The organism is Kitasatospora sp. NPDC092948, from assembly GCF_044754805.1.
Classification (GTDB): Bacteria; Actinomycetota; Actinomycetes; order Streptomycetales; family Streptomycetaceae; genus Kitasatospora.
In genome coordinates this window covers 394,805-451,405 of sequence record NZ_JBIVPU010000002.1, presented here as the reverse complement: position 1 = coordinate 451,405, position 56,601 = coordinate 394,805, and the positions used below count along the sequence as shown (strand labels likewise).

Sequence of the window (56,601 nt, the reverse complement as noted above, 5' to 3'; positions counted from 1 at the left end):
CGGCCTCGGTGCGGCGCACCTTGGGCCGCTCCAGTCGCAGGGGTAGGAGGCGTTCGGCGAGGTCGGGGCGGATGACGCCGACGTCGATGCCGGTCAGCAGCAGTGGCCGGCGGTAGGAGGCGCGGTGGACGTCGCCGTCGGTGAACAGGGCGCGCTTGACGGACTCGGCTCCGGTGACGATGCAGCACATGGCGTCGGACAGGTCGGGGGTCATGTGGCTCAGGTTGTCGAGGGCGGTGACCCATCCGGCCGCGACGGCGGCGATGAGGTTCTCCTCGTCCTTCGGTGCCCGGCGCAGGTCGCCGCTCATGCCCTCGACGATCCGCACGAGCATCCGGCCGCCGGTGGACTTGCCCGCGCCCTGCGGCCCGGTGAGGAACGGCGCGGGGACGGGGACGGACGGGCCGAGGCAGCCGATGAGCCAGGCGACGGCCAGGCACTCGGAACTGGCGTTGGCGAAGTTCGTCAGCCGCAGCAGCAGGTCGATGCCCTTGCCGTCGGTGTCCTTGGCCGGGATGGGGAGTTCGCCGGTGAGTTGGGTGCGCCGCCAGCACACTTCCTGGGGGTCGGGGGTGAGGACGTCCCAGCCGGTGGGGTGGATGCGCACCGACAGGCCGTCGGCGCGCCCGAGGTCGAGCCAGGTCGCGCCGTCGAAGCCGGGGGCGACGCGGATGTGAACCTGCTGCACGGCCTCGGACATGGCGAGCGCTTCGATCAGGTCGAGCGCCTCCTTGAGGGCGGTGCCGTTGAACACGCCGACGCCGTCCCGGAACAGGCCGACCATGAGTTCCTGGCGGTGGCTGCCGGTGGTGCCCTGGGAGCGGATCGGCCGGGCGACGGGGTGGCCGATCCGCTGGGCGTAGACGGTGCCGTCGGCGGTGCGGAAGTACCGGAAGTGGGCCTGCGCGTAGTCGGCGATGACCTCACGCGCCGGGGTCTTCTCGTCCTCGGACACGGTCACAACCCCAACGTGGTCAGGGCGTTGGACCACGCGTCCGCGCAGTGCCGGGCGGTCTCGCCCTTCGCGCCGGCGGCGGCGAACAGCCGCTGCGTGTGGGCCTCGGTCAGGCACCCGCACCGGCCGTGCGTGGACAGGACCGCGAGGAACGCCCCGTAGACGGTGGCGTGCACGGCGGCGGTGGCGGCGGTGATGGTCTGCTCGGCCATGGCGATGCCGCGCTCCAGGAAGACGGGGCTGCGGTGCGGGCACCGGCCGCCCCCGGCCGGCACCGACACGGAGACACGCACAGGCCGGACCGGGGCGGACTCCCTCACGAGCAGGTCGCGGACGGCGTCCGGCAGGTCCGTCATGGTGCCGGTGCCGGAGCCGAGCCAACGGGCGTAGGACATGGACGACTTGACGTCCACGCCGGGCCGCACGGCGTTGGCGGACGGCATGACGCCCCGGTAGAGCCAGTGCTCGCCCCGGGTGGTGGTCACGATCCGGGTGGCGGGCAGGTTGTCGTGCGCCCACGCGATGGCGTCGGCGTTGTCGAGGTCGACGATGGTCAGGCCCGCGCCGCCGGGGTGGTAGGCCACCCCGTCCGCCTGCCGCCACGCCCGCGTCCACACGGGCGAGCCGATGACGGCGGGGTCGGTGGTGGCGGCGGCCCAGCCGTGGCACGGGTGGGGGCAGGTGCAGGGGCCGGGGGTCTTCATGTTCGGCCGGCCGCCGCACGCGTTCTTCGCGCAGGCGGGGCAGTTGCCGAACGGTACCTTCCCGGCCCGCAGCGGCAGCACGGGGATGCCGGATGCCGCAAGGGAGAGCGCCACGGACAGGTGGTCTCCCCGGATCAGGGTCTGTTCGGTCATGCTGGTGTCTCCAGTTCTCTAGATCGGTGCTGGATTGGCGGCGGCCCCGTTTCTTGGCAGAGGGGGCCGCCGTCGTTGTTGTTCGTCGCGGCTTCGGCGCAGACCTTGTGCGCGGGTCTGCGCTGCTCGTCGCGCAGTGGGGTGGGGTGGCCGCACCAGCGGCAGGAGAGGGTGCGGGTGCGGTCGTACTGCCGGGCGTCGCGCCAGTCGAGGGCGGCCACGGCCGGAGCCTCAGGCGGCGAGCGGGACAGGCGTACCGACGAGCCGGGCGAGGGCGTGGCGGCCGATCAGTTCGGTATAGGCCGGGGGGATGGCTTCGGTGAGTTCTTCGCGGACGTCGGTCCAGGTGATGCCCATGGCGTGCTGCATCTCGGTGATGGTGGCTTTGCCGCCGCCGGAGCCGTACGCGGCGACGTAGGGGCCGTCGTGGTACTGGCCGTGTCGCCAGCCCCGGACGCGGCCCCGGTGGCGGGGGTGGGCGGGGTTGGGCATGGTCCAGCCGCCGAGTTCGAAGTTGCGGTGCCGCAGGACGCCCAGCTCGAACATCTCGCCGCAGAGGCTGATGTCCTTGCGCACCGGGGCGCGGCCGTTGGGCTGCTCGATGACGTAGGGCCGGCCGGTGGACTCGGCGGCGGCGCGGGTGGCGGCGACCAGGTCGACGTGGGGGGTGCCCCAGCCCATGGCGGTGTTGGTGCCGACGGTGAGCGCGCATCCGGCCTGGCACGGCGGCGAGGTGTGGATCAGGTCGTACTCGGCCCCGTGGGCGCGGATGTACTCGACCGCGTCGCCCTGGACGAACCGGTACGGGTAGTTCGGGCGGGGGCGGATGTCGATGCCGGTGACGTCGAACCCGGCGCGGTGGTAGCCGGTTCCGGCACCCCCCGCGCAGCAGAACGCGTCCAGCACCCGCAGCCCGTTGGACGGGCGGGTGAGGTTCATTCGGGTTTCCTCCGGTCGCGGTGCGGCCCGGCGGGCGGCCTGGCGGGGCCGTCTCGCCGGACTGTCAGGGCAGGTGTCAGGCGCGGGTGTCAGGGGGCGTCAGGGCGCGTCTGACACCGCGTTTGCCTAGGGGTTTGGGTGTCAGGGGGTGTCAGGCGTCAGGGGGTGTCAGACGCCGGCCATGGCGGGGACGATCCGGTACCGGCCGGCCTTGGAGGTGGGTGCCAGACGGCCGTCCTCGACCATGCGGCGGAACTCGCCGGAGACCCACGGGCGCTTGCGGCCGAACCGCTCGGCGTGCTCCATGACGTCCTTCGGGCCGATCACCATCACGCCGTTCTGCTCGAACTCGGCGACGATGGCGTCCATCGCGGCGCGGGCCTCTTCGGGGGTGAAGTCGGGGCCGCCGTCGGCGGGTTCTCCGGCGAACGTCCAGTTCGCCATCGCGGGCGGGACCGCGCCGAGTTCGGCGTTCGGGTCGATGTCGGCATCCTCGGCGTCCACCCGGCCGTCCGCGCCGGTCTCGGTGTCGTCGGCGTCGTTCACGTACACGCTGGCCCCGTCCTCGGCTTCGGTGTCGGTCTGGCCGTTGGAGCGTTCGGTGTAGGCCTTGCCGACGGCGGCGGCCGCCGCGCCGGCGGTGACGGGGTCGACCTTCGCTCCGTTGCGGACGGACCACGCCGCGAGCTGCTCCATGACGCGGGCGGCGCGGCCGGTGAAGCGGAAGGTACGGGCGGGGGCGCTGTAGCGCTGCTCGTCGACGCCGGGGGTGACGAGGTAGCAGTAGCCGGGGCGGCGGTTGCCCCACGCCCCGGGGTGCGCGCCGGCGTCGAGCACCGACGACGGGAGCGCCATGCCCTCATCCCGGGTGTCCAGGCCGAAGGTCAGGACGGACGGGATCGACGCCCGGGTGCTGGTGGAGATCTGGTCGTGGCTGGGGCGCTGGAGGGAGATGACCAGCGCGATACCGGCGCTCCGGGCTTCCTGCGCGACGCCGGTGAAGGCGTCCTCTCCCATGAAGCGCAGGGTGTTCGCGGCCTCCTCGAACCAGGCGACCAGGTACGGCATGCCCGCGCAGCCGCAGGCGCGGCCCTTCTGGCAGGAGTGCGCCGGGTCGGTCTGGGGCTTGGCCGCCTGCGGGGTCCACTGGCGGTAGCCGTGGGCACCGAGCCAGGCGGTGCGGGCGGGGATGACCGCCTGGAGCGCGGTGACCATCGTTTCGGTCGCCGCGCCGCCTTCGACGGACCAGTCCATGCCGGGCCGCAGCGGGCCGAAGTCCTGGAACGACTTGGGGTCGGAGAACCAGATGATGACGTCGTCGCGGCCCATGATCTCGCAGACCACGTTGAGCGCGCCGTCGCCCTTGCCCGAGCCGGACATGCCGAAGATGCCCAGGTGCGTCGAGTTTCGGCCCGCAGCGGGGTCGCCGGGCAGCCACAGCATCATCGGTGTGCCGTCGTCGTAGCGGCCGATGACGAGCGGGTCGGCGATGGAGCCGCCGACGTGGGTGGGCGTCTCCCACTCGACCACCTCGGACAGCATGTCGCGGGGCACGATCACCAGGTCGCCGCGGCGGGCGGAGTCCGGGTCGGGCAGGTACCGGACGGCGGTGGGGGCGACGTCGAGCGCGGAGGCGATGTTGCCCAGCGAGCGGGTGACGTCGTCATTGGTCATCTCCCCTGCCGGGAGGGTGAGTTGGGCGGTGACCCGGTTCGGCTCCACCTCCATGTTGCGGATCTTCGCCCCGGCGAGCTTCACCTTCTCCAGCAGCGTCCCGTCGGCGTCGGCGGCGGACGCGATGGCGTCGGGGTTGCGGCGCATCACCTGGCGGACGTTCCACGACAGCGCCAGGACGCTGCCGCCGAGCCAGAACGCGCCGAAGGTGAAGCTGTTCCAGCCGGACAGGGCGACGGCGGTGAACCAGCTCGACCCGGCGGCGACGGTCACGGCGGAGTGCAGGCGGCGCTGCGGGCCGGTCTTCTTCGCGGCCCACCAGGTCGCGCCGGTCAGCGCGCCCGACCCGAGGGTGAGTCCGACGCCGTACCCGGCCGAGCCGTGCGCCGGCACCCACGCCACCGACGCGGCCACACCGGCGGCACCGGTCAAGATCCACGGCGGGGTGTACGGCTTCGCGCGGTGGGCGATCCACGCGGCGATGCCCTTGCCGGTGCTGGAGCCCTCCAGCGTCTCGCGATGCTGCCGCTCCGATTCGGCGGCGGTGTCCTTCGACTTCGACATGGCGTCGTCCCTCCTGGTCAGAACTGGAACGGGCGCGCCTGCGGGCGCGGCTGCGGGGTCATCACGTCGGCGTACTCGCGCTGGAACGCGGCCCAGACGGCGGCGGCGTCCTTCGCGGCGTCGGCCAGCGCCTCGGCTGCGCGGTACATCTTGCGGCCCACCGTGCGGGCCTTCATGCGCCGTTCGAAGAGGTGGGCGCCCGGGCCTACCGGGGCCTGCTCCAGGGTCGCCTTGAGGATCTCGGCGGCCACCGCCACCTCGATGGAGGCGTAGACGGTGAACGCGCGCAGGGCCTCGCAGTACGAGCGGACGTCGGCGGCGGAGTAGAACGCGGGCTCCGGCAGCGCCAGCGCGCTGGAGCGGTCCAGGCCGACGCCGGGGTTCGCCGCCGCGCCGAAGCCGTTCGCGCCGCCGGAGCCGCCCTTGTTCACGTTGACGTTGACGCCGAACGACGGGTTGAAGGACGCGCCCGAGCCGAAGCCGTTGCGGGTGCTGCTGGTCGCGCCGTTGCCGTTCGGCGTCGAGTGGTTGGCCATCGCGGTGCCTCCCCATGCGGGCCGGGACTGTCCCGACTCCCCACCCCCGCCCGGCACTTCAGCCGGGCAAGGACGGGCAGTCGTCAGTTCTGCCGCATGTCGCGGATGATCCACCGGATCACCAGCGCCGAGATCGCCAGCGCCAGCGCGGCCATCCCGACCGCCACCAGCGCCGCCGTCGTCGCCAGCAGCACCGGGATCAGCACCGCCGCCGCCCCCGCGCCGGCCGCCACGTACCCGCCGAACCGGGCCACGGCCGGGTCGCTCGGCCGGGGGCGCGTCGCCACCTCGGCCGTGACCGGGGCTCGGGCAGGGGCCGGCAGCAGGGCGGCGTTCTGGCCGGTGTTGAGCTGGGCGGCGACCAGCAGCGCCAGCCGTTCAAGGTCCACCGATTCGCCGTCCGGCGGCGGGACGGCGGCGAGATGACGGTTCATGACGGGATTTCCCTTCCGTGGTCGGGCGGATCAGCGGTCGAAGACGGCGCGCCGGGCGTCGGAGACGATCCAGCGGTGGTCGAACGCCATACGCGGGAGGCCGGACAGCGGCACCCACCGCACGGAGACGGCGTCGTCCCCGGCCACGGCCTCGGTGCCCTCGGGCACCCGCACCGCGTAGGCGGCACCGATGTACCGGCCGCGCGGGTCCCGGTCGGGCGCGTCGTAGAGGCCGACGAACACCAGGTCCGCCGGGTCGACGCGGATGCCGGTCTCCTCCAGCAGCTCCCGGGCGGCGGCGGCCCGGGAGGTCTCGCCCGGGTCGACGTGGCCACCGGGCAGCGCCAGGAAGCCCTTGAAGGGCGGCCAGCCGCGCTCAATCAGCAGCACCTCGTCGCCCCGGACGCACACCACGTCGGCGGTGTAGCGCAGGGCCTCGAAGATCTCGGTCTCGGACATGTGCGGCTCCTTGGGTCGGGTCAGGCGGAGGCGATGATGGCGGCGGCGGTCTCGAAGGCGTGGTGGAAGGCCTGGTCGAGGGCGTACGCGCCGTTCATGCCGTGGTCGGCGAGGGCGTAGTACTCGGCCTTGCCGATGGACTCGGCGATGTGGCGCAGGGGGTCGCGCCGGTCGGCGACGTAGTGCGTCGCGGCGGAGACGGCCAGCGCGGCGACGACCGGGACCGGCCGCAGGCGCATGCCGAGCACCCGGGAACCGATCAGCAGCGCAAGGCCCTGGGTGCCGACGTAGGTGGCGACGTGGGCGGCGCACGCGGCGCGGCCGGCGGCGCTGGACTCGCCCTCACGGTGGTCGTGCTGCCCCTTCGTCAGGGCCTGGTTGTGGGTCTGCACCCAGTGGTCGGCGACGTCGGCGGCGGAGCGGAGCAGGGCGTACGCGGCGGCGAACCGCGCGGCACGGGAGAAGGCCATTGCGGGCTCCAATCAGGGTGTGGTGTCAGGGAGTTGAATCTCGGCGATGCTTGCCGGAGACGTTGCTCCGGGCGGTCCACACCTGCTGGAGCCGGAGGAACCGGGCGTGGAGGGGGTCACCGGCCTTGCACGGCAGGTTGTCCCGGCACGCCGGGCAGTTGCCGACGTGCCGGGTGGCCGCCTCGAAGGCGGCCATGTAGGCGATGAACAGCCGGTCGGTCACGGCTAGATCTCGTCGCACAGGTCGCCGTAGCAGTCCCCGCAGAGCGTGACCAGCTTCGACTCGCCGGTCATCTCCCTGACGTACGGGTCGACGACGATCTCGACGTCCGGGCGAACGGTGTTGCAGCGGATGCACTTCATGGTCGTTTCTCCTTCGAGAGGTCAGGCGGCGAGAGGGGTGGCATCGGCGCAGGGCAGGCAGGTGCCGAGGTGCGCGGGCAGGACGTATCCGGCGTCGCGCCGGCAGGCGGGGCAGGTGCGGCGGGCGGCGTTCGCGGCGTCCAGCGCCCGGCGCTTCGCCAGCGTGAACGGCCGCACGGGCTTGGCGAGTTGGACGCGATAGAGGTAGGCGGCGCGCGGAGCCTTGGAGCGGCGCGAGCGCCACAGGATCTGCGCGGCCACCGGCTGGCCGCCCGGACGGAGGCCGCGTACGCGGAGCTGGCGGCGGGTCAACAGCCCGTCCGGGGCCATCCGCCACGGATAGGTCGGAATCCCGAACCGCTCCCCGTCCGGGTCCCAGAACCGGGGACGGCTCACGACGCCAGCCCCACGCGCTCTTCACCCTCGCCCGTGTCCGTGTCGTCGTCCGTCGGTGCGGGAAGAAGGTGAAGTCCCTCGGCCAGGCGAACACCACCCTCCACCCCGGCGCGTTCGGCCTTCAGCGACTCGCGCAGCACGCGGGCGCGGGCCGGAGAGGTGCGCAGTGCGGTGCGGATCCGATCGGCCGTCAACTCGCTCTCAGGCCAGTCGGCGGTGGCCGATCGGGCTTCGGTGAGCAGTTCCTCCTCGGTACGGATCGGCACCCGACCGCGAGCCGATCGCGGCACCGGTCCGGCCGATCGGCGCGAGCGTGACGGCACGATCGCCGCCGCCTGCTCCCGCACCGGCTCCGGGGCCGGGATCGGGTCGACAGGCGGCACGGGATCGGCCGACTCCTCCACCGACTCCACGGCGACGGGATCGGCCGATCCCGGCAGGTCAGACCCCGACCGGTTTGTCACAGTGCTGGTGTTTTCCGCTGTTTTGGGCTTCTGGTGGAGCACCTTGGCCACCAGATCCGATCCGAAGAAGATCGAGCCGACCGGCAGGCACGAGGCGAGCAGCACCAGCGCGTAGTGCGCGGGCGGCCAGTCGGCCAACCGGACCCGACCGCCGCCATGAAGTGCGGGCACCAGACCGTGCACGTAGTTGAGGACCAGCGACGCGACCGTGTAACCGCCCAGCACCCGCAGCGCGAACCGGCGATCCGATCCGGTCAGGATCAGCGCGGCGACCAGCGCCAGCGCCATCAACCCGTCCACCACCAACGGGTACAGGCCGGCGGCGACCTCGTCCGCGCCGACCGAGGTGGCCACGTCCTTCAACGCGTTCCACGACACCCGGAACGCCATCCCGACGACCGCCAGCAGCGCGGCGACCATCCAGAACTTCGCCTTCGCGTTCACGCCGCCACCCGCTCGACGCCGGCCGCGCGCCGGACCACCGCCGGGCGTCGCAGCGGCACCGGCGCGATGCTCAGCAGCCGCTCGGCGTAGGCGGCCAGCGCCGGGTCCTCCCGGCGCAGGTCCGCCAGCACCGCCAGTGCCACGTCCAACCGGGCCCCGTACTCCAGCACCGACTCGCCGGGCACACCGGCGAACAGCTCCTCGTCCACGCCCAACGCCAACTCCGCGAACTCCTCCGAGTCCACGGCGTGCTGGCCTGCGACAATCGACCTCACGGGTCTCTACCTCTCAGTCAGGTGAACAGGCCCGTAAGGGGCTGGCGCGCGACCGGCCAAGGAATGCGCGCCAGCCCACCCACGGGCCCGATGAAAGACAGCTCCGGCGCGTCCGGCGCTCGGGCTGTCGGCGAACGGGGAGGGAGTTGCACCCTCGCCCCCGCAGGGGCCCTCTACGGGCCGCTCGTTCGGTCTGCCTCCGCCTCACCCCAATCACCTCCTAACGCGGGGTTCTCGGCGGGACCAATGAAGTTGTCAAAGAGCCAGCGCTTCCTTCAGGGGGCTGTCACCCCACCCCTCCAGGCACGTTTAAGCAGGTCAAGCACGTATCAGGCATGAGCCATCAACGGGCATCTTGTCCCCCTGAAGCCACTGGCTCAACTGGTAGGTACAAGCTGCTGAACATGATGCTGCACTCACGCAGAGCGATCGTCAAGCCCATTGGTCCAACATGTAGGAACCAGTTGACCCAGTGGGGCATTATGGGAGGTATGAGTAGCCAGCCGCTGTACCGCCGAGTCGCAGACGTGCTCCGGAACGAGATCAACGCCAAGGCGTTCCCGCCCGGGGCCCGACTGCCCTCTGAACGCGATCTGTGTGACCGGTTCGACGCCTCACGGAACACGGTGCGCGCCGGCCTGAACGTCCTCGTGGCCGAGGGACTGATCTCGGCCAGCCAAGGGCTGGGCTATGAAGTCCGCTCCCACGAGGTGTTCAACCTGAATGCCTCTCGCTTCGAGAACCTCACGTTCCCTCAGAACGGGGACGCCTACAACACCGATGTGACTCACGCCGGCCGGAGGCCTCACCAGGAGTTCCGAGTTGAGATGCAACCTGCTCCGGCGATCGTGGCGGAGCAACTGCGAGTGTCTGAGGGGGCGACCACCGTGCTGCGGTTCTGCCACCGTTACGTCGATGGCGTGCCGTGGTCCACGCAGGCCACCAGCTACCCCATGTGGTTGGTCGAGAAGGCTCCGAGGCTGGCGGATCCGGGCGACATCGAGGAAGGGACCACCCGGTATTTGGCTGGGCTGGGGGTCGAGCAGGTCGGCTACTTCGATGACATCTCCACCCGCATGCCTACGCCGGACGAAGCGCGGCTTCTCCAGGCTGGAGCGGGTGTGCCGGTGCTGGTGTGGGTGCGGACCGGCTATTCGGAGGACAAGCCCATCCGATGCACCATCACCACGTTCCGCGGCGACCTCAACCACATGAACTACGAGATCGGAAACATCGCGGCGCGGGAGGCGGGAGAGTGATCATCGAACCAGCAACAGCGGCGGATCTGGAGCACCTTCTCGCCTTCCGGCAGGAGGCTGCTGCGTGGCTGAGTGCGCTTGGCAGCGACCAGTGGAGCCGCCCGTACCCGGCAGACAAGCTCCTGGACACGATTGAGGCCGACACAGTCTTCATGCTTCGGGACGCATCGGAGATCGTAGGCACCATCACGCTCACGCCCGACGCTGAAGACGGGCTCTGGACTGAGGCCGAGCTGAGCGAACCCGCCCGCTACGTCAACAAGCTGACCGTTTCGCGCGCGTACGCCGGCCGGGACATCGGGGGACGCCTGTTGAACTGGGCAGGTGCCCGTGCGGCCAGCGAGGGTGCAAAGTGGCTACGGCTGGACGCCTGGACAGCGAACGAGCGCCTGCAGCAGTACTACGTCGATCACGGGTTCACGCACGTCCGCACCGTTCGTGAGGGTGGGGCGGTGAACGGCGGACCGCGCGTCTCCGGGTGGGTCGCACAGCGACCTGCCGTGCCCGCAGAGCACGGTTTTGAGGACGCCACCGTGAAGGGTTTCACCAGCGGCAATCACTGGCGTTGTGACATCACCGGCTGACATCAACGTGCTTGAACACCTACGGGCGGTGGATGCCACAGGTGGATCGATTGCCTTCTGCCCGCTGACGCCGGGACACGTTGATCGAACCGTTGATTGAGCTTGTAAAGCGGGGGTCGTCGGTTCGAACCCGACAGGGGGCTCCGGGTGTGGAGGTTGACGGAGGGCCGGTCGGCGGGAGGGATCCCGGGGCCGGCCCTTCGGGGTTGGTGGGGTCAGGCGGTTTCGGTGGTGGCGATCAGGGCGTGGATTTCGGCGATCTGTTTGACGTCGGCGTTGGCGAGGCTGGCCAGGGCGTTGTGCCAGGCGGCGACGGCTTCGGCGGGGCGGCCGAGGTCGCGCAGGACGAGGCCGTGGATGTGTTCGGTGAGGCCGGTGCCGTAGCCCTCGGAGATGGCGGTGGTCCAGCTGAGGAGGTCGTGGCAGGCCGTCAGGGCTTCGGTGAGGCGGCCCTGTTGGCGGAGGGCCTCGATCCGGCCCTTCGCGCATTCGACGCGGATGCCCCAGGGGGCGGAGCCGGCAGGGAAGGCGAGGGCGGCGTCGAAGTGACGGAGGGCCTCGTCGAGGTCGCCGAGATAGAGGTTGACGACGCCGATGTTGTTCAGGCCGGCGACCTCGGTCGCGGTGATGCCGAGGCTGCGGCCGATCTCGATGCTGCGGCGGTGGTAGGAGATGGCCAGGTGCGGGTCGGTGGCTTCGACCACGGTGCCGAGGCTGCAGTAGGTCATGGCCACGCCGTGGGCGTCTCCGTACTCCTCGGCGAGTGCGACGGCGCGTTCCAGCACGGCCCGGGCCTCCTCGGTGCGGCCCAGGGCGGACAGCAGCACGCCGCGGTTGGAGGTGGCGTTGCGTTCGCGGTACCGGTCGCCGAGCTGTCGCCACAGGGTCTCGCTCTGCTCGATCAGGTCGAGCGCGGGCGAGTAGCGGCCCATGTCGTAGTGGGCGCAGGCCAGGTCGCCGAGTGAGTGCGCCTCGGCGAGGCCGTCGCCCGTCCGCCGGGCCACCTCCAGGGCGGTGTGGTTGAGCTGGGCGAGCTCCGGGTGGCGGCCGCGGGCACGGAGGTAGGGGAAGAGCCCCCGCACCGTCGGGAGCAGGTGTGCGGCGGCCCACGGCCGGTCGGCGAGCCGGTCCACCAGGACCAGCAGGTTGCCGTACTCGGCGTCGCCGAAGGCCAGCGCGGCGTCCCGGTCGAGTTCCGCGCCGGGGGCGACGGCGGGCAGGTGCCGGACCGAGTGCTTGGCCGCGTCCAGGGCGAGCGTCGCGGCGGACGCGGTGGCCAGGTACCAGTCGAGCGCGGCGCGGGTGAGGCGGACGCGCTGTTCCGGGTCGGCGGTGAGTTCGCGGGCGTAGTCGCGGACCAGGTCGTGCGGCACGTAGCGGTCGACTCGCGGTTCGTCGAGCAGGGCGACCTCGGCGAGGCGGTCGAGGGCGGCGGCGGCCTGGGCGGGCGTGAGGCCGAGGACGCCGGCCAGCAGCGGGGCGCTGTACTCGGGCAGGTCGAGGGCGCCGACGGCGAGCAGGGCGTCGGCGGCGCGCCGGTCGGGTCGGCGGGTGGAGGCGCGCAGCGAGTCGTACGTCAGGGCGAGCGACTGACGGATGCTCAGGTCGTCGAGTTCGAGTTCGTCGAGGCGGTCCTCGCCCTCCTCCAGGCGGCCGACCAGACCGCGGACCGGCAGGGTGCGGCGGGCGGCCAGGCGGGCGCCGACGATGCGCAGGGCGAGCGGGAGGCGGCCGCACAGTTGGACGAGCCGGGTCAGGTCGGTCTGTTCGATGGCGACCACGGTGCGGTCGGCGGTGGCGCGGCCCGCGAGGCGTTCGACCAGGGCGACGCTCTCGCGTTCGGAGAGGGTGTCCAGGCGCAGGTGGAGTGCGCCGTCCAGGGCGAGCATCGGGGTGCGGCCGGTGATCAGGACGGCGCAGCCCGGTCCGGCGGGCAGCAGGGGGCGGACCTGGGCGAGGTCGGCGGCGTCGTCGAGCAGCAGCAGGGTGCGGGTGCCGGCGAGGGTGGTGCGCAGCAGGGCGGCGGCGGTGTCCGGGTCGTCGGGCAGCGCGGACGACTCGATGCCGAGGCCGCGCAGCAGGGCGGTGAGTGCGGGCAGGGCGGCCAGTGGGGTCAGGCCGGGGGTGGCGCCGCGCAGGTTCAGGAACAGTTGCCCGTCCGGGAATTGCGCGCGCAGCGCGTGGGCGCAGGCCAGCGCGAGGGCGGACTTGCCGACGCCGGCCATGCCGCTCAGCACGGCCGTGGCGGGCCGGTCGGTGCGGGCCAGCAGGGCGGTGCGCAGGGCGGCGAGCTGGTCCTCACGGCCGAGGAAGTGCGCGGGTGGGGACGGGAGTTGGGCCGGTTTCGGGCGGATGGTCGAGGGTTCGGCGGTCGGCGTCTGCGGGTCGGCGAGGATGCGCCGGTGCACCTCCTGGACGGCCGGGCCGGGTTCGATGCCCAGTTCGTCGACCAGGGTGCGGCGCAGTCGCTGGTACACCGCGAGGGCCTGGGCGCGCCGCCCGGTCAGGTCGAGGGCCTGCATGAGCTGGCCGTGGAAGGCCTCACGGAGCGGCAGTTCGCCGACCAGGCCGGTCAGTTCGGCGATCAGCCCGTGCGGGTTGCCCCGGCGCAGTTCGGCGTCGAACCGCCATTCCAGGGCCTGAAGTCGGTGCTCCCGCCACTGTTCGAGCTGGGCGGCGTGGTCGGCGGCCGGCTCGGGGACGTCGGCGAGCGGTTCGCCGCGCCACAGTTCCAGGGCGGCGGCGGTCTCGGCCAGGACTCCCGGGAGGTCTCCGGACCGGTGGGCGGCGCGGGCGAGTCGGACCGCCCGGTCGAAGCGGAGGGTGTCCAGTTCGTGGTCGGCTACGTCCAGCCGGTAGCCGCCGGGGACGGATCGCAGGCGCTGTCCGGGGTCGTCGCCGAGGGCGCGGCGCAGCCGGGCGACCAGGTTGCGCAGTGAGGCTTCGGCGGTGGCGGGGGCGTCGGCGGCCCAGAGGGTGTCGGTCAGGCGGTCGAGCGTGACCGGTCGGTTGGCGTTCAGGAGCAGGACGGTGAGCAGGGCGCGGGCCTTGGGTCCGCGGATCGGGAGGTCGTTCTCGCCGTCGTGTGCCAGCAGACTGCCGAGCAAGCCGAATCGCACCCCTGTGCTCCCGCGCCGCGTGCAGGCCCTCCCGACTCCCGTCGGTGCACGTGTGGCTGATGTTATCCACCGGTTATCGGTCCACTCCAGACTGTGGCCATCGGACGGCGACCGGGCCGGGGGGACCCGGGGGCGACGGCCGATTCGTGGGTCCGGCCACCCGCCGGCGACCGGCCCCGCGTGCTGCCGACCCCCGGCCGTGCCCGCGCCGCTCCGCGTACGGCACGGGGGGACGGCGGACCGTCAGGACGGCGACGGAGGGGATCGCTGTGCTGGACGGCCCCGGAGCGGCGCCCGTCGGGGGGACAGGCGCCGCTCCGGTGCGACCGGAGAGGTCCGCCGGGCGGCCAGGCAGGCGACTCGGCGGCCCGGCAGGCGGTGTGACGGGTGGTCAGGACAGCAGCAGCGGCATGTCCCAGTCGTGCGGGGTGCCGCCCGTCGCGTACGAGTCGAGGGCGAGCGCGACGCCCGCGGCGCCGTCCAGGTAGCCGGAGACGTCCGAGGCGAACGGCTTGGGGGTCATCGAGAAGCGCAGGCCGAACGGGGCCTCCGGGTCGAAGGCGTCGAGCAGGCGGGCGGCGATCTCGTCGCGCCGCCGGTCGATCCGCGGATCCGTGAAGTGCTCGTTCAGGCGGCCCAGTTGGTGCAGGGCGCCGGCCCAGCCGTGGCACAGCGCGTGGTCGATGACGCCCCAGTCGTCGGCCGGGACGGCGAGCAGCCGCTCGACCGAGTCGCGGGCGACCGCCGTCCAGTCCGGCCGGTCCAGTGCCGCGCCGGCCATCTGCAGGGCGCGCGAGACGCCGGGCGCGCCGTAGCACCAGGACGGCCAGCCGGCGGGCTTCCGCCAGGTGTCCGGCCCGGCCAGGTACTCGGTGAGGTCCAGGTGGTTCGGCCAGTACGCGCCGTGCTCGTCGCGCACCGCCCAGTGGGTCAGCAGTGCGGCGGCGCTCTCCACCGCCTCCTGGTGGCCGGGCAGCCGGATGCCGTCCCGCCAGGCCAGTGAGAGCAGCATCAGCGGGCCGGCGACGCCGTGCGACAGGCCCAGGTTGAGGTGGCCGTCGGGCAGCAGGTGCTCGGAGCCGATCCGCGGCGCGTCCAGGGCCCACCAGCGGGGGATGCGCACCCCGCGGTGCTCGGTCTCGCCGCGGGCCAGTTCGATCAGGTAGCCGAGGACGCGCTCCAGCTCCTCGCCGCAGGTGTCGGCCCGGGCCAGCAGGTACCGGCCGACGCCGGTCATCCCGCGCACCAGCTCGTAGTGCCCGATGGTGGGCAGCGGGCCGTCCGGCACGGCGGGCAGCGCGGTCTGCACCAACTGCCGCTGGTAGGCGTCCAGTCGGTGCAGCGCGGTGGTGTAGCCGCCGGTGGCCCGGTTGGCGACCAGCACGGCGAACGCCAGCGCCCCCGGGCCCTTGAAGATCCCGCTGGGCGCGGTGTCGCCGTCGGCGGCGGCCCGGGTGCCGACGGCGAGCCAGCCGTGCGCCCGCTCCACCCGGTCGGCGCGCGGCCGGGCGCCGCCGCTGAACGCCAGCGACAGCCCCGGGCTGCCGCTGCCGAGCGTCAGTTCCACCCACACCCCCTCCGCCACCCCGTCCTCGGCGGCCTCGGCCGGAATCCGGGTGGCGGCCATGGTCGCGGCCGGGTCGGCGAGCCGGTCGAGGATCCGGTCGGACATCGCTCCGGCGGCCTCGCGCAGCTCGGACGAGGTCGCGGCGGTGGGTTCGATGACGGTCATCGGGGGCTCCGGGTGGTGAAGGGGAGGGCAGCGGAACGTAGGTGACGAGGCATCAAGCGGTGTGGGTGCGGCGGCCGAGCAGGGTGCGGGCCGCACCGCGCAGGACGGCGTAGCCGCGGGACTCGGCGGCGCGGTCGATGCCGAAGAGGCGGTTGTGGCGCATGTGCAGCAGGGACATCACGGCCTCGTCGCGGTCGGCCTCCGACGCGGCCCGCAGCAGGCGGCCGAACGCGTGCGGGGCGGGGGAGTCCGTCCAGAGGGTGGCCAGGGCGGGGACGCCGAGGAGTTCGGCGGCGTGCCGGGCGGCGTCGCCGGGGCGGATCAGGCGGTCGGTCAGGGCGCGGTGGCGCTGGTAGGTCCGGTGGTCGGCGGTCTTGTCGAACATCCGGTCGGCCCACTCGCACCAGTCCCAGTCGCCGAGCGAGTCCAGCAGCACGGCGTGGCCGACGGCGGCCAGCACCTCGTCCGGGACGGCCGCCGCCCCCGCCCGCCGGGCCTGCAGCTGGACGATCGCGGACTGGCTGTCCGTCAGGAACAGTTCCTCGGCGGCCTGCAGGGCGTCCGGCCCGAGGTACCGGTCGGTCTCCGGCCGGTACACGTCCAGCGCCATGGTGCGCAGCGCGCCGGCGTCGATCAGCCTCCGGACGTGCCGGCCGAGGGTCGGCAGGACGCGGCCGGCCAGCGTGCCGGGGTCGCCGTGCAGACGCAGCCGCAGGTGCGGTTCGGGGTCGCGGTAGCGCAGGAAGAACCAGCGGTCGATGTCGCCGTCGAGGTCGACGAGCAGCCGGGGCAGGTGCTCGGCGAGCAGCGTCTCGTGGGCCGCCGGGTCGGCGTACAGCTTGGCGAACAGCCAGTCCTCGCCGGGCAGATGCATGCTCGTCGGGGCGATCCGCGGAGCGATCGGCGACGCGGGCCGGGCGAGCGGCGGCCGGGTGTCGGCGGCCGGCTCCGGCGTGGGCCGGGCGAGCGGCGGGTGGGTGTCGGCGGCCGGCTCCGGCGTGGGGGCACGGAACAGCGGGACGACGATCTCGGTGCTGTGCCCGTGGTTCCAGCCGAGCCCGGCGCCGTCCGCGGTGAGGTCCTGGAACAGCTGGAACCGCGGTTCGGGGGCGGTGAGTTCGGCGCGCAGCAGCTCGGCGTCCCAGCTCTCCCGCAGGTCGATCGGGAACATCCGGTCGTTGCTGGCGATCTGCAGCCGGTCGGGCACCCGGTAGCGCTCGCGCCACTCGCGCAGGCCCTGGGCCCAGGCGGCGGGCCCGGCGGTGCGGGCGGCGTCGCGCAGGCGGCGGCCGGGCAGCCAGCGGCGCGGCGTGGTGAGGACCCGGCCGTAGCGGACGGCGGGCAGGTACGGCAGGGTGTCCAGGCCCGCCCAGTCCCAGCCGGACCACACCCGGGGGCGGGCCGCGGCCAGGTCGGACAGGAGCCGGGCGACCGGCGGGGCCTGCCCGTCCAGCGCGAGCATGTGCGGGAAGACCGGCGCCACCGGACGGCCGGTCTCCGGGTGCAGCAGGCGCAGCCCGTCCTCGCCGGCGGCGACCAGCAGGGTCCGCCAGTCCAGGCAGTGCGGGTCGCCGCGGTCGGCGGCCACCCCGATCGGCAGGCGGTGCGGCAGCAGCTGCGGGACCTGGACGATGTTCAGCGACCGCGGGTCGCGCGGGGCCAGTTCGACCTGGACGGGCAGCACCCCGTCCCCGGCGGGCCCGGCGGCGAGCGCGGCGAGGCCGTCGGTCAGGCCGGTCAGGTCGGCGAACCGTCCGGCGGTGGCGCCGGCCGTCCAGGACCCGATGTGCGGGCTGCCGAGCAGCAGGAACTCGCCGCGGTCGAGCGCGGCCGTGGAGTCGGCGAGCAGCTGGAAGCAGAGCTCCAGGGTGCGCGGCGGACGCGTGCTGCCCGGGGCGTGGCCGGCGGCGTCGGCCAGCCGGGCGATGTCGGCGTCGTCCAGCACCACGTCCCGGCCGGACAGCACGGCCTGCTGGACGAGTTCGGCGACGGCGTTGCGGCGCGGCCGGTCGGCGTCGTCGCCGGGCCCGGTGCGCGCGTGCGACGGCAGCGCGCCGCCGTACTCGGGCGGCAGGCCGAGGCCGCGGTGCGGGTCGGTCAGCTCGCCGAGCGGGACGGCGCTCGCGGTGCCGTAGCGCTCGATGAACCGCTCCCGGTAGTCCCGCAGGTGCTCCAGCGAGGTCCACTCGGGCGTGATCGCCCAGATCGCCGCCGCGTACCGGCGCACCTCGTCGCCGATCGCCTCCGGCAGCACCAGGTCGGCGGGCATCCGCAGATCGACCTGGACGGGCGGCCGGTCACCGGCCCGGTCGGCCGGGTCGAGCGCCCGGACCTCGCGCAGCAGGGCCCGCCACGACTCCAGGCCCTCGCCGGGCCGGTCGCGTTCGTGCACGGCCGCGGCGGCGCGGACGGCCCGCAGGCCCTCGGCGGCGCCGGGCACCGCCCCGTCCACGGCGGACTCGATCCGGGTCAGCAGCGCGTCGTCGATCCGGTGCGGGGTGAGTGAGGTGAGCAGGAAACCGTGCTGGACCAGCCCGGCCAGCACCCCGTCGATCCGCTCGGCGGGCAGCTGCGGGAAGCGCTCCGCCAGGTCGGCCAGCAGCGCGGCGTAGCCCACCGGCCGGGCCGCCAGCTCGCGGACCCGGGCGACCAGCGCGTTGTCGCGCACCGAGATCTCGCGCTCGCCGGTGTGCCGCAGCAGCCGGCCGTCGCGCAGCACGGACAGGTCGTCCAGCACCACCTCGACCCGGCGGCGGACCTCCGGCACGGTCAGCCAGTCCAGCACCCGGCGGTGCAGCCAGCCGCCGTCCAGCCGCACCCGGACCTGGCCGGACCCGGCGGGCGAGGACTTCGCGGCGGCCCCGAAACCGGCCCGGCCGACGCCCGCGAACAGCCCGAACGGGGTGGGCCGGCCGCCCGAGCGGCGGGCGTAGCGGGTCAGGGTGCGCGCGGCGCTGACGGTCCGCTTGCGGCCCAGCGCCGCCGCGCCGTCGGGTTCGCCGAGGCGTTGCAGGCTCAGCGCGAGGCTGCCGCTGGCGACCTCGACGGCCTGCCGCAGCAGCGGGTTCGCGGCCAGCCGGCGCACCCCCGGAACGGGGTCGTCCGGGTCGATCCGGGCCTCGGCGCCCGTCCGGGGCGTGCTGGCCATCCGCACCAGCACCGGCTCGCGGATCTCGAACAGGTCCTGCTCTGGTCGCACGTTCGTGGTGCCCCTCTAGGTCGGAAACGGCGGGAAGCGGCGGCCGAACGACATGCGCGGGACGGGCCGTAGCCCGCCCCGCGCACGTGCTTCACCGACGTGTCGTCAGCAGCAGACCTGGCAGCGGGTGCCGATCGCGTAGCTGCTGGGGGAGGTGAAGGTGCCCTGGCCGAACGCCTGGGTCTCCTCCGAGACCTCCGCGATGCGAAGGTCGAGGTCGAGGTCGGTGTCCTGCTGCACGAGGATGTCGTTGCGCATGGTCCCCTCCAGAGGGCTCGTCGGTCCGGTCGGAACGGAGTCCCGGCCGCAGCACCGGTGGTGAACGGTCGTTCGCATTCGGTGCCGGGGCCAACTTTTTCCCGCCTTCCCACCATGTGGTGAGTGTCGTCCTGGCCAACCTGGCGGCATATGCCCGCCGCGCGCCCGCCCGCCGCCCCCGCGGCCCGCGCCACCTGCGGTTCACCCCTCGTCGGGCCGCCGGTCGCGCCCCGGCCGGACGGTGCGCACGCCGTCCATTTCCGGCCGGGGCGCGGGCGGCCAGGTTTCAGTGGCCAAAACCGTGAACGCTCCTGCTCCCAGGTGGTGGCAAGGAGAGAGCTGGGGCCTGTGCGACAGGAGTCCACGACCAGTTCGACACGCGTTCACCGCTTTGACTCAAACTTTGCTCCCCCGCGGCCGACCACCGATCAGTCCGCCGACCGCGGCGGGGCCTGCCGGGCCTCCTGGGCGTCCGCCGTCACCCGGTGCACGAACGTCGCGGTCAGGAACCCCACCACCGCGCAGACGATCACCAACGGCATCGAATCCGCGGCCTGGGCACCCAGCAGCGCCGCCGCCAGCACCGTGCTCGTCACCGGCAGCCGGGTGATCGCCGCCGTGCTCGCCGCCAACCCCGCCGCCAGCCCCGCCTCCACCCCCATCCCCGGCAGACCCCCCACCGCCACCCCGAGCGCCGCACCCAGCAGCACCGCCGGAAAGATCGGCCCACCCCGCAACGACCCCAGCGCCACCCCCCAACCCAGCCCCTTGAACACCACCAACGCCAGCAACGCCCCCACCGGCCAGGCCTGCGGATCCGCCGCCAACTGCCCCAACGTCGCCTGCCCCGACAACGCCGCCTCCTCCGGCGACCGGCCCGTCACCACCGCGTACCCCGTCAGGCACAGACCCACCAGCACCGCGCAGATCACCGTCCGCACTCCCGTGCGCTGCGCCGTGAACGCCGCGAACCGGTGACCCAGCGACTGCGCCACGACCACCACCACCGCGACCGCCACCGCCAACGGCACCCCCCACAGGAAGTCCCCGGCATCCGGCAGCCCCGCCTTCGGCACCACCGGCAGGGCCAACGCCCCGATCGACAGCCCCGTCCAGTGCCCGAAACCCGTGAACACCAGCGCGCCCACCCCCGACGCCAGCAGGCACGGCAGCAGCAGCAACGTCAGCTGCGGCCCGCCCAGACCCGCCGCCTCGACCATCATCACCACCGCCACCAGCGGACTCCCGAAGATCGTGGAGATCGCCGCCGTCGACCCGGCCGCACCCATCACCGGCCCCAGCCGCGGGCTCGCCGCCCGCTGCGCCCGGCCCACCGCCAGCAGCGCCAACCCGCTGCCCATCGCCATCAGCGGCGCCTCCGGACCCAGCACCGCGCCGAGCGGCAACGAGACCAGCGCGGCCAGCACCACCGACGGCACCTCCACCGGCAGCGTCGGCGGCCCGCCCAGCCCGTGCACCGGAACGTGCCCGCCCCGCCCCGGCAGCCGGGTCACCACCGGCACCAGCAGCAGACCCGCCAAAGCCAGCGCCGGCAGCCCCCACCACCACGGCGCCCGCCCGTACCCCAGGGCCTTCGGCGCGGACTCCCACACCCAGTGCTGCAACTCGTGCTCCAGGCTCACGAAGCCGAACGCCGCCAGCGAGACCGGCACCCCCACCGCCGCGGACACCAACAGCAGCCGCCCGTAACCCGGACTGCGCAGCAACGCCCGGATCCCGGGCGCGGATGCCGGGCCGGCGGCCTGCTCTGCCATCTGCGCTCCCTGTTCGCCGTCCACCCGGACACACCTGCTCCGACCGTCCTGCGGGCCGCCACCACCGGCCATCCGGGCGCGCCGAACGGGCGAGCGGCGCTCGCGCGGGCCCGCCGCACCGGTCGTACCGTGGATCGAGGGGGCAGCCACCCGGGGGGACCGACCCGAGGAGAACGCGATGCCCGGCTCCATGACCATCGGCCACACCGACGCACTCGTGATGCTCAGCCACACCGACGCGGAGAGGCTCTCCGCAGTGCTGTCCGGCCTCTCCCGCCTCGCCGCGACGGGCCAGCTCCCCGCCGCCGCGACCGCCGCCCTCGCGGGCGGCGAGGTTCCGGACCGTGCCGAGCTCGCCACCTGGTGCCACAACCTGTCGGAGTACCTGCGCGAGCACCTCTGAACGGCGGAGCGGCGCGACACCCGGGAGAGCGCAACCGGGGGCGCGTGGGGGCACCCCACACGCCCCCGGTTTTACGTCTGCTCGCCCTTCTCGGCCCGGTAGGTTGGGGGAATGGAGCTGTCGTGGGTGACCGTGGCCACGCCGTTGCCGAGCGGGGCGATGAAGTTCGGGGTGACGGCGGACGGCGTGGCGGCGGCGACGTACACGGGGGAGGTCTTCGCGGGGCGGCCGGTGGGGGTGCCGGAGTGCGGGGATGCGCGGAAGCGGGCATTGGTGGAGGCCCGGGTGGGGGAGTATTTCGCGGGGCGACGGCGGGAGTTGGGGCTGCCGATCGACTGGCGGTTCGCGACCGGGCCCCATCTGACGGTGCTGCGCTGCCTGTTGGCCGAGGTGGGCTACGGCCGGACCGTCACGTACGGCGAACTCGCCGCCCGCAGCGGGGTGTTCGAGGGAATGGCCGAGCCGGGGGTGCCGGCCCGGACGGTGGGCCAGATGATGGGGGCCAATCCGCTGCCGTTGCTGGTGCCGTGCCACCGGGTGGTGGCGGCGGACGGGCTCGGCGGTTTCGGCGGGGCGTGGCACGGGGTGGAGGTGAAGCGGTGGCTGCTCACCCTGGAGGGCGCGCTGCCGCCGACCCTGGACTGGGACGGCCCCGCGGACTGACCGGGAGAGGGCCTGGAGCCTAGGCGGTCGGCAGCAGCGGGCCGTCGATCCGTTCCAGCGCGGGGGCCACGGCCTGCCGCGGCAGGATCGCCTGGATGCCGGACACCAAGGTGTATTCGCCGAGCGCGAGTTCGTCCGTCGTGGGCAGCAACGGGCGGTTGCCGAGGGCGAGTTCGAGTGCCGCGGCGGGCAGGTTGAGCCCGCAGAGCCGGAGTTGGTGCAGGCCGCCGGACGGGCGGGTGTTGATGTCGAGGACGACGGGGCGGCCGTCCGGCTCGTGCCGGAACTGGATGTTGGAGAGGTGGCCGACGCCGAACTGTTCGACCAGGCGGCGGGCCGGCTCCAGGTAGCAGGGGTCGACGGTGAAGCTGCGGCGGCGGCCCTGCTTGGTGCGGCCGACGGCGGCGAGCGGCCGGCCGTCCTGGTCGGCGAGGCAGTCCACGGACACCTCGGGGCCGTTCAGGTAGGGCATCACCAGCAGGTCGACGGGCGCGGCGGAGGACCTCAACGCGGCCAGTACCAGGTCGAGTTGGACCCGGGTGTCGACGTATCCGGCGAGCCGGCGGACGGTGAACGGCTCGCGGGTGAGGACCCGGAAGCCCTCGCCGCCGGCGCCGCTCGCGGGCTTCAGGCAGGCGGCCGCGCCGGTGGCCTCGATCTCCTCGACGGCGACCAGGAGTTGGGCGGCGGTGTCGGCGTGCCGCCACAGCGGGGCGGGCAGGCCGGCGGCGTCGAGGGCGCGGTAGCCCTCCGCCTTGCTGGCGAACAGGGCGATCGCGGGTGCGGGCGGGCAGATCAGCGTGGTGCCGAGCGCCTCGAACTCGCGGCGGCGCAGCGATATCGCCAACTGGTGCAGGCGGGGCAGGAAGACGTCCACCCGCCGGCGGGCGCAGAATTCCAGCGCGAATTCCACGTAGCTCTCGGCGGGGAGCCGGTCCGGTTCCAGCAGCCCGAGGTCGGCGGCGGCGAGCACCGGCGAGTCGGGGTCGACGTGGGTGGCCAGGATGTGCACCGGGCGCGGCGCGGACCGCAGCAGCTCGATGAAGAAGACGTTCTCGGCGTAGGTGCGGTTGAGCCAGACGCGGACGGGCGCGGTCACGGAAGTCTCCCTGGAGAAGGGCGTGCCGATGGGAGGTCACCGACCGGTTCGCCTGCGCTGCGGCGGCGTTCACCACGCGGTGTGGGGGCCACCTTAGCGCTGTTCCGGAGCGATTCGAACAATGCGGCGGTGAGCTGCTCGGACGGCTCGAAACCGGGCTCCGGCGGAGCCTTCGGGAGCGTTCGGCGGGGCGCGCGGAAGGACGTCGGGAGGCTCGGGCGGACCGGGCGGTGATCGGCCCCGCGCGTCGGTCGCACTGTTCGACCCGCACCTCTGAATCACCCGCACGAGTGATTGCCGGGGTGCCTGACCGACCGTCAGCATGGTTGCCGCCAACCGCCGTCGACGTGATCACGAGGCCCTCGTTCATGACCACCGAAACCACCGCCGGAACTCCCCAGACGAGGCCGCAGAGCAGCCTCTCGGTGGCGGCCGCCAAGAATCTCGCGTCGACCACCAAGTCGGCCCCGCAGATGCAGGAGATCAGCAACCGCTGGCTGCTGCGCGCACTGCCCTGGGTCGAGGTCTCCGGCGGCACCTACCGGGTGAACCGGCGGCTGTCGTACGCGGTGGGCCGCGGCCGGGTGAGCTTCGCGCAGACCGGCCGCCGGATCTCGGTCGTCGCGCCCTCGCTGCGCGAGGTGCCGGTGCTGCGCGACTTCGAGGACGACGCGGTGCTCGCCGAGCTGGCCGGCCGGTTCGTCCAACGGGATTTCTCCGCAGGCGAGTTGCTGATCGAGCAGGGCCGCGACATCGACGAGGTGTACCTGGTCGCGCACGGCAAGGTCGACAAGATCGGCACCGGCAAGTACGGCGACGACACGGTGCTCGGCACCTTCGCCGACGGCGACCACATCGGCGACGAGGCGCTCCTCATCGAGGACCGCCGCTGGCCCTACAGCGTCAAGGCCGCCACCTCCGGCACCGTGATGGTGCTGTCCTGGCCGTCCTTCCAGGAGCTGGTGGACCGCTCCGAGGCGCTGCGCGAACAGATCCTCGGCTTCGTCGCGGACGCCCAGCTGCCGCAGAACCGCAAGGGCGAGGCGGAGATCGACCTGTCGGCCGGCCACGAGGGCGAGTACGACCTGCCCACCGCCTTCGTCGACTACGAACTCTCGCCCCGCGAGTACGAGTTGAGCGTCGCGCAGACGGTGCTGCGAGTGCACAGCCGGGTCGCGGACCTCTACAACAAGCCGATGAACCAGACCGAGCACCAGCTGCGGCTGACCATCGAGGCGCTGCGCGAACGCCAGGAGCACGAGCTGGTCAACAACCCGGAGTTCGGCCTGCTGGCCAACACCGACCACAGCCAGCGGATCCACACCCACTCCGGCCCGCCCACTCCCGACGACATGGACGAGCTGCTCTGCCGCCGCCGCAGCACCAAGTTCTACCTGGCCCACCCGCAGGCGATCGCCGCGTTCGGCCGGGAGTGCAACCGCCGCGGCCTGTACCCGGAGACGGTGCAGGTGGACGGCAAGACGGTGCCGACCTGGCGCGGCGTCCCGATCTACACCTGCAACAAGATCCCGGTGGTGAACGGCTCCACCTCGATCCTGGCGATGCGCGTCGGGGACGACAACCAGGGCGTGATCGGCCTGCGTCCCGGCACGCTGCCCGACGAGGTCGAGCCCGGCCTGAACGTCCGCTTCATGGGGATCGACGAGAAGGCGGTCATCTCCTACCTGGTCACCGCCTACTACTCCGCCGCGATCCTGGTCCCGGACGCCATCGGCGTGCTGGAGAACGTGGACGTCGCCAACTGGCACGACTGACCCAGGGCCGGTCCTCGAACCCCCGCCCGCCCCGCACGGCGCCCAGCACGCACTCCCGCCGCACCGGGTGAAAGACCGAGTACACCCCGTACGAGGCCTTTCGCCCGGTCTGCCGGGAGGCACCCACCTGGGGGCGCCTCCCAGCCCCCGGGCCGGGGGGCGCCGCGGGGCCGCGACACGGATTCGAGGACAGGCCGTGGCGGCGGGCCCGCCGTCCCGGGCCCGCCCCGCCGACCGCGCCGGCACTCGGCCCGCGCGGAGATCCGCCTGCCCCGCACCGGGGGCGGGCCCAGGGGGAGGACTCACCATGGCCATCACCGTGTTCGAACGCGAACAGCACGGCGAGGAGACCTCGCCGGCCGAGGTCGCCCGCGACACCGCCGAGGCGCTCGCCCTGCTCGGCCGGGCCCGCACCGCGGTCGACCCGGCGCTGCGGGCCGCCGTGGACAGCCTCCCGGACTCGATGCGGCAGATCGCCGGCTACCACTTCGGCTGGCTGGAGGCCGACGGCACCCCGAGCGCGGCCGGCGCCGGCAAGGCGATCCGCCCCGCGCTCGTGCTCGCCGCGACCCAGGCCGTCGGCGGCCGCCCGCAGGACGCCGTCCGGGCCGCCGCCGCCGTCGAACTCGTGCACAACTTCACCCTGCTGCACGACGACGTCCTCGACCGCGACCACACCCGCCGTCACCGTCCCACCGCCTGGCGGGTGTTCGGCACCACGGGCGCCATCCTGGCCGGCGACGCCATGCACTCGCTCGCCCTGCGGGTGCTCGCCGAGGACTCCCACCCCGCCGCCTCGGCCGCGGTCCGCCGCCTCGCCGACTGCGTGGTCGAACTCTGCGCCGGACAGCAGGCCGACTGCTCCTTCGAGCAGCGCTCCGACGTCACCCTCGCCGAGTGTCTCGCCATGGCGGAGAGCAAGACCGGCGCCCTGCTCGGCTGCGCGTGCGCACTCGGCGCGCTGTACGCGGGCGCGGACGCCGCCACCGCCGACGCGATGGACGCCTTCGGCCGCGAGATCGGGCTCGCCTTCCAGCTGATCGACGACCTGATCGGCATCTGGGGCGACCCCGCGGTCACCGGCAAGCCGGTCGGCGCGGACCTGGCCGCCCGCAAGAAGTCCCTCCCGGTCGTCCACGCACTCTCCTCCGGCACGGCCGCAGGAGCCGAACTCGCCGCGCTGTACGCCTCCGGCCGCCCCCTCAGCCCCGCCGAGCTGGCCGCCGCCGCAAGCGCCGTCGACCGCGCGGGCGGCCGAGCCTGGGCCCAGGGGGAGAGCTGCGAACGGATGGCCACCGCGATCAGCCACCTGGCGGTGGGCGTCCCGGACCCGAGCCGCACCGACGAGTTGCTCGCGCTGGCGGAACTGGTGACGCGGCGCAGCTACTGAGCGCGGGCAGGTGGCAAACCAGGGGCGCGGGGAACTGCGCGAGGGGGAACGCGCACGTCGGAAAGATCGCGACGCAGGACAATGACCTGCACGTGATCGCGACCTCGCGGACGTGGTGTGCGCTTGTCGCGCAGTTCTCCCCCTAGCCCTGGCGGGCTGGGAGGTGCCCCCACGCGCCCCCGGTGGTTCACCCCCTGAGCAAAACCTCTTCCTTCTGCGCGTCGATCCCCAGCGGAGTATCCAACTGCCGGTACGAGACCTCCTTGCGCCCGCCGGACTCCAGCCAGGCCCAGGTGTCGGCGACGGTCTCGGCGAGAGGGCGGATGCGCAGGCCGGCGGCCGTCGCGGTCGAGGGGTCGGCCTGCCAGGTGCCGTGCCAGCCGTCGGTGACGGGGGCCCAGAGGGGGAGCTCCACCCAGGGGGAGACGTCGGCGGCGAGCAGGGTGGCGTCGGGGGTCCAGACGAACTCCGCGTCGGAGCCCGTCGCGGAGCGGCACGCGTCGAGGAACTCCCCCATCGTCGCCGAGCCGATCGGCGCGGTGGTGACGAAGCGCCCGGTCGCGCGCTTCTCGGCGAGGTCGAGGCCGAACGCGGCGAAGTCGCGGGCGTCGATCAGGCCGATCGGGTTCCCGGGGGCGCCGGGGGCGAGGACGCGGCCGCCGCGGGCGATCCGGTCGAGCCACCAGGGGAGGCGGCCGATCGGCTCGTGGGGGCCGATCAGCAGGCCGCAGTTGAGGATCGTCGCGGGGCCGAAGTTGTCGAGCAGGGCGCGTTCGCAGCCGGCCTTGAGGGCGTTGGCGAATGGCTGGTCCGGGCCGACGTCGCCGGCGCATTCGAGGGTGGGGGAGTCGGCGTCCACCGGCTGGGCGGGCCAGTCGGCGAAGGCGTGGACGGAGGAGACGAAGCCGTAGTGGCCGGCCCGGTCGCGGAGCAGGCGGGCGGTGGCGGCGACGTCGTGCGGCTGCTGGCCGGAGGTGTCGATCACCGCGTCCCACCGGCGGCCGTCGACCAGCCGGTGCAGGTCGTCGAGCGAGGTGCGGTCGCCGTGGACGGCCTCGACGCCGGGCAGGTCGGTGCGGCTGACGCCGCGGTTGAAGGTGGTGACGCGGTGGCCGCGGGCGAGCGCCTCGGCGGCGTAGGCGCGGCCGAGGAACTTGGAACCGCCGAGCAGAAGGATGTCCATGGGTTCAGGGTGTCCGCTCCGCCGGCCGGTCATCCGCGTGCTTAGCCACGGGCAGAGCGGAAAGGTCGGCGGGCGGTGCGTCGGAGGGTCGCGGCACCGGTCGGGCGGGGGCCGCATAGCATCCCCGGTGTACCGGTATGTCTGAATGATCCCTTTCGTGGGGGAGAAGGGTGGGCGGCATGGTCGGCCCGGCCAGCGCGGATCCGGCGGCGGTCCGGCGAACGGCGGCGCAGGCGTGGATCCGCGGGTACCCGATGCTGGCCAACTACGGGACGCTCCACGCGCAGGCGATCGACGACGCGGACCCCCGGTACGTCGGCGGCTTCGGCGTGTTCCGGCACTTCTCGCGCCCGTTCACCCCGGCCGACACGGACGTGGTCACACCGAACAACGACACCCCGTACTCGTGGGCATGGCTCGACCTGCGGGCCGAGCCGTGGGTGCTGGAGGTGCCCGCCACCGAGCGGTACCACGTGCTGCCGGTGCACGACCTGGACACCGCGTACGCGGGCTTCGTCGGCACCCGGACCACCGGGAACGGCGGCGGCCGCTACCTGATCGCCGGCCCCGGGCACCGGGCGGACCCGCCGGACGGCTTCGACGGGGTGGTGCGGACGGACACCAACCTGGCGGGCATCGTCGCCCGCACGTACCTGGCCGGGCCCGCCGACGTGCCGGAGCTGCGCCGCGTCCAGGACGGGTACCGGCTGAAGCCGCTCAGTGAGCACCTGGGCACCCCGCGGCCGGTGGCGGCCGAGCCGGCGTGGCCGGTGTGGCGCGGCGAGGAGGTGCTCGGCAGCCTGGAGTTCTTCACCTTCCTGGACTTCCTGCTGGGCTTCTTCCCGGTCCTGCCCGCCGACGCCGAGCTTCGCGAACGCCTGGCCGAACTCGGCGTCGGCACCGGCGACTTCGAGCCCGCCGCGCTGCCCGCCGAAGTCCGGACGGCGATGCTTGCCGGGATCGTGGACGGCCGCGAGCAGCTGGCCGCGGCAGCGCCGGGCGCGGCCGCCGGGAGCGCCCTGTTCGGCACCCGCGAGCAGCTCGGCACGCGGTACCTGGACCGCGCGTGCGGCGCGCTCACCGGCCTGTACGGGCTGCCCGCCGAGGAGGCCTGGTACGGCGGCTGGGAGTCCGAGGCGGGCGGCCGGCTGCCGGTCGTGCTGCGCTTCGGGCCGGGGCGGCTCCCGCCCGCCCGGTACTTCTGGTCGGCGACCATGTACCGCTTCCCGGAACGGCAGTTGGCGCCCAACGGGATCGACCGGTTCTCGATCGGCGACCGCACCCCCGGCCTGGTGTACGCCCCCGACGGCTCGCTGACCCTCTACCTCCAGCACGAACGCCCCACGGACCCGGCCGAGTCGGCGAACTGGCTGCCCGCCCCGGCCGGCCCGTACCAGGTCGTGGTGCGTGCGTACGGCCCGAAGCCCGAGCTGCTGAACGGCAGTTGGCACCTGCCGACGCCCACTCCCCGCTGAACCCGCAGAAAGGACGTTCGCCATGGTTGACGCCACGCCCGAGATGCTGGCCGCCGAGGCCTTCGTGTACGGCTATCCGCTGGTCGCCGACCTGACCATGGTGGACACCATCCACCGGCGGGGCATGGGCTCGATCCCCCCGACCGGGTGGAACACCTTCGGCCACGGCGCCGAACTGGCCACCCCCGGCTCGCACTTCGTGTCGGTGAACAACGACACGGTGTACTCGGTGGCCGTGCTCGACCTGTCCGGCGGCCCGCTGCTGCTGCACGTCCCGGACTCCGCCGGGGCCTACTACGTGCTGCAGTTCATCGACGCCTGGACCAACAACTTCGCCTACCTGGGCCGCCGTTCGTCCGGCACCGCCGAGCAGACCTGGCTGATCGTCCCGCCGCACTGGCGCGGCGCCCCGCCCGAGGGCGTGCCGGTGATCGTCGCACCGACCCTCGTCGCGGCGATCGCGGCCCGCCACGCCTGCTCCGGACCGGACGACCTGCCTCGGGTGCGGGCACTGCAGGAACAGTTGACGCTCACCCCGCTCGAAGCGGGCCGGGAACTCGCCGGGCTGCCCGAACCGGCCGACGGCGTGCCCGAGGAGCTGGGCTTCCTGGAGCGGCTGCGGGTGTGGATGACGGCGTTCCCGCCCGCCCCCGCCGACGCCGAGTTCCAGCACCGCTTCGCCCCGATCGGACTGCTCGACCGGGGCCGCTCCCCGTACCTGGACGGCCCCGCCGACTGGACGCAGTCGCTCGCCAAGGGCCTGGCCGCCGGCCGCGAACGCGTCGAGGCGGCAAGCATCGGCACCGTCGAGCCCACCGGCGAATGGACGTCCAACCTGCACCTGTTCGACTACAACCTCGACCACCTCGGCCCCGGCACCCGCGACGAGCCGCAGTGGAAGGTCGCCGACCGCCGGGCCACGTACCTCACCCGCGCCGTCGCCGCCCGCACCGCCCTGTGGGGCAACCACGCCTACGAAGCCGCCTACGCCACCACCTACCACGACGCCGACGGCCACCCGCTGGACGGCGCCCGGTCCTACACGCTGCGCTTCGAACAGCCGCCGCCGGTCGGCGCGTTCTGGTCGGTGACGATGTACGACACCCCCGAGTACCTGCTGGTCCCCAACGACATCGACCGGTTCTCGATCGGCGACCGCACCCCCGGCCTGGTGCACGCCCCCGACGGCTCGCTCACCCTCTACCTCCAGCACCGGCAGCCTGCCGACCCCGACGAGTTCGCCAACTGGCTGCCCACCCCGCCGTCCGGCTTCCGGCCGATGGTGCGGATGTACCAGCCGCAGGATGCGGTCCTGGACGGCAGCTACCGGCTCCCGCCGATCCAGCCGCGCTGACGGATCCGGAACCCGCCGGCCGGCCGCCCGCGTTCGCAGCCGTCCGTCAGGACGGCGACGCGGCGGGCGTGACCGACGGACCCGGGCTCTCCGGGGCGGGCGACGCGGCAGACGGCGCGGCAGACGGTGCGTCGGACGGCGTCGGCCCGGGTGTCGGCAGCCCGCGTGTCCCGGTGCCGCCCTCCAGGGTGACCACGGCGGTGGACGGTCGCAGAGCCAGGTGCGCCGTCCACCGGGACTGCGGGGCGCGGGCGTCGTCCACCGTCACGGTGACGGTGATCCGCTGGCCCGGGGCCAGGGTGCCGGCGTCCCGGCTGAGCCGGAGCCAGTCGACGTCCAGCACGGCGTGCCAGGCCAGCGGGCTGTCACCGGAGTTGGTCAGGGTGAGCACCGTGCGGCTGCCGAACTCGCGGGCCTCGACGGTCAGTTGCTCCCGGGCCGCGGACGGCGGAGCGGCGAGGGGCGAGGTCGGCGCAACGGTCGGCGCGACGGGCGGTACCGGGGCGGGCGGTACCGGGGCGGACGGTCGGGCCGCGCCGGGTGCGGGTGCTGCCGGGGTCGGCAGGGACGTTTCTGCGGCGATCGCGCCCGCCAGCTGCAGGGAGTTCACCGCCGGGGGCAGCGGCACGGCCGCCGACGGCTGCTGACGTTCCGCCGGCGCGTCCACCCGCACCGAGGACACCGTCGCCGTCCGCCCCTCCGGGTCGCCCTGGTGCGCGCTCCACAGCGCCACCACGGGCGCGGCCAGCACCGCCGCCAGCACGCCCGTGGTCACCACCCGCTGGCGCACCGCCGAGCCGCGCACCGGCACCGCCACCCGGTGCCGGGGGAAGCCGCGCCGGTCGAACCGCGGCTCGCCGCCGGCCAGGGCCCGCGCGGCCCGCCGGCCGGCTGCCGCGCCCGACAGGAACGCGGTGCCGCCGGCCGTCGGCGGAGCCGGCCGCAACCGGGCCGGCGCCGTCAGCAGCGGCAGGCCGGGCAGCCCGGCCAGGCCCTGCCCGAGCTGCCCGGCCACCCGCTCCGCGGTGCCCCGGCAGGTCGGACACGCCACCAGGTGTTCCACCAGCTCCCGGCGCAGCGCCGCCCCGAGCACCCAGCCCCGCCAGGACTCCGCGCCGGCCCCGCCGAGCTGCGCCAGCTGCGGGCAGGAGCCCACGCCGAGCACCAGCAGCGCCGTCCTGGTCCGGCCGACCTCGGCGCCCGCGGCGTCCAGCAGCGCGGCGGCGGCCTCGCCGGTCAGGCCGAGCACCGCCGCGACCTCCCCGGCACCCAGCCGGTGCCGGACCGCGAGCTCCAGCGCCTCGCGCTGCTCCGGATCGGTGCCGGCCGCCTCCGGCCAGGCCAGTGAGGCGAGTTCGCGGCGCCGCTCGTGGACGGCGCCGGGGTCGGGCACTGCGGGCACTGCGGGGGGAGTGGCGGGGCCGCCGGCGCCGTCCAGCCGGGCCAGGCAGCGGTGCCGGGCCAGTGCGTACAGCCAGGCGCGCAGCAGTGCCGGTTCGGTGAGCCGGTCGCCGTGGCGGCGGGCCAGGTCGCGGACCTCCTGCACGGCCGCGCCGGCGGCGTCGTGGTCGCAGAGCACGGAGAGGCAGTAGGTGAACAGCCCGTCGACGCAGGCGCCGTACGCCCGCAGGGCCGGGGAGGGATCGACGGGGTGGAGCTGGCCGGTGGTCACGTCGTCGACGGTAGGCAGCTCAAACCCTCCGGCCGGTGGGTTTGGGGCGCTTGTCCTTCTTTCGGGTAACAGCACCGCTCCCTTGTTCGCCTGGTTGACGTCCGGCGTTGACGCCGCGGGTTGACGTCCCGGCCGCCGTCCGCCGGGTCTGTCGGTGCGAGGCGCTACCGTGGCGCGCATGGCTGCCCGTACCAAGACCTCCGCCAAGCCGCGCCCGGCGTACCGCTGCACCGAGTGCGGCCACCAGCTGCCCAAGTGGGTCGGCCGCTGCCCCGAGTGCAACGCCTGGGGGACGGTCGAGGAGTACGGCGCGGTGCCGATCCGCACCACCGCGGCCGGGCCGGTCTCCGCCCCGGCCAAGCCGATCGGGCAGGTCGACGGGCAGGTGGCCACCGCCCGCTCCACCGGCGTGCCGGAGCTCGACCGGGTGCTCGGCGGCGGTCTGGTGCCGGGCGCGGTGGTCCTGCTGGCGGGCGAGCCGGGCGTCGGCAAGTCCACCCTGCTGCTGGACGTCGCGGCGAAGGCCGCCACCGACCGGCACCGCACGCTGTACGTCACCGGCGAGGAGTCCGCCGGGCAGGTCCGGCTGCGCGCCGACCGGATCAACGCGCTCTCCGAGCACCTGTACCTGGCCGCCGAACAGGACCTGGGCGCGGTGCTCGGCCACATCGAGGCGGTCAACCCCGGCCTGCTGATCCTCGACTCGGTGCAGACCATCGCCTCCGCCGAACTCGACGGCGCGCCCGGCGGCCCCGCGCAGGTCCGCGAGGTGGCGGGCGCGCTGATCCGGGCGTCCAAGGAGCGCGGCATGGCGACGCTGCTGGTCGGCCACGTCACCAAGGACGGCCAGATCGCCGGCCCCCGCCTGCTGGAGCACCTGGTGGACGTGGTGCTCTCCTTCGAGGGCGACCGGCACGCCCGGCTGCGGCTGATCCGCGGCGTGAAGAACCGCTACGGCGCGACCGACGAGGTCGGCTGCTTCGAACTGCACGACGAGGGCATCGTCGGCCTCGCCGACCCGTCCGGCCTGTTCCTGACGCGCCGTGACAAGCCGGTGGCCGGCACCTGTCTGACCGTCACCCTGGAGGGCAAGCGGCCGCTGGTGGCGGAGGTGCAGGCGCTGATGGTCGACTCGCAGATCCCGTCGCCCAGGCGCACCACCTCGGGCCTGGAGTCGCCGCGGATCGCGATGATCCTGGCGGTGGTGGAGCGGCACGGCGGCGTGAAGCTCGGCAAGCAGGACATCTACACCGCCACCGTCGGCGGGGTGAAGCTCACCGAGCCGTCCGCTGACCTGGCGATCGCCCTCGCGGTGGCGTCCTCCTCGACCGACACGCCGCTGCCGAACAACCTGGTGGCGATCGGCGAGGTCGGCCTGGCGGGCGAGGTGCGCCGGGTGACGGGCGTGCAGCGGCGGCTCGCCGAGGCGCACCGGCTCGGTTTCACGCACGCCCTGGTGCCGCCGGACCCGGGCAAGGTGCCGCCGGGCATGAAGGTGGTGGAGGTGTCCGACATCGGCGAGGCGCTGCGGGCCATTCCCGGCCGCCGCTCCCGTTCGAAGCCCCGTCAGGACGCCGCGCCGCAGGGCGTTCCGGCCGGGCGGGCCCCCGCGCGGGAGCGTGCCGCGGCCCCGGTGCCGGCGTACCCGGACGAGTTGATGGCGGGCTGGGAGCCGCTCGACTCGGACGAACTGGCCTGACCCACGTCCTGTTGCTGCCGTACGCAGTTAGACTGCACCTGCTAATTGCCATCAAGTGCAGTAATAACAGACAGACCGTCGGGCGCCGCGCCGCGCGGTCCGGGTCGTCCCAAGGAGTCACGTGGCAGCCATCGACCGGGCGGACAAGTCCACCCGCGAGGAGGCCCTGCTGCGGGCTTCCCTCAGTGCGGTCGCGCCGGGCACGGCGCTGCGGGACGGGTTGGAGCGGGTGCTCCGGGCCAACACCGGCGGTCTGATCGTCCTCGGCTTCGACAAGAGCGTGGACGCGCTGTGCACCGGCGGCTTCGTGCTGGACGTCGAGTTCACCGCCACCCGGCTGCGCGAGCTGTGCAAGCTGGACGGCGCGGTGATCCTCGACAAGGACCTCACCAAGATCCTGCGGGCCGGCGTCCACCTGATGCCGGACGCCAACATCCCCACCGACGAGACCGGCACCCGCCACCGCACCGCGGAGCGGGTCAACCGGCAGACCGGCTTCCCGGTCGTCGCGGTGTCGCACTCGATGCGGCTGATCGCCATGTACGTGAACGGCACCCGCCGGGTGCTGGAGGACTCCACCACCGTGCTGTCCCGCGCCAACCAGGCGCTGGCCACCCTGGAGCGCTACAAGCTCCGCCTCGACGAGGTGGCCGGCACGCTGTCGGCGCTGGAGATCGAGGACCTGGTCACCGTCCGGGACGTCTCCGCGGTGGTGCAGCGCCTGGAGATGGTCCGGCTGATCGCCGGCGAGATCGCCGGCTACGTGCTGGAACTCGGCACCGACGGCCGGCTGCTCTCGCTCCAGCTGGACGAGCTGATCGCCGGCGTGGAGCCGGAGCGCGAACTCGTGGTCCGCGACTACTTCCCGGACCGGGCCGCCAAGAAGGGCCGCACCGTCGCCGAGGTGCTGGACGACCTGGAGGCGCTCACCCACGCCGAGCTGCTGGACCTGCAGACCGTCGCCAAGGCGCTCGGCTACACCGGCGCCCCCGAGTCGCTGGACTCCGCGGTCTCCCCGCGCGGCTACCGGCTGCTCGCCAAGGTGCCGCGGCTGCCGAACACCGTCATCGAGCGGCTGGTCGACCACTTCGGGGGCCTGCAGAAGCTGCTGGCCGCGTCCATCGACGACCTCCAGACCGTGGAGGGCGTCGGCGAGACCCGGGCCCGCTCGGTGCGCGAGGGCCTGTCCCGGCTCGCCGAGTCCTCCATCCTGGAACGGTACGTCTGAGCCGCCGTCAGCCCTCGGACGGCCGCGCGGCGGTCCGCCCGCCGGCCGGCGGCTCCTGAGCGGGTTCCACGGCGTACATCAGCGCGAACAGCGTCACCTCGACGGCGTCCGGCTCGGCGGAGTCGTCCTCCGCGAACACCTCGTCCAGCACCTCGTCCAGCCGGGCGCGCAGCCGGCGCAGCCGCTCCGGGGTGAGCCGCACCGTGGAGTGCGCGAACTTGTTCGGCCGCGGGTTGCCCTTGGCCGCCGGGGTCAGGTCGATCCGGCCGGCCAGGAAGTTGCGCCGGAAGTCGGCCCGCACCAGGTCCATCGCCGCCAGCATGGTGTCCAGCGCGGCCGGCGACTGCCCGCCCCCCGGGTAGACCTGCGGGGACAGCCGCAGTGACTGCTGGGCGGAGCGGTAGCGGCTCTCCACGATCCCAGAGACCAGCCGGGTCTCCGCGACGAACACCAGCCCGGTCTGCTCCAGCTGCTTGATGTGCCGGTACAGCTTGGTCGGCGCCTCGTCCAGCTCGGCCGCGATCTCCTTCACCGACAGCGGCTGCGGGTCGCTCTTCATCAGCGCGCTGAGCACGGCCAGGCGCAGCGGGTCGGCGAGGGCCTTCAATGTCGCGACGTCGGTGACCTCGCGCTCCTTCATCTGATCAACCACGTTCACATTCAGCCACAGCGTTCAGCTCTTGTGCAATCGTTCGCGGCCGTGCAAGCATTCACGCCAACGAAAATGGTTGCTGATCTGTGAACGGGGTGGAGTGATGACGGTGACCGAGAGCCCGACGACGGTCGCGCCCGACCTGGTGCCGCTGCGCCGCAACCGGCGCTTCCAGACGCTGTGGGCCGGCTCGGCCGCCGCGATGCTCGGCACCTGCGTCGCCGACACCGCCTACCCGCTGCTGCTGCTCGCCATGACCGGATCGCCCACCCTCGCCGGCGCGTTCGGCGCCGTCCAGTTCGGCGCGTCCGTGCTGTTCGGCCTGCACGGCGGGGCCGTCGCCGACCGGCACGACCGGCGGCGGGTGCTGATCGTCGCCGACACCGTCCGGCTGGCCACCGCGCTCAGCGTGGCCCTCGCCCTGCTCGCCCACTGCCTCACCGTCCCGCACACCCTGCTGGCCGCCGCCGCGATCGGCGCCACCATGGCCTACGGCGGCCCCGCCCGGATGCTCGCGCTGCGCGCCGTCGTCCCGCCCGGGCAACTGCGCCAGGCGCTGTCCCAGGACGAACTGCGGGTCAACGGCGCGGCCCTGGCCGGGCCCCCGCTGGCCGGCTTCCTGCTCGGCCTCGGCCGGGCCGTCCCGTTCCTCGCCACCGTGCTGGCGTCCGCCGCCGCGCTCGGGGCCTCCATCGCCGTCCGCTTCGACGGCGGGCCGACGAACGGCGCGGACGGCGGCAGGCGGGAGACGGGCACGGGCAACGACGGGCGGGAGAAGGGCGTGGGCGACGGCGGAGGGGAGACGGGCGCGGACGGCCCCGGACGGGAGAAGGGCGCGGTGTTCGCCGGACTGCGCCACCTGTTCACCGACCCCACGCTGCGCGCCACCGTGCTGGTCGCCGTCGCGCTCAACCTGGCCGGCTCCGCGATGCTGCTGGCCGTCATGGTGCTGCTGCGCGACCACGGCACCTCCGAGGCCGGCACCGGTCTCGCCCTCACCGGCGAGGCCGTCGGCGGTCTGCTCGGCGCCGCCCTGGTCACCCGCCTGCACCGCACCCTCGCCCCCGGCGCCCTGCTGCTCGCCGTCGCCTGGACCGCCCCGCTGCTGTTCCTCGTCCCCGCGTTCGCCGGCGGCCCCGTGGTGGTCTTCGCCGCCCTCGCCGCGATGTCCCTGGGGGTGCCCGCGCTGCGCGTCATGCTCGACGTGCTGGTCTTCCAGCAGGTCCCGGAGGCGATGCGGGGCCGCGCCGTCGCCGCCACCATGACCCTGCTGATGGCCGGCCTGCCCGTCGGCACCATGACCGCGGGCCTGCTGCTCGGTCGCCTCGCGGCCGGCACCGTGCTGATGCTGCTGGCCGGCCTGCTCGCCGTCGGCCTGCTGCCGCTCACCCTCGGGCGTGGGCTGCGCGGCACGAGCTGGCCGAAGGCGTGAGGCGCGGGGAGCCGCGCCAGCGGCGCGAACCGGTCCGTACGGCCGCGATCACGTGCAGGTCGTCGCCCTGCGCCGCGGTCCCGCCGTTCGGGGTGTTCCCCTGCGCCCCGGTTCCGCGCCGGTCGCGTCAGCCCTCGAGGCGGATCGAGGTGCGCGCCGACAGCGGCCCGCCGGCCGGGCCGGTCAGGTCGGCCTGGACCAGGTAGTTGCCGGGCTGGGCCGGGGTGGGGTCGGCGGTGGCGCACTGCGGCTTGGAGCGGCTGCGGTCCCAGCCGAAGGTCTCGGTGACGCCGCTGTTGCCGGCGATCTGCGCCCAGGCGTCGACCTTCTCCGGGACGCAGTCGGCGGACGACCAGATCCGCTCGTTGGTGCTGGAGGTGATGGTCAGCGCCGAGCTCTCGTGCGAGAGGTTGACCCGGCAGCCGGAGCCCGAGGAGTTGCGGATGGTCAGCGCGAGGCGCGGCTTGTCCTTGGCGGCGAACGAGTTCTGCGCGGGGGCCAGCTCCAGCGACAGCTGCGAGGTGGCGCAGACCGGGAGGGCCATCACCTCGGGCGTGTTGACGGCCGGCGAGGGGCCGGGCGAGGCGGCGTGCCCACCGCTGTTCGAACCGGAGCCGCCGGAGCCGCTGCCCGAGCCGCCGGTCCCCGAGCCGCTGCCGCCGCTGCCCGTCACGTTCAGCTCGCCGGCCGTGCCGCCCGAGCCGGCGCCACCGCCACCGCCACCGGGGCGGGTGGTGATGGCGGGGCCGGTGGGGGAGGCGCCGGGGGTGATGGACTGGGCCGGTGCCGGCAGCGGACTCGCGGTCTCGGCGGCCTTCTGCTGCTTCCCGTCCCCACCGGTGCCGAAGGCGAGCCAGCCGACCAGCAGCAGGACGACGGCGAGGACGGAGAGGAACACGACGCGCCGCCGCCAGTAGATCGAGGCGGGCAGTGGTCCGACGGGCTGGCGCAGAGAAGGCACGGGCAAACTCTACGAGACCTTGTGCATCTGTTGACGCATCAACACCGCAGCAGGGGCACTTCTTTCACATGATCCGCCATTTGCTCCGTCAGAGGGACTCGACACGACGGTGCACCGCCCTATAGTCGCCCTCATGGCCTCCCTGCACGACTCCGCTCCCGGCACCGCGACCCTCGACCCCGCGCAGCTGATCGCCGAGGCGCGCCGGGCGTTCTTCACCATGTTCGGATTCCTCTGCCTGATCTGGGCCGTGCAGCTGGCGAACTGGGCGATGGACGGGCAGATCGCCCTCCAGCACGGCATCGTCTCGCGGCAGGCGAGCAGTCTGCCGAACCTGCTGAGCGCGCCCTTCCTGCACCTGAACTGGCAGCACCTGGAAGGCAATTCGGGCCCGCTGTTCGTGTTCGGCTTCCTCGCCGCCTACCGCGGGGTGCGCAAGTTCCTCGGGCTGACCGCGCTGCTGGTGCTGACCAGCGGCATGTCGGTCTGGCTGTTCGAGCGGGACCACGTGGTGACCGTCGGCGCCAGCGGCGTGATCTTCGGGTACTTCGGCTACGTGGTGCTGCGCGGCCTGTTCGACCGCAACCTGATCGACTCGCTGATCGGCCTGGTGATGGGCGCGTCCTTCGCGTACCTGCTGACCACGGCGATCCCCGGCACCCCCGGGGTGTCCTGGCTGGGGCACCTGGGCGGCCTGGTCGGCGGCCTGGCCGGTGCCTGGATCTTCCGCGCCCGCGGCCCGAAGGCGGAGGCCGCGGCCGTCGGCGCCGACCTGCCGGCGGCCCCGTCGGCCGGCCCGTCCGCGCCCCCCGCGCTGTCCGGCAAGGGCGGCGGCGCATCGGCCGGCTCGCGCGCGGACCTGCTGAAGGAACTCGACGACCTGGGGCTTTAAGCCCGCGCGGCACCTCGTGGCAGGATCGGGGTGCCATGGTTGCCACTGCTTCGACTCCCGCCCCCGCCGCCGTCCAGGCGCTGCACACCACTGTCATCGGCTGGTACGAGGCCAACGCCCGCGATCTGCCCTGGCGGACCGCGGACGCCTCGCCCTGGGCGGTGATGGTCAGCGAGTTCATGCTCCAGCAGACGCCCGTGAAGCGGGTGCTGCCCGCGTACGCGGCCTGGCTGGAGCGCTGGCCCACGCCCGCCGACCTGGCCGCCGACGCGCCCGGCGAGGCGGTGCGGATGTGGGGCCGGCTCGGCTACCCGCGCCGCGCGCTGCGGCTGCACGCGGCGGCCACCGCGATCACCGAGCAGCACGGCGGCGCCGTCCCGGACGACCACGCGGCGCTGCTGGCGCTGCCCGGCGTCGGCGAGTACACGGCCGCCGCGGTCGCCTCGTTCGCGTTCCGGCAGCGCCACGCGGTGCTGGACACCAACGTGCGCCGGGTGTTCGCCCGCGCCGTCACCGGCGTCGAGTACCCGGCGAACGCCACTACCGCCGCCGAGCGCCGCACCGCGACCGAGCTGCTCCCGGCCGGCGAGGAGCGGGCCGCGACCTGGGCGGTCGCGGTGATGGAGCTGGGCGCCCTGGTGTGCACCGCGCGCGGCCCCGAGTGCGGCGCCTGCCCGCTGCTCGCCGAGTGCGCCTGGCAGCGGGCCGGCCGCCCGCCCCACGAGGGCCCGGCCCGGCGCGGCCAGAGCTACGAGGGCACCGACCGGCAGGTGCGCGGCAAGCTGCTGGCGGTGCTGCGGGACGCCCACGGCCTGGTCACCCAGGGCCAGCTGGACGTGGTGTGGCCGGACGCGATCCAGCGCGCCCGGGCCCTGGACGGGCTGGTCGCCGACGGCCTGGTGGAGCCGGTCGGACCGGGCACCTACCAACTGCCCCGGTAACGCGGAGCGGCCCGGGACCGAGTCGGTCCCGGGCCGCTGCGTCAGGCGGCTGCGGCGGTCAGAGCGCGCCCTCCAGGGCGGCCTCGGCCTTCGCCTCGGCGGCGTCCGCGCCACCGCGGAGCTTGACCTCGCGGATGAACAGCGAGGCGGCGATGGCGACCACGCTGATCACCGTGCCCCACAGGAAGACGGTGTGCATGCCGTTGGCGATGCCGTGCTGGATCACCGAGACCTGCTCGGGCGGCATGCTCTTCAGCGTCTCCGGGCTCATCGAGGCGGTGGACTGACCGCCGCCCTGCATCCCGGCGGCCTTCAGGGTGTCGGTGAGCCGGTTGACGTAGAGGGTGCCGAACAGCGCCACACCGAAGGAGCCGCCGATGGTGCGGAACAGGGTGGCGGAGGACGAGGCGACGCCCATGTCCTTCATCTCCACGCTGTTCTGCGCGACCAGCATGGTGACCTGCATCAGGAAGCCCATGCCGGCGCCGAGCACCACCATGTAGCAGGAGGAGGTGAAGCTCTTGGTGTCCACGGAGAGGGTGGACAGCAGCAGCGAGCCGCCGGCCATCACGGTGGTGCCGATGATCGGGAAGATCCGGTACTTGCCGGTCTTGGTGATGGCCTGGCCGACCACCAGCGAGACCACCAGCATGCCGAACATCATCGGCATCAGCAGCAGGCCGGAGTTGGTCGCCGAGGCGCCCTGCACGATCTGCTGGTAGGTGGGCAGGAAGGTCACCGCGCCGAACATCGCGAAACCGACGATGAAGCCGATGATCGAGACCATGGTGAAGTTGCGGTTGCGGAACAGCTTGAGCGGAATGATCGGCTCGGCGACCCGCTGCTCGACGTAGCAGAAGCCGATCAGCGAGGCCGCGCCGAGCGCGCCCAGGCCGAGGATCTGCTTGGAGCCCCAGGCGTACTCGTGGCCGCCCCAGGTGGTGACCAGCACCGCGGAGACGATGCCGACGGTGAGCAGGATCGCGCCGAGGTAGTCGATCCGGGCGTCGGAGCGGACCTTGGGCAGCTTCAGCACCACGACGATGAAGATCAGCGCGATCGCGCCCAGCGGCAGGTTGACGTAGAACGTCCAGCGCCAGTTCAGGTGGTCGGTGATGAAGCCGCCGATCAGCGGGCCGCCGACGGTGGCCAGCGCCATCACGGCGGCGAACATGCCCTGGTACTTGCCGCGGTCGCGGGGCAGCACCAGCGCGCCCATGATCGACATCACGCCGACCATCAGACCGCCGGCGCCCAGGCCCTGGACGGCGCGGAAGGCGATCAGCTGGGTCATGCTGCCCGACATGCCGGACAGCGCCGAGCCGAGCAGGAAGATCGCGATCGAGACCAGGAACGAGCCCTTGCGGCCGTACAGGTCGCCGACCTTGCCCCAGATCGGGGTGGAGGCGGCGGTGGCCAGGGTGTACGACGTGACCACCCAGGACATGTGCTCGGCGCCGTGCAGTTCGCCGACGATGGTGGGCATCGCGGTGCCGACGATCAGGTTGTCGAGCATGGCGAGCAGCATGGTGATGACCAGGCCGATCATCACCAGGCGGATCTCGCGGTGCGGGCGCTGCTCGAATCCGCCGTCGTCGGTCTTGCCGAGGTCGACGGGCGGCTCGTCCTGAGCCGCCTCGGACTGCTGCGTTGTCATGATGCGTCTCTCCCGGGGCGCAGGTGCCGCAGTGCTGTCCGCGGCGGTACTTACTTGACGACCGGCTAGTTAATTGCCGTTCGGCACGGTAAGTTGTTGGCTAGCCGGTCGTCAAGCCAGTTTCGATGCAGCCCCTCTGGGCAGGGAGAATGCGAACAAGAACCGGACCTTGACACCCGTCCGCACCGCTTCACGAGGCAGGCCGCCAGCGATGACCACTCCCCAGAGCCCCCGCAGCGACACCCGAGCGCGGATCATCGACGTGGCACTGGAGTTGTTCGCCGAGCACGGCTACGAGAAGACCTCGCTGCGCGAGATCGCCGACCGCCTCGGCGTCACCAAGGCCGCCCTGTACTACCACTTCAAGACCAAGGACGACATCGTCCGCGGCATCGTCGAGAAGATGGCCGCCCCGCTGGACGACGCCATCGCGTTCGGCGAGGGCAAGGACTGGTCGCCCGAACTGCGCGACGAGCTGATCCGCCGGTTCGCCGCCGGCATGGGTGAGCGGGCGCCGCTGCTGCGCTTCTTCCACGAGAACCAGCCCGCGCTGCGGGAGTCCGCGGCCGGGCTGATGTTCAAGGAGCGGATGATCAAGATGATCACCCTGCTGCACGGGCCGGAGCCGAGCTTCCGCGACAAGCTGCGCGCCACCGTCGCGCTGACCGCCATGCACTCGGCGATGTTCCTGCTCAAGGCCGACGCGTGCGGGCCCGGTCAGCCGTCCGCCGACCCCACCAGCCTGGAGGAGGCGATGGAGGCGGCCCTGGAGGTCGCCCTGGAGGTCGCCGCACACATCGAGCCGCCCGCGCACTGACGCGCGGGCGGCTCGGAGTGGGGCAGGGGGCGGATCAGAAGTTGTTCGCGCCGTGGCCCTTCAGGTAGGCGATCGGGTCGGTCACCTTCGCGTACTGGTTGGCGGTGCGGATCTCGAAGTGCAGGTGCGGGCCGGTCGAGTTGCCGGTGTTGCCGGACTTGCCGATCCGGTCGCCCGCGTTCACGTGCTGCCCGGCCTTCACGTCCAGCTGCGACAGGTGCGCGTACTGGGCGAAGCGGCCGTCGGACAGCTTCAGCACGACCTGGTTGCCGTACGCGCCGGCCCAGCCGGACGAGACCACGGTCGAGTTGCCGACCGCCAGCAGCGGGGTGCCCACGGAGACCGCGAAGTCGGTGCCGGTGTGGTAGCCGGCCGCGTACGAGGCGTTGGTCTTGTGGTACGGGTTGCTGATCGGCGCGCCCGGGGCGGGGGAGGACCACTCGAGCTTGACCGGCACCTGCACCGGCTCCGGCTCGGGAGCGGGGGCCGGGGCGGGCTCCGACTGCTCGGCGGGAGCGGCCTGCTCGGCCGGCTGCTCGTCCTGCTGCGGCTGGTCCCGGTGCTCGTCCGGGGCCTGCTCGTCGGCCGGGTGCTCGTCCGCGGCGTGCTCGTCGGCGTGCTCGTCCGCCGGGTTCGCCAGCTGCTCCAGGTTGGCGGCGACCACGGCCATCGGGCCGGTGGTGTCGTCCTGGTGCTCGGGCGCGGACAGCTGGAGGTCGCCCGGCTGGACGTCCGCCGCGACGAACGGGGACTCGCCCAGGGCGGCCGGCTGGGCCTGCGCGGCGACGGCGTGCCCGCCGGGGATCAGCATGGCGCCGAAGGCGACCACGGCGGCGCCGGTGACCAGCGCCTTGGCGGAGGTCCGGTGGGTCGGGGCCTCGGCGGCGGAGCCGGAGCCGGTGACGGTGTAGACGTGGCGCGTGCTGATCGCCTGGAGAATCCGGCGGCCGGTGGCGGGGAAAGAACGCATCGGGAGTCGGTACCTCACGGACGGGGCCAGTGCGGGGCCGAGCCGGGGGGCTCGCCGAACTGGTGGAACGACTCCGGTGTAAACGAACCCGGGGGGCGGGCCCAAAGGTGTGACGTACGACGGCGGGTAGTGGGCGAAACTCACGAAATAGCGACCCGGAGCGTCGGACATACCGGCACATCGGTGCGCAAACCTCCTACTGTCGGTCGTATGTCGCCGGGGGCCTGTGACCATCGCCACCGGGAAGCGGCCGGTTTGAGTCCGAACCGGCCCGGGTAAAAACGGCCCTCGCACCGGCCGCACCGGCCGATCCGCCTCGGTCGCCGCAGCTGCCGTCGGAGATGATCGGCTGATGAACGACATCCCGGTGCAGGACCGCCGCTTCACCGCCCGCCGCCGGGCCGACCGCCTGCTGTCCGGCGGCCGCCCGCAGACCGTCCGCGAAGCGCTCGCCGATCTCGCCGCCCTGGCCGACGGCCCCTATCCGCTGGACGAGCCCACCGACCGCTACGGCGACGGCATCGTGCGCACCCTGGAGCGCCGCACCGCCGACCTGCTCGGCAAGCCCGACGCCGCCTGGTTCCCCACCGGCACGATGGCCCAGCAGGCCGCCCTGAGGACTTGGGCCGACACCCACGGCCCGGTGGTCGCGATGCACCCGCTCGCCCACCCCGAGGTCCACGAACGCCGGGCCCACCAGGTGCTCAGCGGTCTGCGGTCGGTCCCGCTGGCCACCGGCCCGCAGCAGCCCACCGCCGCCCAGCTGGCCGCCCTGGACGAACCGTTCGACGTGCTGATGCTGGAGCTCCCGCTGCGCGACGCCGGTTTCCTGCTGCCCGACTGGGAGGAGCTGTCCGCGCTGTACGACTTCGCCGCCGACCGCGGCCTGCCGGTCCACCTGGACGGCGCCCGGCTCTGGGAGTCCGCCCCGCACCTGGGCCGCAGCCTGCCGGAGATCTGCGCCCGCGCCGGGTCGGTGTACGTCTCCTGCTACAAGTCGCTGGGCGGGCACAGCGGCGCGCTGGTCGCCGGCGAGGAGGAGTACGTCCGCCGGATCAAGGTCTGGCGGCACCGCTACGGCGGCCGGCTGTGGCAGCAGTGGCCCGCGGTGCTGTCCGCGCTGGCCGGCCTGGACCGCGAACTGCCCCGGCTGCCCGACTACGTGGCGCACGCCAAGGTGATCGCCGCCGCGCTCGCCGGGGTTCCCGGCGCCCGGATCAACCCCGAGCCGCCGCACACCCACCAGTTCCAGCTCTGGCTGCCGCACCCGGCCGAGCGGCTGAACGAGGCCGGTCTGCGGCAGGCGGAGGAGCAGGGCGTGTCGCTGTTCGGCGGCTGGACGGAGCCCGGCCCGCTGCCCGGCGCGGCGATGACCGAGGTGACGGTGGCCGCCGACGCCCTGGAGTGGAGCGCGGCGGACGTCGCCGAGGCGACGGCGTCCTTCCTCGCCCTGCTCTGAGCGTCCGGCGCGGACGGCGCAGGGCCCCGGCGGGTCGAAAACCGCCGGGGCCCTGCCGTGTTCAACCGTGCTCAGGCAAGCGTCACTTGACGTGCTTGACCTGGACCATGGCCTCCAGCTGGTTGGCCGACTGCCACAGCACCTCGATCTGGGTGCCGGTGTTCGGCACCTTCACGCTGCTGTACGGGTTGGAGTCGTACCAGTAGGTGTTCTTGCGGTCGTTGAAGACCGTCACACCCTTCTCGCTGGGGATCTTGGTGAGCGCGTCGGCCTTGTGCAGCTGCAGGCCGGTGGTGGGCGCGAAGCGGAAGGTGGAGTCGTACGCCTGGAAGCGCGGGCGCATCAGGGTGCCGTCGTTCCACTTCAGCGGGGCCGGGTGGGCGTCGATCGGGAGGATCAGGCCCTGGCCGGGGTGGTTGGCCACGTTGTTGTCCGACTGCGAGGAGTCCCACAGCCAGATCAGGATGCCGTTCTGGTTGGCGTAGTGCTCGACCCAGTCCTTGCGGGCGGTTGAACCGAAGTTGTACGGGCCGGTCTTCAGCGTGGAGTCGAAGGACACGTACTGGCGGTTCTCGACCAGGTAGTGCTGGTCGTAGTCCTTGTTGAACTTGCCGGCGATCCGGGAGAAGCCCGACGCGGTCCAGCCGTTGTCACCGTTCTCGGCGCCGTCGCTGAACACGACCGCGCCGTTGGCGGTCACCGAGATCTCGTCCAGGGCCAGGCCCTTCAGGTGGACGCCCGGGTCGGTGGTGTTGTGGAAGCGGATCTTGATCGCCTTGCCGGCGTACGCGTCCAGCGGGAACGACAGGTCGCCCCAGCCGCCCGAGTTGCCGGTGATGGAGTTCTCCGGCAGCGCCTTGCCGTTGAAGGTGCCGGCCAGCGAGGACCAGTTCTTGCCGCCGTCGGTGGAGACCTCGGCGTACGCGAAGTCGTAGTCCTGCTCCAGGTCGAACCAGCCCTTCGCGGCGAGCGTGGCCGAAGTCTTCCCGGTGAGGTCGAGGTCGCGGGTCAGCGTGACGTTCAGGTTGTCGTCGCTGCCGCTCCACCACTCGCTGTTGCCCGCGTACGGGGTGTTGATCTCGGTGGTGACGGTCTTCTTCGGCAGGTCGACGATCAGGCCCTGCTTGCGCTTGCTGTTGTACTCGACCGGGCCGAGCAGGGTGTTGGTGGTCCGGCCCGCCTTGGCGGTGTCGTAGTCCAGCCAGCCCAGCTTCAGCTTCGACCAGATGTCCAGGTCGTTCGGCATGTCGCCGATCTCGTCCCGGCCCTCGCCCAGCCAGGAGCCCGAGGACATCAGGGACCAGAAGCCGACCGAGTTGTCGATGCCGGTGCCGGAGGTGTCGTACAGGTCCGGCAGACCCAGGTCGTGGCCGTACTCGTGGGCGAACACGCCCAGGCCGCCGTTCTCCGGCTGCATGGTGTAGTCGCCGACCCACAGGCCGGTGTCGCCGATCGGGGTGCCGCCGAGCTTGTTGTACTCCGGGCCGGTCTTGCCGGCCTGGTTGGCGTACACGTACGAACGGTGCGCCCACAGGGCGTCGGTGCCCTGGACGCCGCCGCCGGCCGACTGGTCCTCGCCCGCGTGGACGATCTGGAAGTGGTCGATGTAGCCGTCGGGCTCGTTGAAGTTGCCGTTGCCGTTGTAGTCGTACCGGTCCCACTGGTCGTACTGGGACAGCGTGGCCTTGATCTGGGCGTCGGTCTGGCCCTTGGCGTGCTGGTCGGCGACCCAGGCGTTGATGCCGTCGCGGATCAGGTCCTGCGCGTTGGCGCAGACGTGCTGGCCGCAGTAGTCCGAGCCGTAACGGGCCTCGTTCCACGGGACGCGCACCCAGTCGGTGACGACGCCGTCGACCGAGTAGCGGCCCGAGGACTGCTTCTCGTAGTACGTCTTCAGCGACGGCTTGTTCGGCGAGAAGTACAGGTCCTGGTAGTGCGCCTGGTTGTAGTCCGCCTGCCAGGCCGTGGAGTTGTTCGTCTTGCGGTCCGGGGCGGCGATCAGGTTGTGCGCGGGGCCAGGGGTGCCGCCGTACTTCACCTTGCCGTCGGCGGTCGTGGTGGTGTTGTCCACCTGGTCGCCGAAGTCCACCAGGATGGTGAAGATCTTGTCGGTGCGCTCGCGGGACAGCTCGACGTACTTGTCGCGGCCCAGCTTCACCACGCTGCTGTTGCCGCGCTTCTCGACCGTGGCGGTGCCGTTGATCAGCTGCTCTATCGCAGCCGACTTCTCGCCCTCGACCTTGTCGATCAGCGGGCTCTGCAGCTCGCGCGGAACGCTGTCGTTCTGAATGGCGTCGGCCGGGTCCGCGACGGCCGGGGTCGCCGGTGCGGCGGTGGCCGTGCCGGGCAGCATGCCGACGCCGAGCGCGGCGGTGACCGCGACGGCGGCGGAAGCCGCGGCGACCTTCTTGGTCATCTTCAAAGTGGGACGTCCTCCCCTTACCGGTGCGGCTGATGGCCGGACCGGTGAACCAAAGCAAGACAGGTGGCAGACATTTGACCCAAGGTCCGGTAAAAAAGAAAGACCTTGACCGTGGCATGCCCACGCCGCTATGCTCCGGCAACTCTAATGATCTGACGATCCGTCAATCTACCTACAGCGCCTGCCGCGACCGGGTCGGTCGCACTCGCACTGCACCCGAGCCCACCCGTTCGGCCGCGCCGGGAACCGCATTCACAGCGCACGGAAACCTAAACAGTTTTTCAACTGAAAACCCGGACGCCAAAAGGCCGCTGCCCCCGACCTGGTCAGGTCGGGGGCAGCGGCCTTTTGAACGCGTTTGCGACGCTATTACTTCGTCAGATCCGGACCGGTCGCCGAGACCGCCGCCGGAGTGTCCGCCACCGGGGACTTCTCCTCGCCGCGGAAGGTGAACTTGGCAGCCTTGCCCTCACCCTCCACACCGACCACCACGATGTGGCCGGCCCGCAGCTCACCGAACAGGATCTTCTCGGACAGGTGGTCCTCGATCTCCCGCTGGATCGTGCGGCGCAGCGGACGGGCGCCCAGGATCGGGTCGTAGCCGCGCTTCGCCAGCAGGCTCTTGGCCTCCGCGCTGAGCTCGATGCCCATGTCGCGGTCCTTCATCCGCTGGTCCACCTTCGCGATCATCAGGTCGACGATCTCGATGATGTTCGCCTCGGACAGCTGGTGGAACACCACGATGTCGTCGACACGGTTCAGGAACTCGGGGCGGAAGTGCTGCTTGAGCTCCTCGCCGACCTTCGCCTTCATCCGCTCGTAGCCGGTCTGGACGTCACCCGTGGCCGCGAAGCCCAGGTTGAAGCCCTTGGAGATGTCCCGGGTGCCGAGGTTGGTGGTCATGATGATGACCGTGTTCTTGAAGTCGACGACCCGGCCCTGGGAGTCGGTCAGGCGACCGTCCTCCAGGATCTGCAGCAGCGAGTTGAAGATGTCCGGGTGGGCCTTCTCGACCTCGTCGAAGAGGACGACGGAGAACGGCTTGCGGCGCACCTTCTCGGTGAGCTGGCCGCCCTCTTCGTAGCCCACGTATCCGGGCGGGGAGCCGAACAGCCGCGACACGGTGTGCTTCTCCGAGAACTCGGACATGTCGAGCGCGATCAGCGCGTCCTCGTCCCCGAACAGGAACTCCGCCAGGGTCTTGGACAGCTCGGTCTTACCGACACCCGAGGGGCCGGCGAAGATGAACGAGCCACCGGGGCGCTTCGGGTCCTTCAGGCCGGCGCGGGTGCGGCGGATCGCCTGGGAGAGCGCCTTGATGGCGTCCTCCTGGCCGATGACCCGCTTGTGCAGCTCGTCCTCCATGCGCAGCAGGCGCGAGGACTCCTCCTCGGTCAGCTTGAAGACCGGGATGCCGGTGGCGGTGGCCAGGACCTCGGCGATGAGCTCCTCGTCCACCTCGGCCACGACGTCCATGTCGCCGGCCTTCCACTCCTTCTCCCGCTTGGCCTTCGCCTGGAGCAGCTGCTTCTCGTTGTCGCGCAGCGACGCGGCCTTCTCGAAGTCCTGCGCGTCGATCGCGGACTCCTTCTCCCGGCGGACCTCGGCGATCTTCTCGTCGAACTCGCGCAGGTCCGGCGGCGCGGTCATCCGGCGGATGCGCATCCGGGAACCGGCCTCGTCGATCAGGTCGATCGCCTTGTCCGGCAGGAAGCGGTCCGAGATGTACCGGTCGGCCAGGGTGGCGGCGGCGACCAGGGCGGCGTCGGTGATCGAGACGCGGTGGTGCGCCTCGTACCGGTCGCGCAGGCCCTTGAGGATCTCGATGGTGTGCGGGAGCGACGGCTCGGCGACCTGGATGGGCTGGAAGCGGCGCTCCAGCGCGGCGTCCTTCTCCAGGTGCTTGCGGTACTCGTCCAGCGTGGTGGCGCCGATGGTCTGCAGCTCACCGCGGGCCAGCATCGGCTTCAGGATGGAGGCGGCGTCGATCGCGCCCTCGGCGGCGCCCGCACCGACCAGGGTGTGCAGCTCGTCGATGAACAGGATGATGTCGCCGCGGGTGCGGATCTCCTTGAGCACCTTCTTCAGGCGCTCCTCGAAGTCACCGCGGTAGCGCGAGCCGGCCACCAGGGCGCCGAGGTCCAGCGTGTAGAGCTGCTTGTCCTTCAGCGTCTCCGGGACCTCGCCCTTGACGATCGCCTGGGCCAGGCCCTCGACGACCGCGGTCTTGCCGACGCCGGGCTCGCCGATCAGCACCGGGTTGTTCTTGGTGCGGCGGGACAGCACCTGCATGACCCGCTCGATCTCCTTCTCGCGCCCGATCACCGGGTCGAGCTTGGCCTCGCGGGCGGCCTGCGTCAGGTTGCGGCCGAACTGGTCGAGCACCAGGGAGGTGGACGGGGTGCCCTCGGCCGGGCCGCCGGCCGTGGCCGACTCCTTGCCGCCGCTGGTCTGGTAGCCGGACAGCAGCTGGATCACCTGCTGGCGCACCCGGTTCAGGTCGGCGCCGAGCTTCACCAGGACCTGGGCGGCGACGCCCTCGCCCTCGCGGATCAGGCCGAGCAGGATGTGCTCGGTGCCGATGTAGTTGTGGCCGAGCTGAAGGGCCTCGCGGAGCGACAGCTCCAGGACCTTCTTCGCCCGGGGGGTGAAGGGGATGTGGCCGGACGGGGCCTGCTGGCCCTGGCCGATGATCTCCTCGACCTGCTGGCGGACCGCCTCGAGCGAGATGCCGAGGCTCTCCAGCGCCTTGGCGGCGACACCCTCGCCCTCGTGGATCAGGCCCAGGAGGATGTGCTCGGTGCCGATGTAGTTGTGGTTGAGCATCCGGGCTTCTTCCTGTGCCAGGACGACAACCCGCCGCGCGCGGTCGGTGAACCTCTCGAACATCGTTAATCGCTCCTCAGAGCGGTCGGTCAGTTCGGGGGCCGTCCCCGCCCTGTCCTTCCGCATGCTAGTCCCGCTCAGCGGCGCGGCTACGGAACTCCCACCGGAGCGGGAGAAACATGCTGCGCGACCAGCCGACACCTTTCCCAACCTGATGCTGGGAGACGGTGTTCCCAGCGGCGGGCCCGATGCACCGGTTACCGCTACGCCAACGGCGAACACAGTCCGGTGGAACCGGTGGAACCGGCCCCGCGCAGTGCTGCGGCCGGGCTCGTACGACCCCGTCCACCTGCATTCATACCCGGTTGTGCGGCGGGTTTCGCGCGGTTTCCGGCGGGCGCTTGTTCGCCTGGCGAGAAGTCGGCCGACCGGTCACCCGCGGTGACGGTCCATCAGGTCGGCTGCGCATGACGTACCGCCATGCCGGTGGCGGTCGTGAGCGCGTCGCTCGTTCCAGCGTTGCACAGGTCGGGGCCGGTCCGCCGCCGGCCGCCGCCCGCACCCCGGGGGTGCCGCGGGCGACCGCGGCCGGCGCGGGGCGGAGCGGGTGACCTGTCTGCTGCTGTTGTCTGTCGTGCCTGCCGGACGCCCTGACGGGCGTCCGCGCGCGGGAACGGCCGGTCTGCCGACCCGCCCGCCTCGGAGCCGCCAGGGCTCAGGAGGCGTGTGCCTTCTCGTACGCCTCGCGCACGTTGCTCGGGACGCGGCCGCGGTCGTTGACCGGGTGGCCGTTCTCCTTCGCCCAGACGCGGATCTTGGCGGTGTCGGCCTGTCCGGCGGAAGCGGAGCGACCGGCGCCCCGGGTGCCGCCGCCGCGCCGCGGGGCGGTCAGTCGGCCGCTCTGCTTGCGGCCCTTCTCGACGTACGGGGCGAGCAGGCCGCGAAGCTTCTCCGCGTTGTCGCTCTTCAGGTCGATCTCGTAGGCCACGCCGTCGAGGGCGAACGTCACCGTCTCGTCCGCGGAGCCACCGTCGAGATCGTCTTCCAGAATGACCTGAACCCTCTGTGCCACGGGCTTCCCTTTCCGCGATAACGGTCCATTGCCTAGTGAAAGGAAAGCGCCTTTTCCCGGAAAACACAAACCCCTGTGCCGCTCGTCGTGGCCGCAGCAGCGGATCAGAGGTGCAGCAGCATGCGCGAGTTGCCCAACGTGTTCGGCTTCACCCGCTCCAGGTCGAGGAACTCGGCGACGCCTTCGTCGTACGAGCGCAGAAGTTCTTCATAGACTTCTGTGGCCACGACTGCCGGGTCTGCCGTACGATCGTCGTTTTCGCCGATCTCGACGAAGCCGTGTTTCGAGAAGAACGGCACCTCGAACGTCAGGCAGAAAATCCGACGGACGCCGAGCCAGCGTGCCGTCTCCAGCAGCTTGTCCAGCAGCTGGTGGCCGATGCCGAGGCCTTTGCAGACCGGATCGACCGCGAGGGTGCGGACCTCCGCGAGGTCCTCCCACATCACGTGCAGCGCGCCGCAGGCCACCACGCGGCTGTCCTCGTCGCGTTCGGCGACCCAGAACTCCTGGACGGATTCGAACAGTGTGACGGTCGGCTTGTCGAGCAGAATGCCGTCGCGGGAGTACGTGTCGATGAGCCGGCGAACGGCGCGCACGTCAGTGGTCCGCGCACGGCGGATGGTGACCTCCATGCCGTGGACGTTATCGTGCCTCGGGCGTGCGGGTCTCGTCGGTATCGACGCCGGACACGCGCAGCGCGTCGCGCAGCCACTCCCGCTGTTCCGGCGACATCATCCCGAAGAAGTGCACCAGCGCCGCGGCCGGATTGTCACTCGTCGCCCAGGCGTCGTTCATCAGCGCAGCGGTGTATGCCTCGCGCGAGGAGACCGGCTCATATCGGTATGCGCGCCCGGCGCGCTCCCGGCGCACCCAGCCCTTTCGATAGAGCTTGTCGAGCACCGTCATCACAGTCGTGTACGCGATTTCACGTTCCGAACGCAGATCCTGCAGAACCTCTCGAACAGTGACCGGGCGGTTCCACTGCCACACCCGAGTCATGATGTCGTTCTCGAGTTCTCCGAGTTGCCGCACCATAGTGCGGCCCAGGATAGGACCGAATCGGACAAAGGGCGGCAAACGGCAAACAGACCGGCGCGCCGCTCCCCGAAAGGGGGAACGGCGCGCCGGTCTGCGGTCGGACTATTCGGCTGCGGAACGCGTTGCCATCGCCTCGGCGACGGCGTCCTCCTTGGCCTTCTGGGCGCCGCCCTGGCTGCGGATGATGGCCCGCACCAGGAAGCCGAAACCGATCGCCATCACCAGTGGCGGCACGATCGCGCTGACGTACTCCATGGATCTACTCCTCGGTGTCCTCGTCGGATTCGGCGTCGGTCGCCTTGTCGTTCTTCCCGGCCTTCTCCGCCTTCTCCGGCTTCACCAGCGGGAACAGCACCGTCTCGCGGATGTTCTTGCCGGTCAGCAGCATGATCAGGCGGTCCACGCCCAGGCCGAGGCCGCCGGTGGGCGGCATCGCGTACTCCAGGGCGCGCAGAAAGTCCTCGTCCAGCTGCATCGCCTCGACGTCGCCGCCGGCCGCCAGTAGCGACTGGGCGGTCAGACGGGCGCGCTGCTCGACCGGGTCGATCAGCTCGGAGTAGGCGGTGCCGATCTCGGTGCCGAAGATCACCAGGTCCCACTTCTCCGCGACGCCCTCGATCGAGCGGTGCTGGCGGGTCAGCGGGGAGACCTCGGTCGGGTAGTCCTTGATGAAGGTCGGCTTGATGGCGTGGTGCTCCAGCAGGCGCTCGACCATCTCCAGGACGATCTGGCCGTGGCCCCACTCCTTCTCGTACGGGATGCCGGCCTCGTCGGCGAGCTTGCGCAGCTCGTCGACCGAGGTGGCCGGGGTGACCTCGGTGCCCAGGTGGGCGGAGATGCCCGGGTAGACCGAGACCTCCTGCCAGGGCTCGGCGAGGTCGATCTCGTGCTCGGCGCCGTCCGGGCCGAGGCCCTTGACCACGGTGGTGCCCAGCGCGTCCTGCGCGGCGTTCACGATGATCGCCCGGATCAGCTCGGCCTGGGTGTCGTAGTCGCCGTACGCCTCGTACGACTCCAGGGCGGTGAACTCCGGGTTGTGGGTGGCGTCCGCGCCCTCGTTGCGGAAGTTCCGGTTGATCTCGAAGACCTTCTCGGCGCCGCCGACCACCAGGCGCTTCAGGTACAGCTCGGTCGCGATCCGCAGGTACAGGTCGATGTCGTACGCGTTGATGTGCGTGCGGAACGGGCGGGCGTTGGCGCCGCCGTGGATCGGCTGCAGCATCGGGGTCTCGACCTCGAGGTAGCCGCGGTCCTCGTAGGTGCGGCGGATCGAGCGGATCACCCGGGTGCGCAGGTGCAGCATCTCGCGCGCCTCGGGGTTGACGATCAGGTCGACGTAGCGCTGGCGGACCCGGGCCTCCGGGTCGGTCAGGCCCTTGTGCTTGTCCGGCAGCGGGCGCAGGCACTTGGCGGTGAGCTCCCAGCGGTCCACCATCACGCTCAGCTCGCCGCGGCGGGAGGTGATCACCTCGCCCTCGACGCCGACCTGGTCGCCGAGGTCGATGTCGGTCTTCCAGGCGGCCAGCCGCTCGTCGCCCAGCTTGTCCAGGGACAGCATCACCTGGAGGTCGCCGGAGCCGTCGCGCAGGGTGGCGAAGCAGAGCTTGCCGCCGGTACGGGCCAGGACGACCCGGCCGGTGATGCCGACCCGCTCGCCGGTCGCGGTGTCCGGAGCCAGGTCCGGGTGCTTGTCCCGCAGCTCGGCGATGGTCGAGGTACGGGGGAAACCGACCGGGTACGGGTCGATGCCGGCGGCCCGCAGCCGGTCCAGCTTCTCGCGCCGGACGCGCATCTGCTCGGGAAGGTCGTCGGTCGCGGGGAGAGTGCTCTGATCGCTCACCCCACCAGGGTAGCCAGGCTCACGGGCAGTTCCGCCACGGGATATCGCGCCGCGCACCCGCCGTCCCCGTCCACGGCGACGCCCCGGGCCGCCGCATCGGCGGCCCGGGGCGTCCTGACCTCGGATCAGCTGTGCGCGCCGCGCCGACGGCGGGCCACCACGGCGATCGTGCCGCCGCCCAGCACGATGGCGCCCACGCCCAGGCCGAGCACCGTGCCGGTGCCCTCGCTGCCGGTGAACGCCAGGCCGCCGCCGACGGCCTTGGAGCCGGACGGCGAGGCGCTCGGCGCGGACGAGCCCGCCCCGGTCGAGCCCGCCCCGGCGGAGGCCGACGCGGTCGAGTCGGTGCCGGCCGTCGAGCCGGGCTGCCCGCCGCCCGGGGTGCCGGGGCCGGCGGTCGCGGCGGCGGAGCCGAGCGTCACCAGGGCCACGTTGTCGGCGTTCTCGGAGTCGTACGGCAGCGCCTCGACGGTGTTCTGGTAGCCGCCCTGCTCGGTGGTCAGCGCGATGGCGACCACCGGACGGGCTGCCGGGTCGGCGACCGCGAGCGGCAGGTCGAAGGACTGGTCCGCGCCGTTCAGCAGCCGGTTCGGCAGGGTGCAGACGATCACGTTCTGGTGGTCCTGGTTGGTGCCGCACCCGTCCGGCAGCCCGCCGGAGACGGTGACACCGGACGGCAGGGTCACCAGGACGGCGCCGACCGGGTTGCCGCTGCGCAGGTACAGGACCGAGGCCGGCCCGGCGTTGTGCGCCGTGACGGTCAGGGTGCCCTTCTTGCCGCCGTCGGTCGGGGCCCAGGCGCCGCGGGCGGCGAAGTCCGCGTGGGAGTCGACGCGGTACTGGACGATCTGCGAGTCCCGGGCCTGGTCGACGTTCGGCGGTCCGGCCTTGGCGGCGGGGTCCTCCGGCAGGCCGGCGGTCAGCCGCGGGCCGCTGTTGGAGGCGGGCGTGAACGTGTACCCGGCGCGCACGTACTTGAGGTCGTCGTTGACCCCGGAGGTGACGACGAAGTCGATGTCCGGGTACAGCGCGTCGGACTCGACCACGGCCTCGATCGGGTCGATCGTGACGGTCTGGCCGGGCTTGACCGAGGTGTTGATGGTGCAGATGGCCGCCTGGGTGTTCTTGTACACGTCGGAGGCGTGGTCGCCGGAGTAGGTGCCGTACGAGCAGTTGGCGTAGTGCTGCTTGAAGCTCAGACCCGGCGAGAGCTGGGCCGCGACCACCAGCTGGCCGCTCTCCAGGGTGCCGTTGTTGGTCACCTTGAGGGACTGCTCGATGGCCGTGCCGGGCTTGTGCGGGTCGGTCGGCCGGGTGTTCAGGTCCGGGTCGAGCTCCAGCTTCGGACCGCCCGCGTACACCGAGACGTCGGAGGCGGCGCCGGCGGGGGCGCCCGCCCAGCTCTGGCTGATCCGCAGATGTCCGGCCTGGCCCTGCGGCGCGCCCTTGAGGGCGGTCAGCATCGGGTTGAAGTCGCTGCCGAAAGTGGCGGAGTTCGGCCACGAGCGCACGGAGAAGGTGCAGGTGGCGACCTCGCCGGCGGTGGTGCACTTGGTGCCCCAGCCGGGGTTGGGCGCGAAACTCGCGATCCCGGCCAGGCCGGTCGCGTCGTACGTCACGACGAGATCCCGCGAGGTGTTCGCGGCGATCGGGCCGGACGAGGAGACCTTCAGCTCGACAGCGGTGGCGTTGCCGTTCGCGGGCGCCGCCGGGAGCGTGAAGGCGGACGGGACGTCGAGTCGGAGCTCGTCCGCAGCATGCGCGGGGACGGAGGCAAGGGCCAGGACGGCGGCGGCAGCCAGCGGTGCGCCGATGACGGCCGACCGGGCGGTGCGCGAGTTCCCCATGGTGATCCTTTGATCTTTCGGATGCGATCGGTCGAGACCTTAGGGCGCAGATCCGACGTCAAGAGGTGCGTTATTCCGGACAGTTCGGAGCGATACCGCCGCTATCGCCCTCGCTCGTTACCGAATCTTGATCGCCGATCCTTTGCCGAGGCATCACCATGTCGACACATCAATGCGGCCGCCGGGATTCGCTGATGGAATCCCGGCGGCCGCAGTCGTGCCGAGGTGGGTCAGATCGCGCCGAGCGGCACGGTGATCGTGTTGTTGGCCGGGTTCGGGTCCCACGGCATGCCGCTGTCCTGGCCGTCCTCGCCGATGGACGGGAGGGTGATCTGCGCGGAGAGGCCCGCGCTCTGGTCGAGGTCCAGGGTGAGGTTGAACCGGTACTGGTCCCCGCTCTTGATGTACGGGAAGGTGACGCAGTCCCAGACCGTCACCACCTGGTTGCTGTCCTCCACGTCGCGCGAGCAGGCCGGCGAGCCGCCGACGACCCTGACGGCCTTCGGGACCGTCACCCGGACGCGCGCCGGGTACGAGCCGGAGCGCCAGAAGATCGAGCCGGGACCGTTGTTGGCGAAGTCGACGGTGAGTTCGCCGCGGGTGCCGGAGCTCGGGGTCCAACTGCCCTTCACCGCGAAGTCCGCGGTGTTCGGGACGACCGCGTTCAGCGTGGTCGCGTTGCCGCGGTTGAAGTCGGCCACGTCGTTCGGCGCGCCCTGGGTGATCGGCTTGCCCACGGTGAGCGCGGGGCCGGCGGCCGGACCCTGGGCCCAGGTGAAGCCGGCGAGCCAGCCGTCCTTGGACGGAGCGGTGGCGGAGACGCTGACGTCCTCGTACGCGTGGTACGCCGTGGGGTCGACCTTGAAGCCGATCGGGTCCAGGTGGACCGTCTCGCCGGCCGCAACCTCGGAGTGGACGGTGCAGATCACCGCGTCGCCGTCGGCACCGGTGCCGTACTCGCAGTTGGAGAACTGCGGGAGGAAGGTCAGGTCCATCCCGCCGATGAAGGTGAAGTACAGCTGGGAGGCCGGGAGCTGGCCCTTGTTGACGACGGTGAGGTCCGGCGTCCAGGTGTCGC

Annotated in this window: 50 protein-coding genes (2 of these 50 only partly in view); 15 read left to right on the top strand and 35 right to left on the bottom strand. The window is 72.6% G+C overall.

The features are described 5' to 3' along the window. The 14 genes from ACIQF6_RS06775 to ACIQF6_RS06710 form a co-directional block, all read right to left on the bottom strand. On the bottom strand, nt 1–955 hold the 5' portion of the coding sequence (locus ACIQF6_RS06775) for an ATP-binding protein (protein WP_400892159.1). The gene continues 533 nt to the left of window position 1, outside the view; only the first 955 of its 1,488 coding nucleotides appear in the window; its start codon is at nt 953–955; its stop codon lies beyond the left edge, outside the window. A gap of 2 nt (nt 956–957) precedes the next feature. Continuing rightward, nucleotides 958–1,812: a bifunctional DNA primase/polymerase gene (locus tag ACIQF6_RS06770; protein ID WP_400890965.1), complete on the bottom strand. Its 855-nt coding sequence runs from the start codon at nt 1,810–1,812 to the stop codon at nt 958–960. After that, on the bottom strand, nt 1,809–2,033 hold the full coding sequence (locus tag ACIQF6_RS06765; protein ID WP_400890963.1) for a hypothetical protein: 225 nt from the start codon (nt 2,031–2,033) through the stop codon (nt 1,809–1,811). The genes ACIQF6_RS06770 and ACIQF6_RS06765 overlap by 4 nt, the downstream gene beginning before the upstream one ends. Nucleotides 2,034–2,043: 10 nt before the next feature. After that, the gene (locus ACIQF6_RS06760) at nt 2,044–2,751 is read right to left on the bottom strand and encodes a DNA methylase (RefSeq protein ID WP_400890960.1); all 708 of its coding nucleotides are present in this window, start codon (nt 2,749–2,751) and stop codon (nt 2,044–2,046) included. Between the two features lie 168 nt (nt 2,752–2,919). Further along, complete coding sequence (traB, locus tag ACIQF6_RS06755; protein ID WP_400890957.1) at nt 2,920–4,989, bottom strand: plasmid transfer protein TraB; 2,070 nt, start codon at nt 4,987–4,989, stop codon at nt 2,920–2,922. A gap of 17 nt (nt 4,990–5,006) precedes the next feature. Further along, nucleotides 5,007–5,525, bottom strand: coding sequence for a plasmid transfer protein TraA (traA, locus tag ACIQF6_RS06750; protein ID WP_400890954.1), 519 nt, complete (start codon nt 5,523–5,525; stop codon nt 5,007–5,009). A gap of 83 nt (nt 5,526–5,608) precedes the next feature. Further along, complete coding sequence (locus tag ACIQF6_RS06745; RefSeq protein WP_400890952.1) at nt 5,609–5,959, bottom strand: hypothetical protein; 351 nt, start codon at nt 5,957–5,959, stop codon at nt 5,609–5,611. A gap of 30 nt (nt 5,960–5,989) precedes the next feature. Next, the gene (locus tag ACIQF6_RS06740) at nt 5,990–6,418 is read right to left on the bottom strand and encodes an NUDIX domain-containing protein (protein WP_400890950.1); all 429 of its coding nucleotides are present in this window, start codon (nt 6,416–6,418) and stop codon (nt 5,990–5,992) included. 20 nt (nt 6,419–6,438) lie between these two features. Beyond that, nucleotides 6,439–6,888, bottom strand: a complete 450-nt coding sequence (locus ACIQF6_RS06735) for a hypothetical protein (protein WP_400890948.1) — start codon at nt 6,886–6,888, stop codon at nt 6,439–6,441. Nucleotides 6,889–6,913: 25 nt separating this feature from the next. Then, nucleotides 6,914–7,111 carry a hypothetical protein gene (locus ACIQF6_RS06730; protein ID WP_400890946.1) on the bottom strand — a complete coding sequence of 66 codons (198 nt, stop codon included), beginning with the start codon at nt 7,109–7,111 and terminating at the stop codon, nt 6,914–6,916. Nucleotides 7,112–7,113: 2 nt separating this feature from the next. Continuing rightward, complete coding sequence (locus ACIQF6_RS06725; protein ID WP_400890944.1) at nt 7,114–7,251, bottom strand: hypothetical protein; 138 nt, start codon at nt 7,249–7,251, stop codon at nt 7,114–7,116. A gap of 21 nt (nt 7,252–7,272) precedes the next feature. Next, a complete protein-coding gene (locus ACIQF6_RS06720; protein ID WP_400890941.1) occupies nt 7,273–7,647 on the bottom strand; it encodes an RRQRL motif-containing zinc-binding protein in 375 nt (124 codons plus the stop codon). Next, nucleotides 7,644–8,555: a DUF2637 domain-containing protein gene (locus tag ACIQF6_RS06715; RefSeq protein WP_400890939.1), complete on the bottom strand. Its 912-nt coding sequence runs from the start codon at nt 8,553–8,555 to the stop codon at nt 7,644–7,646. Before ACIQF6_RS06715 ends, ACIQF6_RS06720 begins: the two co-directional genes overlap by 4 nt. Then, entirely contained in the window at nt 8,552–8,830 is a 279-nt protein-coding gene (locus tag ACIQF6_RS06710; RefSeq protein ID WP_400890937.1) for a hypothetical protein, read from the bottom strand. The genes ACIQF6_RS06715 and ACIQF6_RS06710 overlap by 4 nt, the downstream gene beginning before the upstream one ends. A 491-nt stretch (nt 8,831–9,321) precedes the next feature. Here ACIQF6_RS06710 and ACIQF6_RS06705 point away from each other — a divergent pair, with 491 nt between their 5' ends. Both ACIQF6_RS06705 and ACIQF6_RS06700 read left to right on the top strand, forming a co-directional pair. Continuing rightward, entirely contained in the window at nt 9,322–10,089 is a 768-nt protein-coding gene (locus tag ACIQF6_RS06705) for a GntR family transcriptional regulator (protein ID WP_400890934.1), read from the top strand. Next, entirely contained in the window at nt 10,086–10,673 is a 588-nt protein-coding gene (locus tag ACIQF6_RS06700) for a GNAT family N-acetyltransferase (protein ID WP_400890931.1), read from the top strand. Before ACIQF6_RS06705 ends, ACIQF6_RS06700 begins: the two co-directional genes overlap by 4 nt. A gap of 215 nt (nt 10,674–10,888) precedes the next feature. Here the strand turns inward: ACIQF6_RS06700 and ACIQF6_RS06695 are convergent, their stop codons facing one another. From ACIQF6_RS06695 to ACIQF6_RS06675, 5 genes are all read right to left on the bottom strand, one after another. Beyond that, nucleotides 10,889–13,792 carry a BTAD domain-containing putative transcriptional regulator gene (locus ACIQF6_RS06695; protein ID WP_400890928.1) on the bottom strand — a complete coding sequence of 968 codons (2,904 nt, stop codon included), beginning with the start codon at nt 13,790–13,792 and terminating at the stop codon, nt 10,889–10,891. A gap of 391 nt (nt 13,793–14,183) precedes the next feature. Then, nucleotides 14,184–15,524 carry a lanthionine synthetase C family protein gene (locus tag ACIQF6_RS06690; RefSeq protein ID WP_400890926.1) on the bottom strand — a complete coding sequence of 447 codons (1,341 nt, stop codon included), beginning with the start codon at nt 15,522–15,524 and terminating at the stop codon, nt 14,184–14,186. Nucleotides 15,525–15,576: 52 nt separating this feature from the next. Then, nucleotides 15,577–18,672 carry a lantibiotic dehydratase gene (locus tag ACIQF6_RS06685; protein ID WP_400892156.1) on the bottom strand — a complete coding sequence of 1,032 codons (3,096 nt, stop codon included), beginning with the start codon at nt 18,670–18,672 and terminating at the stop codon, nt 15,577–15,579. 156 nt (nt 18,673–18,828) lie between these two features. Next, nucleotides 18,829–18,981 (bottom strand): SCO0268 family class II lanthipeptide, encoded by a 153-nt coding sequence (lanA, locus tag ACIQF6_RS06680; protein ID WP_400890923.1) that lies wholly within the window; start codon nt 18,979–18,981, stop codon nt 18,829–18,831. Between the two features lie 428 nt (nt 18,982–19,409). After that, on the bottom strand, nt 19,410–20,756 hold the full coding sequence (locus ACIQF6_RS06675; RefSeq protein ID WP_400890920.1) for a chloride channel protein: 1,347 nt from the start codon (nt 20,754–20,756) through the stop codon (nt 19,410–19,412). A gap of 178 nt (nt 20,757–20,934) precedes the next feature. On the opposite strand from ACIQF6_RS06675, the gene ACIQF6_RS06670 reads away from it, so the two are divergent. Together ACIQF6_RS06670 and ACIQF6_RS06665 are read left to right on the top strand one after the other, a co-directional pair. After that, a complete protein-coding gene (locus tag ACIQF6_RS06670; RefSeq protein ID WP_400890918.1) occupies nt 20,935–21,159 on the top strand; it encodes a hypothetical protein in 225 nt (74 codons plus the stop codon). A 111-nt stretch (nt 21,160–21,270) separates the two neighbouring features. Next, nucleotides 21,271–21,822, top strand: coding sequence for a methylated-DNA--[protein]-cysteine S-methyltransferase (locus ACIQF6_RS06665; protein ID WP_400890916.1), 552 nt, complete (start codon nt 21,271–21,273; stop codon nt 21,820–21,822). A 19-nt stretch (nt 21,823–21,841) separates the two neighbouring features. Here the strand turns inward: ACIQF6_RS06665 and ACIQF6_RS06660 are convergent, their stop codons facing one another. Next, the gene (locus tag ACIQF6_RS06660; protein ID WP_400890913.1) at nt 21,842–22,921 is read right to left on the bottom strand and encodes an ATP-grasp domain-containing protein; all 1,080 of its coding nucleotides are present in this window, start codon (nt 22,919–22,921) and stop codon (nt 21,842–21,844) included. Nucleotides 22,922–23,289: 368 nt separating this feature from the next. On the opposite strand from ACIQF6_RS06660, the gene ACIQF6_RS06655 reads away from it, so the two are divergent. Together ACIQF6_RS06655 and ACIQF6_RS06650 are read left to right on the top strand one after the other, a co-directional pair. Continuing rightward, nucleotides 23,290–24,696: a family 2B encapsulin nanocompartment shell protein gene (locus tag ACIQF6_RS06655; protein ID WP_400890910.1), complete on the top strand. Its 1,407-nt coding sequence runs from the start codon at nt 23,290–23,292 to the stop codon at nt 24,694–24,696. Between the two features lie 307 nt (nt 24,697–25,003). After that, nucleotides 25,004–26,086: a family 2 encapsulin nanocompartment cargo protein polyprenyl transferase gene (locus ACIQF6_RS06650; protein ID WP_400890907.1), complete on the top strand. Its 1,083-nt coding sequence runs from the start codon at nt 25,004–25,006 to the stop codon at nt 26,084–26,086. A gap of 187 nt (nt 26,087–26,273) precedes the next feature. Here ACIQF6_RS06650 and ACIQF6_RS06645 read toward each other — a convergent pair whose 3' ends face one another. Next, entirely contained in the window at nt 26,274–27,269 is a 996-nt protein-coding gene (locus tag ACIQF6_RS06645) for an NAD-dependent epimerase/dehydratase family protein (RefSeq protein WP_400890904.1), read from the bottom strand. Between the two features lie 179 nt (nt 27,270–27,448). On the opposite strand from ACIQF6_RS06645, the gene ACIQF6_RS06640 reads away from it, so the two are divergent. Further along, nucleotides 27,449–28,744 carry a DUF1254 domain-containing protein gene (locus tag ACIQF6_RS06640; RefSeq protein ID WP_400890901.1) on the top strand — a complete coding sequence of 432 codons (1,296 nt, stop codon included), beginning with the start codon at nt 27,449–27,451 and terminating at the stop codon, nt 28,742–28,744. A 22-nt stretch (nt 28,745–28,766) separates the two neighbouring features. Further along, on the top strand, nt 28,767–30,098 hold the full coding sequence (locus tag ACIQF6_RS06635; RefSeq protein ID WP_400890899.1) for a DUF1254 domain-containing protein: 1,332 nt from the start codon (nt 28,767–28,769) through the stop codon (nt 30,096–30,098). A 46-nt stretch (nt 30,099–30,144) separates the two neighbouring features. On the opposite strand, the gene ACIQF6_RS06630 is transcribed toward ACIQF6_RS06635, so the two are convergent. Then, nucleotides 30,145–31,770, bottom strand: coding sequence for a sigma-70 family RNA polymerase sigma factor (locus ACIQF6_RS06630; protein WP_400890896.1), 1,626 nt, complete (start codon nt 31,768–31,770; stop codon nt 30,145–30,147). A 178-nt stretch (nt 31,771–31,948) separates the two neighbouring features. Between ACIQF6_RS06630 and radA the strand changes: the two genes are divergently transcribed. Continuing rightward, nucleotides 31,949–33,469 (top strand): DNA repair protein RadA, encoded by a 1,521-nt coding sequence (radA, locus tag ACIQF6_RS06625; protein ID WP_400890893.1) that lies wholly within the window; start codon nt 31,949–31,951, stop codon nt 33,467–33,469. 121 nt (nt 33,470–33,590) lie between these two features. Further along, nucleotides 33,591–34,697 (top strand): DNA integrity scanning diadenylate cyclase DisA, encoded by a 1,107-nt coding sequence (disA, locus tag ACIQF6_RS06620; protein ID WP_400890890.1) that lies wholly within the window; start codon nt 33,591–33,593, stop codon nt 34,695–34,697. A 7-nt stretch (nt 34,698–34,704) separates the two neighbouring features. Here the strand turns inward: disA and ACIQF6_RS06615 are convergent, their stop codons facing one another. Beyond that, nucleotides 34,705–35,349, bottom strand: coding sequence for an ArsR/SmtB family transcription factor (locus ACIQF6_RS06615; RefSeq protein WP_400890887.1), 645 nt, complete (start codon nt 35,347–35,349; stop codon nt 34,705–34,707). Between the two features lie 103 nt (nt 35,350–35,452). Here ACIQF6_RS06615 and ACIQF6_RS06610 point away from each other — a divergent pair, with 103 nt between their 5' ends. Then, nucleotides 35,453–36,781 carry an MFS transporter gene (locus tag ACIQF6_RS06610; RefSeq protein WP_400890884.1) on the top strand — a complete coding sequence of 443 codons (1,329 nt, stop codon included), beginning with the start codon at nt 35,453–35,455 and terminating at the stop codon, nt 36,779–36,781. A gap of 127 nt (nt 36,782–36,908) precedes the next feature. Here ACIQF6_RS06610 and ACIQF6_RS06605 read toward each other — a convergent pair whose 3' ends face one another. Next, on the bottom strand, nt 36,909–37,742 hold the full coding sequence (locus ACIQF6_RS06605) for a hypothetical protein (RefSeq protein ID WP_400890881.1): 834 nt from the start codon (nt 37,740–37,742) through the stop codon (nt 36,909–36,911). Between the two features lie 133 nt (nt 37,743–37,875). Here ACIQF6_RS06605 and ACIQF6_RS06600 point away from each other — a divergent pair, with 133 nt between their 5' ends. Together ACIQF6_RS06600 and ACIQF6_RS06595 are read left to right on the top strand one after the other, a co-directional pair. After that, complete coding sequence (locus ACIQF6_RS06600) at nt 37,876–38,634, top strand: rhomboid family intramembrane serine protease (RefSeq protein ID WP_400890878.1); 759 nt, start codon at nt 37,876–37,878, stop codon at nt 38,632–38,634. A gap of 35 nt (nt 38,635–38,669) precedes the next feature. Then, complete coding sequence (locus ACIQF6_RS06595) at nt 38,670–39,575, top strand: A/G-specific adenine glycosylase (protein WP_400890875.1); 906 nt, start codon at nt 38,670–38,672, stop codon at nt 39,573–39,575. 58 nt (nt 39,576–39,633) lie between these two features. On the opposite strand, the gene ACIQF6_RS06590 is transcribed toward ACIQF6_RS06595, so the two are convergent. Beyond that, nucleotides 39,634–41,232: an MDR family MFS transporter gene (locus ACIQF6_RS06590; protein WP_400890872.1), complete on the bottom strand. Its 1,599-nt coding sequence runs from the start codon at nt 41,230–41,232 to the stop codon at nt 39,634–39,636. A gap of 211 nt (nt 41,233–41,443) precedes the next feature. Between ACIQF6_RS06590 and ACIQF6_RS06585 the strand changes: the two genes are divergently transcribed. Beyond that, nucleotides 41,444–42,049: a TetR/AcrR family transcriptional regulator gene (locus ACIQF6_RS06585; RefSeq protein ID WP_400890869.1), complete on the top strand. Its 606-nt coding sequence runs from the start codon at nt 41,444–41,446 to the stop codon at nt 42,047–42,049. A gap of 34 nt (nt 42,050–42,083) precedes the next feature. On the opposite strand, the gene ACIQF6_RS06580 is transcribed toward ACIQF6_RS06585, so the two are convergent. Continuing rightward, a complete protein-coding gene (locus tag ACIQF6_RS06580; RefSeq protein ID WP_400890866.1) occupies nt 42,084–43,019 on the bottom strand; it encodes a M23 family metallopeptidase in 936 nt (311 codons plus the stop codon). 352 nt (nt 43,020–43,371) lie between these two features. Between ACIQF6_RS06580 and ACIQF6_RS06575 the strand changes: the two genes are divergently transcribed. After that, a complete protein-coding gene (locus ACIQF6_RS06575; RefSeq protein WP_400890863.1) occupies nt 43,372–44,478 on the top strand; it encodes a threonine aldolase family protein in 1,107 nt (368 codons plus the stop codon). 82 nt (nt 44,479–44,560) lie between these two features. Here the strand turns inward: ACIQF6_RS06575 and ACIQF6_RS06570 are convergent, their stop codons facing one another. The 9 genes from ACIQF6_RS06570 to ACIQF6_RS06530 all read right to left on the bottom strand — a co-directional run. Continuing rightward, nucleotides 44,561–46,894: an immune inhibitor A domain-containing protein gene (locus ACIQF6_RS06570; RefSeq protein WP_400890860.1), complete on the bottom strand. Its 2,334-nt coding sequence runs from the start codon at nt 46,892–46,894 to the stop codon at nt 44,561–44,563. Between the two features lie 375 nt (nt 46,895–47,269). Further along, a complete protein-coding gene (locus ACIQF6_RS06565; protein ID WP_400890857.1) occupies nt 47,270–49,789 on the bottom strand; it encodes an ATP-dependent Clp protease ATP-binding subunit in 2,520 nt (839 codons plus the stop codon). Between the two features lie 652 nt (nt 49,790–50,441). Further along, nucleotides 50,442–50,798, bottom strand: a complete 357-nt coding sequence (locus tag ACIQF6_RS06560; protein ID WP_400890854.1) for an Lsr2 family protein — start codon at nt 50,796–50,798, stop codon at nt 50,442–50,444. Between the two features lie 104 nt (nt 50,799–50,902). After that, nucleotides 50,903–51,430 carry an amino-acid N-acetyltransferase gene (locus tag ACIQF6_RS06555; protein ID WP_400890851.1) on the bottom strand — a complete coding sequence of 176 codons (528 nt, stop codon included), beginning with the start codon at nt 51,428–51,430 and terminating at the stop codon, nt 50,903–50,905. A gap of 10 nt (nt 51,431–51,440) precedes the next feature. Beyond that, complete coding sequence (locus tag ACIQF6_RS06550; RefSeq protein ID WP_400890848.1) at nt 51,441–51,833, bottom strand: BlaI/MecI/CopY family transcriptional regulator; 393 nt, start codon at nt 51,831–51,833, stop codon at nt 51,441–51,443. Nucleotides 51,834–51,938: 105 nt separating this feature from the next. Beyond that, nucleotides 51,939–52,091, bottom strand: a complete 153-nt coding sequence (locus tag ACIQF6_RS06545) for a hypothetical protein (RefSeq protein WP_400890845.1) — start codon at nt 52,089–52,091, stop codon at nt 51,939–51,941. 4 nt (nt 52,092–52,095) lie between these two features. Continuing rightward, entirely contained in the window at nt 52,096–53,676 is a 1,581-nt protein-coding gene (gene lysX / locus ACIQF6_RS06540) for a bifunctional lysylphosphatidylglycerol synthetase/lysine--tRNA ligase LysX (RefSeq protein WP_400890842.1), read from the bottom strand. Between the two features lie 125 nt (nt 53,677–53,801). Then, nucleotides 53,802–55,523 carry a hypothetical protein gene (locus tag ACIQF6_RS06535; protein ID WP_400890839.1) on the bottom strand — a complete coding sequence of 574 codons (1,722 nt, stop codon included), beginning with the start codon at nt 55,521–55,523 and terminating at the stop codon, nt 53,802–53,804. A gap of 230 nt (nt 55,524–55,753) precedes the next feature. Then, a protein-coding gene (locus ACIQF6_RS06530) for a hypothetical protein (protein ID WP_400890836.1) crosses the window boundary here: on the bottom strand, nt 55,754–56,601 show its 3' portion. 526 nt of this gene lie beyond the right edge of the window; the window shows 848 of its 1,374 coding nt (coding positions 527–1,374); its start codon lies beyond the right edge, outside the window — the gene reads right to left on this strand; it ends in the stop codon at nt 55,754–55,756.

Bases quoted from the DNA above. Each gene is read 5' to 3' on its own strand.
- ACIQF6_RS06670 (WP_400890918.1), top strand. From the start codon at position 20,935: ATGCCCGGCTCCATGACCATCGGCCACACCGACGCACTCGTGATGCTC.
- ACIQF6_RS06685 (WP_400892156.1), bottom strand. From the start codon at position 18,672: ATGGCCAGCACGCCCCGGACGGGCGCCGAGGCCCGGATCGACCCGGAC.
- ACIQF6_RS06665 (WP_400890916.1), top strand. From the start codon at position 21,271: ATGGAGCTGTCGTGGGTGACCGTGGCCACGCCGTTGCCGAGCGGGGCG.
- ACIQF6_RS06735 (WP_400890948.1), bottom strand. From the start codon at position 6,888: ATGGCCTTCTCCCGTGCCGCGCGGTTCGCCGCCGCGTACGCCCTGCTC.
- ACIQF6_RS06640 (WP_400890901.1), top strand. From the start codon at position 27,449: ATGGTCGGCCCGGCCAGCGCGGATCCGGCGGCGGTCCGGCGAACGGCG.
- ACIQF6_RS06655 (WP_400890910.1), top strand. From the start codon at position 23,290: ATGACCACCGAAACCACCGCCGGAACTCCCCAGACGAGGCCGCAGAGC.
- ACIQF6_RS06555 (WP_400890851.1), bottom strand. From the start codon at position 51,430: ATGGAGGTCACCATCCGCCGTGCGCGGACCACTGACGTGCGCGCCGTT.
- ACIQF6_RS06705 (WP_400890934.1), top strand. From the start codon at position 9,322: ATGAGTAGCCAGCCGCTGTACCGCCGAGTCGCAGACGTGCTCCGGAAC.
- ACIQF6_RS06600 (WP_400890878.1), top strand. From the start codon at position 37,876: ATGGCCTCCCTGCACGACTCCGCTCCCGGCACCGCGACCCTCGACCCC.
- ACIQF6_RS06645 (WP_400890904.1), bottom strand. From the start codon at position 27,269: ATGGACATCCTTCTGCTCGGCGGTTCCAAGTTCCTCGGCCGCGCCTAC.
- ACIQF6_RS06585 (WP_400890869.1), top strand. From the start codon at position 41,444: ATGACCACTCCCCAGAGCCCCCGCAGCGACACCCGAGCGCGGATCATC.
- ACIQF6_RS06690 (WP_400890926.1), bottom strand. From the start codon at position 15,524: ATGACCGTCATCGAACCCACCGCCGCGACCTCGTCCGAGCTGCGCGAG.
- ACIQF6_RS06550 (WP_400890848.1), bottom strand. From the start codon at position 51,833: ATGGTGCGGCAACTCGGAGAACTCGAGAACGACATCATGACTCGGGTG.
- ACIQF6_RS06725 (WP_400890944.1), bottom strand. From the start codon at position 7,251: ATGAAGTGCATCCGCTGCAACACCGTTCGCCCGGACGTCGAGATCGTC.
- ACIQF6_RS06650 (WP_400890907.1), top strand. From the start codon at position 25,004: ATGGCCATCACCGTGTTCGAACGCGAACAGCACGGCGAGGAGACCTCG.
- ACIQF6_RS06675 (WP_400890920.1), bottom strand. From the start codon at position 20,756: ATGGCAGAGCAGGCCGCCGGCCCGGCATCCGCGCCCGGGATCCGGGCG.
- ACIQF6_RS06590 (WP_400890872.1), bottom strand. From the start codon at position 41,232: ATGACAACGCAGCAGTCCGAGGCGGCTCAGGACGAGCCGCCCGTCGAC.
- ACIQF6_RS06575 (WP_400890863.1), top strand. From the start codon at position 43,372: ATGAACGACATCCCGGTGCAGGACCGCCGCTTCACCGCCCGCCGCCGG.
- lanA (WP_400890923.1), bottom strand. From the start codon at position 18,981: ATGCGCAACGACATCCTCGTGCAGCAGGACACCGACCTCGACCTCGAC.
- ACIQF6_RS06580 (WP_400890866.1), bottom strand. From the start codon at position 43,019: ATGCGTTCTTTCCCCGCCACCGGCCGCCGGATTCTCCAGGCGATCAGC.
- radA (WP_400890893.1), top strand. From the start codon at position 31,949: ATGGCTGCCCGTACCAAGACCTCCGCCAAGCCGCGCCCGGCGTACCGC.
- ACIQF6_RS06635 (WP_400890899.1), top strand. From the start codon at position 28,767: ATGGTTGACGCCACGCCCGAGATGCTGGCCGCCGAGGCCTTCGTGTAC.
- traA (WP_400890954.1), bottom strand. From the start codon at position 5,525: ATGGCCAACCACTCGACGCCGAACGGCAACGGCGCGACCAGCAGCACC.
- ACIQF6_RS06740 (WP_400890950.1), bottom strand. From the start codon at position 6,418: ATGTCCGAGACCGAGATCTTCGAGGCCCTGCGCTACACCGCCGACGTG.
- ACIQF6_RS06595 (WP_400890875.1), top strand. From the start codon at position 38,670: ATGGTTGCCACTGCTTCGACTCCCGCCCCCGCCGCCGTCCAGGCGCTG.
- ACIQF6_RS06745 (WP_400890952.1), bottom strand. From the start codon at position 5,959: ATGAACCGTCATCTCGCCGCCGTCCCGCCGCCGGACGGCGAATCGGTG.
- ACIQF6_RS06760 (WP_400890960.1), bottom strand. From the start codon at position 2,751: ATGAACCTCACCCGCCCGTCCAACGGGCTGCGGGTGCTGGACGCGTTC.
- ACIQF6_RS06570 (WP_400890860.1), bottom strand. From the start codon at position 46,894: ATGACCAAGAAGGTCGCCGCGGCTTCCGCCGCCGTCGCGGTCACCGCC.
- ACIQF6_RS06545 (WP_400890845.1), bottom strand. From the start codon at position 52,091: ATGGAGTACGTCAGCGCGATCGTGCCGCCACTGGTGATGGCGATCGGT.
- ACIQF6_RS06610 (WP_400890884.1), top strand. From the start codon at position 35,453: ATGACGGTGACCGAGAGCCCGACGACGGTCGCGCCCGACCTGGTGCCG.
- ACIQF6_RS06535 (WP_400890839.1), bottom strand. From the start codon at position 55,523: ATGGGGAACTCGCGCACCGCCCGGTCGGCCGTCATCGGCGCACCGCTG.
- ACIQF6_RS06770 (WP_400890965.1), bottom strand. From the start codon at position 1,812: ATGACCGAACAGACCCTGATCCGGGGAGACCACCTGTCCGTGGCGCTC.
- ACIQF6_RS06565 (WP_400890857.1), bottom strand. From the start codon at position 49,789: ATGTTCGAGAGGTTCACCGACCGCGCGCGGCGGGTTGTCGTCCTGGCA.
- traB (WP_400890957.1), bottom strand. From the start codon at position 4,989: ATGTCGAAGTCGAAGGACACCGCCGCCGAATCGGAGCGGCAGCATCGC.